The 57,671-nt window shown below is 47.1% G+C and carries 56 protein-coding genes, 1 other RNA gene and 2 other annotated features (2 of these 59 running past the window's edge); of the genes, 5 read left to right on the forward strand and 52 right to left on the reverse strand.

What is annotated here, in order from left to right; translation table 11 throughout:
- The 8 genes from GJB59_RS06345 to lepA all read right to left on the reverse strand — a co-directional run.
- A protein-coding gene (locus tag GJB59_RS06345) for a 16S rRNA (uracil(1498)-N(3))-methyltransferase (protein WP_142827785.1) crosses the window boundary here: on the reverse strand, window positions 1–267 show its 5' end (the start). Its footprint begins 471 nt before the window's first position; 267 of the gene's 738 nt are visible here — the first part of the coding sequence; the start codon lies at window positions 265–267; its stop codon lies beyond the left edge, outside the window.
- A gap of 12 nt (window positions 268–279) precedes the next feature.
- A complete protein-coding gene (gene prmA, locus GJB59_RS06350) occupies window positions 280–1,221 on the reverse strand; it encodes a 50S ribosomal protein L11 methyltransferase (RefSeq protein WP_142827784.1) in 942 nt (313 codons plus the stop codon).
- Window positions 1,222–1,351: 130 nt separating this feature from the next.
- Window positions 1,352–2,461, reverse strand: coding sequence for a molecular chaperone DnaJ (gene dnaJ / locus GJB59_RS06355; RefSeq protein WP_142827783.1), 1,110 nt, complete (start codon window positions 2,459–2,461; stop codon window positions 1,352–1,354).
- Window positions 2,462–2,574: 113 nt separating this feature from the next.
- Window positions 2,575–4,401 carry a molecular chaperone DnaK gene (gene dnaK / locus GJB59_RS06360; RefSeq protein WP_142827782.1) on the reverse strand — a complete coding sequence of 609 codons (1,827 nt, stop codon included), beginning with the start codon at window positions 4,399–4,401 and terminating at the stop codon, window positions 2,575–2,577.
- A 21-nt stretch (window positions 4,402–4,422) separates the two neighbouring features.
- On the reverse strand, window positions 4,423–5,028 hold the full coding sequence (grpE, locus tag GJB59_RS06365; RefSeq protein WP_142827781.1) for a nucleotide exchange factor GrpE: 606 nt from the start codon (window positions 5,026–5,028) through the stop codon (window positions 4,423–4,425).
- Between the two features lie 17 nt (window positions 5,029–5,045).
- On the reverse strand, window positions 5,046–6,080 hold the full coding sequence (hrcA, locus tag GJB59_RS06370; RefSeq protein ID WP_142827780.1) for a heat-inducible transcriptional repressor HrcA: 1,035 nt from the start codon (window positions 6,078–6,080) through the stop codon (window positions 5,046–5,048).
- A 90-nt stretch (window positions 6,081–6,170) separates the two neighbouring features.
- Complete coding sequence (gene hemW / locus GJB59_RS06375; protein WP_142827779.1) at window positions 6,171–7,310, reverse strand: radical SAM family heme chaperone HemW; 1,140 nt, start codon at window positions 7,308–7,310, stop codon at window positions 6,171–6,173.
- Between the two features lie 58 nt (window positions 7,311–7,368).
- On the reverse strand, window positions 7,369–9,198 hold the full coding sequence (gene lepA / locus GJB59_RS06380; RefSeq protein WP_142827778.1) for a translation elongation factor 4: 1,830 nt from the start codon (window positions 9,196–9,198) through the stop codon (window positions 7,369–7,371).
- Window positions 9,199–9,414: 216 nt separating this feature from the next.
- Here lepA and rpsT point away from each other — a divergent pair, with 216 nt between their 5' ends.
- On the forward strand, window positions 9,415–9,663 hold the full coding sequence (gene rpsT, locus GJB59_RS06385) for a 30S ribosomal protein S20 (RefSeq protein ID WP_006828708.1): 249 nt from the start codon (window positions 9,415–9,417) through the stop codon (window positions 9,661–9,663).
- Between the two features lie 52 nt (window positions 9,664–9,715).
- Here rpsT and holA read toward each other — a convergent pair whose 3' ends face one another.
- On the reverse strand, window positions 9,716–10,744 hold the full coding sequence (gene holA, locus GJB59_RS06390; RefSeq protein WP_142827777.1) for a DNA polymerase III subunit delta: 1,029 nt from the start codon (window positions 10,742–10,744) through the stop codon (window positions 9,716–9,718).
- 157 nt (window positions 10,745–10,901) lie between these two features.
- Here holA and GJB59_RS06395 point away from each other — a divergent pair, with 157 nt between their 5' ends.
- The gene (locus tag GJB59_RS06395) at window positions 10,902–11,036 is read left to right on the forward strand and encodes a YqzM family protein (protein WP_006828710.1); all 135 of its coding nucleotides are present in this window, start codon (window positions 10,902–10,904) and stop codon (window positions 11,034–11,036) included.
- A gap of 64 nt (window positions 11,037–11,100) precedes the next feature.
- Here GJB59_RS06395 and GJB59_RS06400 read toward each other — a convergent pair whose 3' ends face one another.
- From GJB59_RS06400 to GJB59_RS06455, 12 genes are all read right to left on the reverse strand, one after another.
- Window positions 11,101–13,248 carry a DNA internalization-related competence protein ComEC/Rec2 gene (locus tag GJB59_RS06400; RefSeq protein WP_236015457.1) on the reverse strand — a complete coding sequence of 716 codons (2,148 nt, stop codon included), beginning with the start codon at window positions 13,246–13,248 and terminating at the stop codon, window positions 11,101–11,103.
- 125 nt (window positions 13,249–13,373) lie between these two features.
- Window positions 13,374–13,946: a ComE operon protein 2 gene (locus GJB59_RS06405; protein WP_142827775.1), complete on the reverse strand. Its 573-nt coding sequence runs from the start codon at window positions 13,944–13,946 to the stop codon at window positions 13,374–13,376.
- Window positions 13,947–14,026: 80 nt separating this feature from the next.
- Window positions 14,027–14,590, reverse strand: coding sequence for a ComEA family DNA-binding protein (locus tag GJB59_RS06410; RefSeq protein ID WP_244946835.1), 564 nt, complete (start codon window positions 14,588–14,590; stop codon window positions 14,027–14,029).
- A 193-nt stretch (window positions 14,591–14,783) separates the two neighbouring features.
- A complete protein-coding gene (locus GJB59_RS06415) occupies window positions 14,784–15,509 on the reverse strand; it encodes a class I SAM-dependent DNA methyltransferase (RefSeq protein WP_142827774.1) in 726 nt (241 codons plus the stop codon).
- Entirely contained in the window at window positions 15,506–15,844 is a 339-nt protein-coding gene (rsfS, locus tag GJB59_RS06420; protein ID WP_142827773.1) for a ribosome silencing factor, read from the reverse strand. The genes GJB59_RS06415 and rsfS overlap by 4 nt, the downstream gene beginning before the upstream one ends.
- Window positions 15,841–16,416, reverse strand: a complete 576-nt coding sequence (gene yqeK, locus GJB59_RS06425; RefSeq protein ID WP_142827772.1) for a bis(5'-nucleosyl)-tetraphosphatase (symmetrical) YqeK — start codon at window positions 16,414–16,416, stop codon at window positions 15,841–15,843. The genes rsfS and yqeK overlap by 4 nt, the downstream gene beginning before the upstream one ends.
- Complete coding sequence (locus GJB59_RS06430; protein WP_142827771.1) at window positions 16,394–16,972, reverse strand: nicotinate-nucleotide adenylyltransferase; 579 nt, start codon at window positions 16,970–16,972, stop codon at window positions 16,394–16,396. The genes yqeK and GJB59_RS06430 overlap by 23 nt, the downstream gene beginning before the upstream one ends.
- On the reverse strand, window positions 16,969–17,268 hold the full coding sequence (gene yhbY, locus GJB59_RS06435; RefSeq protein WP_142827770.1) for a ribosome assembly RNA-binding protein YhbY: 300 nt from the start codon (window positions 17,266–17,268) through the stop codon (window positions 16,969–16,971). The genes GJB59_RS06430 and yhbY overlap by 4 nt, the downstream gene beginning before the upstream one ends.
- Entirely contained in the window at window positions 17,255–18,082 is an 828-nt protein-coding gene (aroE, locus tag GJB59_RS06440) for a shikimate dehydrogenase (RefSeq protein ID WP_142827769.1), read from the reverse strand. Before aroE ends, yhbY begins: the two co-directional genes overlap by 14 nt.
- Window positions 18,083–18,093: 11 nt before the next feature.
- Complete coding sequence (gene yqeH / locus GJB59_RS06445) at window positions 18,094–19,197, reverse strand: ribosome biogenesis GTPase YqeH (RefSeq protein WP_142827768.1); 1,104 nt, start codon at window positions 19,195–19,197, stop codon at window positions 18,094–18,096.
- Window positions 19,194–19,715 carry a YqeG family HAD IIIA-type phosphatase gene (locus GJB59_RS06450; RefSeq protein ID WP_142827767.1) on the reverse strand — a complete coding sequence of 174 codons (522 nt, stop codon included), beginning with the start codon at window positions 19,713–19,715 and terminating at the stop codon, window positions 19,194–19,196. The genes yqeH and GJB59_RS06450 overlap by 4 nt, the downstream gene beginning before the upstream one ends.
- Window positions 19,716–19,753: 38 nt before the next feature.
- Entirely contained in the window at window positions 19,754–20,527 is a 774-nt protein-coding gene (locus GJB59_RS06455) for a phosphatidylserine decarboxylase (RefSeq protein ID WP_142827766.1), read from the reverse strand.
- Between the two features lie 95 nt (window positions 20,528–20,622).
- Between GJB59_RS06455 and pssA the strand changes: the two genes are divergently transcribed.
- On the forward strand, window positions 20,623–21,162 hold the full coding sequence (gene pssA, locus GJB59_RS06460) for a CDP-diacylglycerol--serine O-phosphatidyltransferase (protein WP_142827765.1): 540 nt from the start codon (window positions 20,623–20,625) through the stop codon (window positions 21,160–21,162).
- A gap of 58 nt (window positions 21,163–21,220) precedes the next feature.
- Here the strand turns inward: pssA and mtnN are convergent, their stop codons facing one another.
- From mtnN to cymR, 15 genes are all read right to left on the reverse strand, one after another.
- Window positions 21,221–21,925, reverse strand: a complete 705-nt coding sequence (gene mtnN, locus GJB59_RS06465) for a 5'-methylthioadenosine/S-adenosylhomocysteine nucleosidase (RefSeq protein WP_142827764.1) — start codon at window positions 21,923–21,925, stop codon at window positions 21,221–21,223.
- 72 nt (window positions 21,926–21,997) lie between these two features.
- Entirely contained in the window at window positions 21,998–22,726 is a 729-nt protein-coding gene (locus GJB59_RS06470) for a DUF1510 family protein (protein ID WP_142827763.1), read from the reverse strand.
- A gap of 131 nt (window positions 22,727–22,857) precedes the next feature.
- On the reverse strand, window positions 22,858–23,334 hold the full coding sequence (greA, locus tag GJB59_RS06475) for a transcription elongation factor GreA (RefSeq protein WP_142827762.1): 477 nt from the start codon (window positions 23,332–23,334) through the stop codon (window positions 22,858–22,860).
- A 76-nt stretch (window positions 23,335–23,410) separates the two neighbouring features.
- Window positions 23,411–24,034, reverse strand: a complete 624-nt coding sequence (udk, locus tag GJB59_RS06480) for a uridine kinase (RefSeq protein ID WP_142827761.1) — start codon at window positions 24,032–24,034, stop codon at window positions 23,411–23,413.
- A 36-nt stretch (window positions 24,035–24,070) separates the two neighbouring features.
- Window positions 24,071–24,676: an O-methyltransferase gene (locus tag GJB59_RS06485; protein WP_142827760.1), complete on the reverse strand. Its 606-nt coding sequence runs from the start codon at window positions 24,674–24,676 to the stop codon at window positions 24,071–24,073.
- A gap of 90 nt (window positions 24,677–24,766) precedes the next feature.
- The gene (gene mltG / locus GJB59_RS06490) at window positions 24,767–25,891 is read right to left on the reverse strand and encodes an endolytic transglycosylase MltG (protein ID WP_142827759.1); all 1,125 of its coding nucleotides are present in this window, start codon (window positions 25,889–25,891) and stop codon (window positions 24,767–24,769) included.
- Between the two features lie 124 nt (window positions 25,892–26,015).
- Window positions 26,016–26,324 carry a DUF1292 domain-containing protein gene (locus tag GJB59_RS06495; RefSeq protein WP_142827758.1) on the reverse strand — a complete coding sequence of 103 codons (309 nt, stop codon included), beginning with the start codon at window positions 26,322–26,324 and terminating at the stop codon, window positions 26,016–26,018.
- A gap of 13 nt (window positions 26,325–26,337) precedes the next feature.
- Complete coding sequence (gene ruvX / locus GJB59_RS06500) at window positions 26,338–26,754, reverse strand: Holliday junction resolvase RuvX (RefSeq protein ID WP_142827757.1); 417 nt, start codon at window positions 26,752–26,754, stop codon at window positions 26,338–26,340.
- A 2-nt stretch (window positions 26,755–26,756) separates the two neighbouring features.
- On the reverse strand, window positions 26,757–27,023 hold the full coding sequence (locus tag GJB59_RS06505; protein WP_142827756.1) for an IreB family regulatory phosphoprotein: 267 nt from the start codon (window positions 27,021–27,023) through the stop codon (window positions 26,757–26,759).
- Window positions 27,024–27,112: 89 nt separating this feature from the next.
- Window positions 27,113–29,737 (reverse strand): alanine--tRNA ligase, encoded by a 2,625-nt coding sequence (gene alaS, locus GJB59_RS06510; protein WP_142827755.1) that lies wholly within the window; start codon window positions 29,735–29,737, stop codon window positions 27,113–27,115.
- A 41-nt stretch (window positions 29,738–29,778) separates the two neighbouring features.
- Window positions 29,779–29,988, reverse strand: a binding site (T-box leader).
- A 764-nt stretch (window positions 29,989–30,752) separates the two neighbouring features.
- The gene (gene recD2 / locus GJB59_RS06515) at window positions 30,753–33,170 is read right to left on the reverse strand and encodes an SF1B family DNA helicase RecD2 (protein ID WP_142827754.1); all 2,418 of its coding nucleotides are present in this window, start codon (window positions 33,168–33,170) and stop codon (window positions 30,753–30,755) included.
- 24 nt (window positions 33,171–33,194) lie between these two features.
- Window positions 33,195–33,854 (reverse strand): tetratricopeptide repeat protein, encoded by a 660-nt coding sequence (locus GJB59_RS06520; protein ID WP_185960039.1) that lies wholly within the window; start codon window positions 33,852–33,854, stop codon window positions 33,195–33,197.
- A 14-nt stretch (window positions 33,855–33,868) separates the two neighbouring features.
- On the reverse strand, window positions 33,869–34,987 hold the full coding sequence (gene mnmA, locus GJB59_RS06525) for a tRNA 2-thiouridine(34) synthase MnmA (RefSeq protein WP_185960038.1): 1,119 nt from the start codon (window positions 34,985–34,987) through the stop codon (window positions 33,869–33,871).
- Between the two features lie 14 nt (window positions 34,988–35,001).
- Window positions 35,002–36,135: a cysteine desulfurase family protein gene (locus GJB59_RS06530; RefSeq protein WP_185960037.1), complete on the reverse strand. Its 1,134-nt coding sequence runs from the start codon at window positions 36,133–36,135 to the stop codon at window positions 35,002–35,004.
- Window positions 36,136–36,149: 14 nt separating this feature from the next.
- Window positions 36,150–36,566, reverse strand: a complete 417-nt coding sequence (gene cymR / locus GJB59_RS06535) for a cysteine metabolism transcriptional regulator CymR (protein ID WP_142827750.1) — start codon at window positions 36,564–36,566, stop codon at window positions 36,150–36,152.
- A gap of 513 nt (window positions 36,567–37,079) precedes the next feature.
- On the opposite strand from cymR, the gene GJB59_RS06540 reads away from it, so the two are divergent.
- A complete protein-coding gene (locus tag GJB59_RS06540; protein WP_142827749.1) occupies window positions 37,080–38,369 on the forward strand; it encodes a replication-associated recombination protein A in 1,290 nt (429 codons plus the stop codon).
- Between the two features lie 97 nt (window positions 38,370–38,466).
- On the opposite strand, the gene GJB59_RS06545 is transcribed toward GJB59_RS06540, so the two are convergent.
- The 4 genes from GJB59_RS06545 to hisS all read right to left on the reverse strand — a co-directional run bounded on the left by GJB59_RS06545 (window position 38,467) and on the right by hisS (window position 42,627).
- A complete protein-coding gene (locus GJB59_RS06545; RefSeq protein ID WP_142827748.1) occupies window positions 38,467–39,231 on the reverse strand; it encodes a tRNA threonylcarbamoyladenosine dehydratase in 765 nt (254 codons plus the stop codon).
- A gap of 101 nt (window positions 39,232–39,332) precedes the next feature.
- A non-coding RNA gene (ssrS, locus tag GJB59_RS06550) (6S RNA) lies at window positions 39,333–39,515 on the reverse strand.
- 44 nt (window positions 39,516–39,559) lie between these two features.
- Window positions 39,560–41,344, reverse strand: a complete 1,785-nt coding sequence (aspS, locus tag GJB59_RS06555) for an aspartate--tRNA ligase (protein WP_142827747.1) — start codon at window positions 41,342–41,344, stop codon at window positions 39,560–39,562.
- A 2-nt stretch (window positions 41,345–41,346) separates the two neighbouring features.
- Window positions 41,347–42,627 (reverse strand): histidine--tRNA ligase, encoded by a 1,281-nt coding sequence (hisS, locus tag GJB59_RS06560; RefSeq protein ID WP_142828021.1) that lies wholly within the window; start codon window positions 42,625–42,627, stop codon window positions 41,347–41,349.
- Between the two features lie 55 nt (window positions 42,628–42,682).
- Window positions 42,683–42,922, reverse strand: a binding site (T-box leader).
- A 112-nt stretch (window positions 42,923–43,034) separates the two neighbouring features.
- Between hisS and GJB59_RS06565 the strand changes: the two genes are divergently transcribed.
- Window positions 43,035–44,612: an N-acetylmuramoyl-L-alanine amidase family protein gene (locus tag GJB59_RS06565; protein WP_142827746.1), complete on the forward strand. Its 1,578-nt coding sequence runs from the start codon at window positions 43,035–43,037 to the stop codon at window positions 44,610–44,612.
- A gap of 196 nt (window positions 44,613–44,808) precedes the next feature.
- Here GJB59_RS06565 and dtd read toward each other — a convergent pair whose 3' ends face one another.
- The 12 genes from dtd to queA all read right to left on the reverse strand — a co-directional run.
- Entirely contained in the window at window positions 44,809–45,249 is a 441-nt protein-coding gene (gene dtd, locus GJB59_RS06570; RefSeq protein ID WP_142827745.1) for a D-aminoacyl-tRNA deacylase, read from the reverse strand.
- Window positions 45,250–45,258: 9 nt separating this feature from the next.
- On the reverse strand, window positions 45,259–47,451 hold the full coding sequence (locus tag GJB59_RS06575) for a RelA/SpoT family protein (protein ID WP_142827744.1): 2,193 nt from the start codon (window positions 47,449–47,451) through the stop codon (window positions 45,259–45,261).
- A gap of 80 nt (window positions 47,452–47,531) precedes the next feature.
- Window positions 47,532–48,056, reverse strand: coding sequence for a type 1 glutamine amidotransferase domain-containing protein (locus GJB59_RS06580; RefSeq protein ID WP_142827743.1), 525 nt, complete (start codon window positions 48,054–48,056; stop codon window positions 47,532–47,534).
- A 25-nt stretch (window positions 48,057–48,081) separates the two neighbouring features.
- Window positions 48,082–49,635 carry a glycosyl hydrolase family 28-related protein gene (locus tag GJB59_RS06585; protein WP_142827742.1) on the reverse strand — a complete coding sequence of 518 codons (1,554 nt, stop codon included), beginning with the start codon at window positions 49,633–49,635 and terminating at the stop codon, window positions 48,082–48,084.
- A gap of 91 nt (window positions 49,636–49,726) precedes the next feature.
- Window positions 49,727–50,239 (reverse strand): adenine phosphoribosyltransferase, encoded by a 513-nt coding sequence (locus GJB59_RS06590; protein WP_142827741.1) that lies wholly within the window; start codon window positions 50,237–50,239, stop codon window positions 49,727–49,729.
- Window positions 50,230–52,572, reverse strand: coding sequence for a single-stranded-DNA-specific exonuclease RecJ (recJ, locus tag GJB59_RS06595; protein ID WP_142827740.1), 2,343 nt, complete (start codon window positions 52,570–52,572; stop codon window positions 50,230–50,232). The genes GJB59_RS06590 and recJ overlap by 10 nt, the downstream gene beginning before the upstream one ends.
- Window positions 52,573–52,657: 85 nt before the next feature.
- Window positions 52,658–53,011, reverse strand: coding sequence for a LapA family protein (locus tag GJB59_RS06600; RefSeq protein WP_142827739.1), 354 nt, complete (start codon window positions 53,009–53,011; stop codon window positions 52,658–52,660).
- Window positions 53,012–53,087: 76 nt separating this feature from the next.
- Window positions 53,088–55,364 carry a protein translocase subunit SecDF gene (secDF, locus tag GJB59_RS06605; RefSeq protein WP_142827738.1) on the reverse strand — a complete coding sequence of 759 codons (2,277 nt, stop codon included), beginning with the start codon at window positions 55,362–55,364 and terminating at the stop codon, window positions 53,088–53,090.
- A gap of 227 nt (window positions 55,365–55,591) precedes the next feature.
- Window positions 55,592–55,906, reverse strand: a complete 315-nt coding sequence (locus GJB59_RS06610) for a post-transcriptional regulator (RefSeq protein WP_142827737.1) — start codon at window positions 55,904–55,906, stop codon at window positions 55,592–55,594.
- Between the two features lie 120 nt (window positions 55,907–56,026).
- Window positions 56,027–56,302 (reverse strand): preprotein translocase subunit YajC, encoded by a 276-nt coding sequence (gene yajC, locus GJB59_RS06615; protein ID WP_142827736.1) that lies wholly within the window; start codon window positions 56,300–56,302, stop codon window positions 56,027–56,029.
- Window positions 56,303–56,344: 42 nt separating this feature from the next.
- Window positions 56,345–57,487, reverse strand: a complete 1,143-nt coding sequence (gene tgt, locus GJB59_RS06620) for a tRNA guanosine(34) transglycosylase Tgt (RefSeq protein WP_142827735.1) — start codon at window positions 57,485–57,487, stop codon at window positions 56,345–56,347.
- A protein-coding gene (queA, locus tag GJB59_RS06625) for a tRNA preQ1(34) S-adenosylmethionine ribosyltransferase-isomerase QueA (RefSeq protein WP_142827734.1) crosses the window boundary here: on the reverse strand, window positions 57,484–57,671 show its 3' portion. The gene runs 895 nt beyond the window's last position; the window shows 188 of its 1,083 coding nt (coding positions 896–1,083); its start codon lies off the right edge, out of view; its stop codon occupies window positions 57,484–57,486. Before queA ends, tgt begins: the two co-directional genes overlap by 4 nt.

Consider the following 57,671-nt stretch of genomic DNA (forward strand, 5'->3'; position numbering starts at 1 on the left):
ATCAAGCTTGTCGCCTTTCGGGAGTCCGCAGGCAATGGACACTTTTTTTGGCAATTCCACCTGCGTTTCCAAGGAATTTCCAAGCTCTATCTCTACATCAAAGTCAGTCGAGCGGATCGTAGCGAGATAAGCCTTGCCTTCCATAACCGCGATCAACTCTTCCCCGGCTGTTTGGCGCATAACTTTGGCGATGTGCTTTGCATCATCGCCGGTTATTGCCGCTATTCGATTTTCCGGAAGCTTTCCTTCTATAAAATATCGCTGCATCGTGGCACCCCGTTATTCAGGTTTTTTTGAAATGATGGTAACCCAGTCTTCCATCATCATGACGTCTTCAATAACAAAGCCGGAAGCTTCAAGCGCCGCTTTAACGTTATTCTTTTTCGCTGCGATGATGCCCGAAGTGATGTAGCGCCCACCCGGTTTAACGATTTTGAATGCATCATCTGTAAATGACATGATAACTTCAGCCAAAATATTGGCGACTACCACATCACCCGGCTGATCGATTTTATCAACCAGATTGCCTTCTTCCACCGTGACAATATCCTGTACTTTATTTAGCTTGACGTTGATGCTTGCTGCTTTTACAGCAATATCATCCAAATCAAGTGCGTAGACTTCTTTAGCGGACAAGAGCGCTGCACCAATTGCCAGCACGCCGGACCCGGTGCCGATGTCAACGACCCGGTCGCCTGCACGAACAGTCTTCTCCAATGCTTGCAGGCTCATGACGGTCGTTGGATGGGTGCCTGTCCCAAAAGCCATTCCTGGATCCAACTCAATGATCAGCTCATCACTTGATACCGGATTGTAGGTTTCCCACGTTGGAACTATGGTGAAGCGTTCAGAAATTTTGACGGGATGGTAATATTTTTTCCAGGAAGTTGCCCATTCTTCTTCATTCACTTCACTGATGGTTACTTCGTTTTTGCCTATATTGATGTCAAACGAGACCAGGTTGCTGATGGCCAGTTTGATGGCCTCGACTGTCTCGCCCAAAAAGCTGTTGACTGGCAGATAGGCCTTTAAAATAACCCCATCCACCGGAAAATCGTCCGGGTCCAGCGAATAAATTTCACCAAAACGATATTCCCTTTCTTTCGTCAAATCTTCCGAGTCCTCGATAACAACTCCGCTCGCTCCCGCTTCGTGCATAATATTGGAAACCGCTTCAATCGCTTCATTTGTCGTGTGAATCGCCAACTCTGACCATTTCAATTGCGCCCAGCTCCTTTTTCGTTTTTACAGTCAGCAAGACTCCTGCTTTTGGCAAGAGTCTTCTGCTTGTAAAAAATGGATTTTTTGAATAGACAATGAACCTAAAATGCTGTCCTATTTCCAGCTGCTGTCATTCACCTTTAATGGTGCGTTTGATTTTATCGAAAAGTGAGCTGCTGTGCTCTTCGGGAATATCTCCGCTGATTTCGGCAAATTCACGCAACAGCTGCTTTTGCTTCTCGCTGAGTTTTGTCTGGGTTTTGATGCGGACAATGACGTGCTGATCGCCAGTTCCATAACCATGGACATTTTTTACGCCTTTGCCTTTCAGGCGGAAACGCGCCCCGCTCTGAGTACCAGCTGGAATTTTCAATTTCACTTTACCGGAAATGGTCGGTACTTCGATTTCATCACCTAGTGCAGCCTGCGGATAGGTGATGGAGATATCCAAGTAAATATCATCGCCTTCACGCTGGAACTGTTTATGCGGTCTTACGCGGAATACCACGTACAAATCACCGTTTGGCCCACCGTTGACGCCTGGAGCACCTTGGCCTGTGACGCGCAATTGCTGGCCGTCATCAACACCGGCTGGGATGGTAACTTTAATTTTTTTAACTTTGCGGACTTTTCCTTCTCCCCGGCAAGTCGTACATTTTTCTTCGATAATCTGTCCCGTTCCTTCACAATGCTGGCAGGCACGGCGATTGACCATTCGGCCGAAAGGCGTATCCTGTGTCACATTCATCTGGCCAGAACCTTCACAGTACGGACATGTTTTTTTCTTTGTTCCAGGCTTAGCGCCCGAACCGTCACACGTACCGCATGTTTCATCTTTTGGAATTTCAACTTCTGTTTCTTTTCCGAAGACGGCATCCATGAAATCGATGGTCATGGAATACTGGAGATCATCACCTTTGCGCGGAGCATTCGGGTCACGGCGTCTTGTACCGCCGCCAAAGAATGTGCTGAAGATATCGTCGAATCCGAAGCCATCACCGCCGCCTCCAAAGCCTTGATTTGGATCTTGATGGCCAAACTGATCGTATTGTGCACGTTTCTGTTCGTCGCTCAATACTTCATATGCATCTTTTACCTCCTGGAATTTCGCAGGAGCATCAGCTTCTTTATTGATATCCGGATGGAATTTTTTTGATAAGGTCCGGTAAGCTTTTTTAATTTCTTCTTTAGAAGCAGACTTGGATACGCCTAATACTTCATAGTAATCTCGTTTATTCATAAGTCACTCTCCCTCTAGCAATCAATTGTAATTGTACACGGTTTAAATCGCTGTTGCAAAGACATTGAAAAAGCCAAAGCATGTTGCTTTGCTTTGACTTTTCCAGGCCCTGCTTATTTTTTGTCGTCGTTTACTTCTTCAAACTCAGCGTCGACTACATCGTCGTTGCCTTTCGCTGCGCCTTCTTCTTCTGATGCTTGCTGAGCTGCTGCTGCCTGCTCATAAGCTTTCATTGACAGGCCTTGCAGGATTTCCTGAAGCTTGTCTTTTTTCTCGCGGATATCGTCAATATTGTCTGACTCCAATGCAGCTTTTAGTTCGTCGCGTGCATCTTCCGCTTGTTTTTTCTCTTCTTCAGATACCACTTCACCAAGATCGGTGATTGTTTTATCAGTTGTGAAAACAGCTTGATCGGCTTCGTTGCGAAGTTCAACTTCTTCTTTTACTTTCGCATCCGCTTCAGCATTTTCTTCCGCTTCTTTGATCATGCGATCGATCTCTTCATCAGTCAACGAAGTGTTGGACTGAATAGTAATTGTCTGTTCTTTCTGAGTACCAAGGTCTTTCGCTTTGACGCTGACGATACCGTTTTTATCGATATCAAAGCTTACTTCAATTTGTGGCACGCCGCGCGGTGCAGGCGGAATATCAGCCAATTGGAAGCGGCCAAGCGTTTTGTTGGCTGCTGCCATCGGACGCTCGCCTTGCAATACGTGAATATCTACAGCCGGCTGGTTGTCAGCGGCAGTTGAGAATGTCTGTGATTTTGATGTCGGGATCGTTGTGTTGCGCTCGATCAATTTCGTAAATACGCCGCCCATTGTTTCGATACCAAGTGACAATGGCGTTACGTCCAATAATACAACGTCTTTTACATCGCCAGTCAATACGCCGCCTTGAACTGCTGCACCCATCGCTACAACTTCATCCGGGTTAACGCCTTTGTGCGGGTCTTTGCCAGTTTCTTTCTTGACTGCTTCCTGTACAGCTGGGATGCGTGTAGATCCGCCTACAAGGATAACGCGATCAAGTTCAGAAGCTGAAATTCCAGCATCTTTCAATGCCTGGCGAGTTGGCCCCATCGTACGTTCAACTAATGAAGAAGTCAATTCATCAAATTTTGCACGGCTCATTGTAACTTCCAAGTGAAGCGGCCCCGCTTCTCCTGCAGTGATGAACGGCAATGAAATTTGAGTTGAAGAAACGCCGGATAGATCTTTTTTCGCTTTTTCAGCGGCGTCTTTAAGGCGTTGTGTCGCCATTTTATCTTTCGACAAGTCGACGCCGTTCTCTTTTTTGAATTCCTGTACCAAATAATCGATGATTAATTTATCAAAATCATCTCCGCCCAGACGGTTGTCGCCGGCAGTTGATTTCACTTCGAAAACGCCATCGCCAAGTTCCAGGATCGATACGTCGAATGTACCGCCTCCAAGGTCATAAACAAGAATCGTTTCGTCTGTATCCGTTTTGTCCAAGCCATATGCAAGTGCAGCTGCAGTCGGCTCGTTGATGATGCGTTCCACTTCAAGGCCTGCAATGCGGCCAGCGTCTTTTGTTGCCTGGCGCTGTGCATCATTGAAATAAGCCGGTACAGTGATGACCGCTTTTGTTACTTTTTCACCAAGATATTCTTCAGCATAGCCTTTGATATATTGAAGAATCATTGCAGATACTTCCTGTGGCGTATATTCTTTGCCTTCAGCTGTTACTTTTTCCTGCGTACCCATCAAACGTTTCACCGACTGGATAGTGTTCGGGTTCGTGATGGATTGGCGTTTAGCCACTTCGCCGACTTGGCGCTCGCCATTTTTAAAAGCTACAACAGAAGGAGTTGTACGGTTGCCTTCTGGATTTGGAATGATTTTTGGCTCGCCGCCTTCTAATACTGCGACTGCTGAGTTAGTTGTACCTAAGTCAATACCGATAATTTTGCTCATGTTTAAATTCCTCCAATATTTTTATTCGTTTACTTTTACCATGGCCGGACGAAGTACGCGACCTTTTAGGGTGTAGCCTTTTTGCAATTCCTGTAAAACCGTTCCCGGCTCCGCGGAATCATCCCTCTCCTGCATGACGGCTTGATGGAAATTCGGGTCGAATGGTTCGCCGACCGCTTTGATTTCTTCAAGGCCTTCACGGCTGACAGCTTCAGTCAAGGATTTTTGCACCATTTCGACGCCTTTTAGCAAGGAAGCCGATTCTTCGCTATTCGTTTTGAGCGTTAGGGCACGCTCAAAATTGTCCAGTACTGGCAGCAGGTCCGCCAGTAAGGATTGAGAACGGAATTTATTGGCGATTTCTTTATCTTTTTGAGTACGCCGTTTGAAATTATCATAATCAGCCAAAAGGCGCAAATATTTGTTTTGTTCAGCTTCAAGCTGCTTGCGAAGCTCTTCCGCTTCATCTACAGGTTCTGGTTCTTCTGCACCGGAAGGATCAGCTGCGGGTGTTTCTGCATCCGTCAATTCCGCCTGCTCTTCTGCTTCCAGAATCGGTTCTTTCACTTCTGCATCTTCAGTTGCTGCATGTTCTTCTGTTTTAAGTGGTTTAATTTTTTTAGGCAATTCTGTTCCTCCTTTGTTCACGTACCTTTAAACATACGGGTCAGTTCTTTCGACAAATCGCCGCTCAACAAATCCAATATGGAAACGATGCGTTTATAATCCATCCGTTTCGGACCGATGATGGCGATTGACCCTGTCTGTTCTTCACCGATATTATACGACACCGTGATGACACTGCAGTCTTCCATTGCCGACAGCGCATTTTCCGAGCCGATGCGAATGTGGAGGCCTTGGCTTCCCACTGGCAGGATCATCGGAATATGCTTGGCTTCTTCCATCACATCCATTAAATCCCTGATTTTTTGAAGATCATGGAAATCCGGCTGTTTCAGGATGTTCAGCTTGCCGCCGTAATAGATGTTTTCATCATCATGCGGCAGCAATACCGCTTTCCTGAATGTATGGAAAAGTTCGCCGTAGCGCTCTACATGCTGCTTTAAAATGGTCAGAGTCTCTTGTTCAAGCCGCAAATGCAAGTTGTTCAGCGACACACCCACAAGCCGTTCATTGAGGATATTGGCCATTTTTTCAATATCCGATGGATTTAGGCCTGGCGGAATGGAAAATATGCGATTTTCCACATGCCCTGAATCGGTTACGATGATCGCAACCGCCGTGTCTTGCGTCAATGGAACAATCGACAGCTTTTTGACAATGTGCCTGCGCACATCAGGACCCAATAAAATGGACGTGTAATTGGTCAGTTCTGAAAGAATCATCGCAGAGCGCTTGATGACTTGCTCTGTCTCTGTCAGCTTCTCTTCGAAAACCGAGCGCAATTGCACAATGTCCTGCTGCGGCAGCGGCCTTGGCGTCAGCAGGTGGTCGACGTAATAACGGTATCCCTTCTCAGAAGGAATGCGTCCGGAAGACGTATGGGTTTTTTCCAGAAAGCCCATGCTTTCCAAATCCGCCATTTCATTGCGGATGGTCGCCGGACTGAAAGAAATTCCGGCTTTTTTGGAGAGTTGGTTCGATCCTACCGGCTGCGCTGATTGAATGTAATCATCTACTGTCACCTTTAAGATGAGCAGTTGCCGTTCTGTTAACATGATCATCACCTCTGTTAGCACTCTACGTACCCGAGTGCTAATACTACATTAAAATTAACAAATATAATGATCCTTGTCAACGGAAGAGCTTTACGCCAATAAAAATTGTTCAAACACTTCATTGCCGACAAATCGGCCTTTTTTGGTCAAACGGACAAAGCCGCCGGAAATCTCCAAGTTTTCCTTGGCGATTTCCTTATCCAAGATGTTGCCATAAACATCCTGTATCGGCTTTTGGAATTTTTCCTGAAAATGAATGAGCGACACGCCAGAAGTTTTCCGCAGCCCTAAAAACATTTCTTCTTCCATCTTTTCATGGACCGGCACTTCGTGTGTATTTAGAATTGGCCGCTCGCCTGCGTCCAACGGTGCCATGTATTTTTTCAATGGTCCGGCATTCGAATAGCGGACGCCATCCACATACCCGTGTGCCCCGGCTCCAACACCGATGTATTCGACGTTGTCCCAATACAGCAAATTATGATGGGATTCGCGGCCTGGACGTGCAAAGTTAGAAATTTCATATTGCTTCAAGCCGCGGATGTCCATTTCATTCATCAACTTTTCGTACATATCGGCTTCGAGGTCTTCTGTCACCGTATTCAATTTGCCTTTCGTCATCAAATTATAAAACACGGTTTTTGGTTCAATGATCAATGAATAGGCAGAGAAATGCGGCAGGTCAAATGCAAATGCCTGATCGAGCGTATCGTCCCATTGCTGCATTGTTTGCCCCGGCAATCCGTACATCAAATCAAAGCTCAAATTTTCAAAGCCGACCAGACGGGCTGAATCAACTGCTCGTTTGACATCCGAATTGTTATGGGTCCGTCCAAGCCGTTTCAGCAGATCTTCGTCGAATGACTGGACGCCCATGCTCAGGCGGTTGACGCCTCCGTCAAACAGCACCTGCATCTTGTCTTTCGTCAGTTCGTCCGGGTTCGCTTCTGAAGTCCACTCGAGGTCGGCTGCCATCGGCACATAGCGGTGAATATACCCCAGCAGCTTCTCCAATTGTGCAGGGGTAAGAGAAGTGGGAGTTCCCCCTCCCAGAAAGATGGTTTCAAGCGGATGGTCAAGTGCTCCCTGCTGTTTCCATAATGCCAGCTCTTTCCCCACAGAATCGATATAGGCATCTACGGGCTGGTCTTTGAAATAGACTTTATTGAAATCGCAGTAAAAACAAATTTGGTGGCAGAATGGAATATGGATATACAATCCCTTAACCATTTTATTTCCTCTTTTCTAATAAGAAAAGGAGGCTGAAATTCCGGCCTCCTTTTTTCGTTTATTTTGATTGGTCGTCCATTTTCAGGATCGCCATGAATGCTTCTTGTGGCACTTCAACAGATCCAACTTGCTTCATGCGTTTCTTGCCTTCTTTTTGCTTGTCGAGAAGTTTCCGTTTACGGGAAATATCTCCTCCGTAACATTTGGCAAGTACGTTTTTGCGCATAGCACTGATGGTTTGGCGCGCAACGATCTTCTGGCCGATAGCAGCTTGGATCGGCACTTCAAACTGCTGGCGCGGAATCAGGTTCTTTAGTTTATCAACAATAACTTTGCCGCGTTCATAAGCAAAATCACGGTGAACGATAAAGCTCAATGCATCTACTTGCTCAGTGTTCAAAAGAATATCCATCTTCACAAGCTTGGATTCTTTGTAGCCGATCAGCTCGTAATCGAATGAAGCGTAGCCTTTCGTGCCCGACTTTAACTGGTCAAAGAAATCATAGACGATTTCAGCAAGCGGCAGCTCATAAATAATGCTGACTCGGCTGTCATCGACGTAATCCATCGTCATGAAATTTCCGCGTTTTTTCTGGCAGATTTCCATAACTGCACCGACGTAATCATTCGGCACCATAACGGTGGCCTTAACGTAAGGCTCTTCAACCATTTGGATCTTTTGGGCATCCGGCATCATGGCAGGGTTATCGATTTTAAGAACTTCCCCGTCCGTCATGTGGACGTCGTAAATTACACTTGGCGCCGTCGTGATCAAATCAATGCTGAATTCACGCTCAATGCGTTCCTGGATAATTTCCATATGCAGAAGGCCCAGGAAACCGCAGCGGTAGCCAAAGCCAAGTGCCTGTGAAGATTCCGGTTCAAATTGAAGTGCGGCATCGTTCAATTCCAGTTTTTCCAGTGCATCGCGCAAATCGTTGTATTTTGAAGTATCAATCGGGTACAGACCGCAATAGACCATCGGGTTTAAGCGGCGGTAGCCAGGCAGTGCTTCTGTTGCTGGATTGTTAGCCAGCGTAATGGTATCGCCGACTGTTGAATCGCCGACATTTTTAATGGCTGCGGTCAAAAAGCCAACATCGCCGACCGTCAATTCGTCGCGCAAAATGGCATGAGGGGTGAAAACACCCGCTTCAATTACTTCAAACTCTTTTCCGGAAGCCATCATTTTGATGCGGTCCCCGGGTTTCACGGTTCCTTCGACAATTCGGATATAAGCGACAATGCCGCGGTAAGGATCGTAAAGAGAATCAAAAATCAACGCTTTTAACGGTGCACCTGGGTCACCGGTTGGTGCAGGAACTTTTTCGACAATCTGTTCCAGAATGTCTTCAATGCCGATTCCTGCTTTTGCTGATGCCAAAACGGCTTCAGAGGCATCCAATCCGATCACTTCTTCAATTTCCTGGCGGACGCGTTCCGGGTCAGCTGCGGGCAAATCGATTTTATTGATGACCGGAAGGATTTCCAGATCGTTATCCAAAGCCAAATAAACATTCGCTAATGTCTGCGCTTCAATTCCCTGAGCTGCATCGACAACGAGTACAGCGCCTTCACAAGCTGCAAGGCTTCGTGATACCTCGTAAGTAAAGTCGACATGTCCCGGTGTGTCGATCAAATGCATAATATAAATTTCTCCGTCTTTCGCTTTATAATTAAGCTGGACGGCATTTAATTTAATGGTAATGCCACGTTCCCGTTCAAGATCCATGGAATCCAGTGACTGTGCTTTCATTTCTCGGGAAGTCAGTGCTTCCGTCATTTCTAAAATTCGGTCTGCAAGCGTAGACTTGCCGTGGTCAATATGCGCAATAATCGAGAAGTTGCGGATTTTGCTTTGCCGGGATAATCTTTCCTCATTATTCATTCTCTTCACTCCTATATAAACTACTATGAATTATAGCAGTACAGCACCCATTGAGCAATGAAAGCTCCTGAAATCATTTAACTGTCAAGTGAAACTTCTTTGCATGTATCTATTGCATTCCTTCCCCCGATTTGATAAAATAACTGTTGTTGTATAGAGACATTAAAGAGTTGAAATGATTTCTTCTCTTTCTTACTTGTCTAGGAGGTGAAAGATATGCCAAACATTAAATCTGCAATCAAACGTGTGCGCACGAACGACACTAAAAACGCTCAAAACTCACATGTAAAATCAGCAATGCGTTCTTCTATTAAGAAAGCTGAAACAGCTTTGACTAACAAAGACGATAACGCTAGCGATACTGTAAAAGCGGCGATTAAACAAGTGGAAAAAGCGGCTTCTAAAGGCTTGATCCATAAAAACACTGCAGCTCGTAAAAAAGCTCGCTTGATGAAACAAGCGTAAAACATCTAAAAAGCCGGTTCCCCTAAAGGGAGCCGGCTTTTTTTTGTACTTTTTAGCGCTGAGCTTGCCCGCCGCGCTTCATCAGGAAAAATTCCAGGATGCGGTCGCGGTTGCCGCTGAGTGTTTTCAGCTGCAAGTCGATTTCGGCCAAATCGCCAAGCACCTGCAGCAGCCGTTTTTCGGAAATCTGCTGGCGCTTTTCGACCAATAGTTTGACTCGGTATGGATGTGCCTTTAATTGTTTGGAAATTTGCTGTGCGTGATAGCCTTTTTTCTGCAGATAATACACCTGGATCATGAAACGGATTTGCGATGCCAATAATGCCGTCAGTGCTACCGGCTCCTCTTTTTGGCGCAACAGGTCGTAATAGACGCTGAGCGCTCCGCTGATGTTCCCATCGAGGTATGATTGCAGCATCTTGAAAGCGTCTTGTTCGAGTGTCCGGGCAGTCATCCTTTCTACAAGCTCCACTGTGATGTCTTCATCTGTAGATCCCAAGTACAAGGACATCTTCTCGATTTCCGACGACAACAGCGTCAAGTTGGTGCCGGCCATCTCCATCAGCTTTTGCGCCGCTTTCAGGTCGATGCCTTTGCCAAAACTTTTCGCTTCGTGCATCAGCCAGCTTTCCAGATCGTTTGTCTGCAATGATTTAGCTTCCACCAATACGGCGTGCTGCTTTATCAGCTTGGTCACTTTTTTGCGTTCATCCAGTTTTTCATAAGGCGCTACGAAAATTGTGACAGAACTTCCCGGTGGATGTTCCAGCCAGGATTCCAATGCCTTCAGATCATGGTTGATTTTTTCTTTGCCGCGCTCTGCCGCTTTCAGAAACGACGCATTCCGCGCAATGATCAGCTTGCGGTCACTGAAAAATGGAATGGTATCCGCTTCGTCGATGACGTGCTCAACAGGCACTTCGTCCAAATCAAAAAAAGTCAGCTCCAATTCGCCGCCGGCCGTCAATTTATCTTTTAATAAATCCAAAGTTTTTTCAATAAAATAGCTTTCTGTTCCTACAATGAGATAAACAGGGTCTATTTGTCCGCTGCGTATGGATTTCCACACGGAAGTAATCATCGTATCAGCCTCCCCTTTCTCTACTATATCGGATTTTTACCGCTTTGTGTATTTGACAGTTATGTGTCGACGCATTATTTCGCCTCTTTAAGTTTACTTCAATCTAGATTTTTAAGTCGTCTTCGCTTATAATTAGAAGGAATTAGGAGGGATTTCAATGAATGAATTTGAACAGAATGTACAGTCCAAGCGTAACGATGCAATTGACGCAGGTATGGGCTTTGTCGTATCCTTTGGATTTTTCGCCCTTATCTTCATTATCGCTGGAGTTGTACAATTCGCAGCACGGTAATTAAATCAAAAAAGGTTCCTGGTCTCATGACCGGAACCTTTTTTTGTTGTCTAATTATAATTTGTCACCTCATCGTCTCCAGCTCCAGCTCTCCATCATCATAAAGCAGTCGGATGGTGCCATTTTCTGCAGTATTCAGTGTCTTGAGTTTCATTTCAGCGAAGCGTTCCACCACTTCCGTACTCGGATGGCCGTAGCGATTGTCTGCACCCGTTGAGAAAATCGACAGTCCCGGCTTGAGCGCAGCTAAAAATTCCTCGCTGCTGGATGTCTTGCTGCCATGATGCCCCACTTTCAGCACCGTCAGCCCCGAAAGTTCCCTGCCATAAGACGCAAGCAGCTCTTTCTCACCATCCGCCTCCAGGTCACCCGTGAATAAAACACGATAATCTCCAGTTTTCATCAGCAATACCAGCGAGTCATTATTGCCCTCGTATTCGCCATCCACTGGAGACAGATATGCAAACTGCGTTTCTCCAACAGTCCAGTTCGATCCTCCACCTGGAAAAACCACTTGGGCTTCTGCTGCGTCCGGGGCGAGGTCGATCATTAATGCATTTGATGCAGAACCCGGTGTCAGATGAAGCTCATCGACTGCAAAAAGTCCAAAAATTTCTTCAGCCCCTTCGGCATGGTCCGCATCCGGATGGGAAATGATAAAAGTATCGATAGTTGAAATGCCGCTGCCTTTTAAATAGGGTGCCACAACTTGCCGGCCGATTTCGTATGGCCGTTTCTTCTCTTTAAAAGCTTCCGTATCAAATCGCAGCACCCCACCGCTGTCAATCAAGTAAACAGCTCTTCTGTGAGGCAGTTCGATCAGTGCGCTGTCTCCTTGTCCCACATCCAGGAATGTTACCTTCAAGCGCGGATCGAGATAAGGCCATGCTGTGAACAATATGGCCGGCACTAAGATAATCAGCAGCTGCCGCACACGGAATTTCCGCTCAGCTGCACAATAAAACAAATAGACACTGGCTGTCAGCAGCACTACCATAAAAAATTCTGGTTTTCCCGGATTCCACAGCTGATAGGGCAATCCCGCCAGCCAAACCATAAACTGGTCGATCCCTTCACGCAAAGGCTTATAAAAATAAAACACCAAGTCTGCAGCCGGCTGAAAAAGCGCTGTCAGCAACAGCAACAGAAAATTGGCTGGAAGGATCAGCAACGTGAACAAAGGGACAAACAGGCTGTTGACTACAAACGCCGACAGCGACAACTCATAAAAGTGAAACAGCAGCAAAGGATATAATGTCATCTGCGAAATAAAGGTAATGATAAATCCTGTTTTCACAGAAGATTGAATGTCCCCTAGAAACTTTAGTGAGTAAATAATGCCAAATGTCGCACCGTAGGACAACTGAAAGCCAATTTTGTACATTGCGTAAGGATTCCACAGCATGAAGGCGATCATGCTAGTTAACATAATAATTGCAATAGGTAACCGAAAACCAAACAGCCTTCCTGCCAATACGACAGATACCATACTGACTGCCCGCCAAACAGATGGCGCGCCGCCAGCTATGACCGCGTAAAGCGGCAGCACAATGAGCAATATGATAATTGCAGTCTCTTTTCGGACATGGAGACGGATGAGAATAACATACAGCAAACCCGATGCAATCCCAACATGCAATCCGGAGATGGCAAATAAATGAGAAATGCCAAGTGTTTGATGCACACGCTGATCTTCAGGATCCATATTTTCCCGCTCTCCAATCAGCAAAGCTTCCGCTTCTGCCGCAAGACTTTCAGGAAAATGGTCCCGTATATGATGCTTTACTGCATCCCTTCTGCCTAACAGCCGATTGGTCCAAGTATCATTTGCCTTGGCTGTGTGAATCGACTGTACCGCCAATAACGAAGCGGCCCCATTTTGTTTCAGGTAGTCAGCCATATCAAATGCATATCGGTGCGAAGGCGGAGATGGTGCTTCAAAAATACCTGAAACTTGAAATACCGATTGATCCACCAGGCTTTCCATCGTAAGCTTTTCATCTTCTGAATTCACACGGTACCGGGCATAAACGACCGTTCCATCTGCTAAGGATGCAAATCCTCTCAGGCTGTCGCCGTCGATTACTGCGCCCGCCCGAAATGTCAGATTTCCTGAATAAGGCTGGGAATAGTCAAAATCATCTTGGCTTCGAAAATCCTGAATTAGGAATACAGCACAGGCAAATAAAAAAATGCCGATTACCAGCGACATGCTTTCTCTTTTCCAGCCCATCCAACAAAAAAGCAGCGCCATGAACACGAGTTGAACCGCTGTTTCATGCGCTGCATATGTGGCAAGGGCTGTTGCCGCTGCCAGGTATAAAAAAATATTGGCTGTTACACTTCGATTTCTCCGAATAATTGGTTCACCCGTTCGTTATAATGGGCCAATTCTTCTTCACTTCCGCCTTTTTCCCGCAACTTCTCCAATAGTTCGATGTAAAGAGCCGACTTTTCAACGCTCAAAAAGTCGATTTTCCGCTCATCGAAGACCACTTGCACCACTTCTACCCCTGCCTGTTCCAATAGCTCGATGGCATACTCATGGTTTTTATAGTCGGTAGCATAATAAAGACGCGAAATGCCTGACTGAATGATTGATTTTGTACATTGGAGGCATGGGAAATGACTGACATACATATCGGCTCCATTGACGCTGACGCCATATTTTGCACATTGCAGCAGCGCATTCATCTCTGCATGGATTGTCCGGACACAATGTCCATCGACTACGTAGCAGCCTTTATCAATGCAATGGTCGCCTCCTGAAATCGATCCGTTGTAGCCGCCCGCCATGATTCTTCGGTCGCGTACAATGGTCGCTCCGACAGCGAGACGCGTACATGTGCTTCTAAGTGCCAGTAAATGGCTTTGCGCCATGAAGAATTGGTCCCAAGTTATTCGCTTCATTTAATTGCCTCCTGCTAGTGTAGTTAAAATAAGTGTAGCAGAGGCAACGGTTTCGTCAACCGTCTTTTGTTTTACTCTCTTTATTTAGCAGTGATTAGATCTTTTAATTGTTCAAAAGTTTTGTCGCCAATTCCGGTGACTTCCGTCAGTTCTTCTGGCGTCTTAAACTTTCCAGCTTCGTCTCTGTACGCAAGGATCGCAGCGGCTTTCGACGGACCAATGCCCGGCAGTTCCATTAATTGGGCTTCCGTTGCCGTGTTGATGTTGATGACGCTGCTGCCGCCCGCTGAAGCAGCCTGTGCTGTTGCAGGCACAACGGCTTCTTCACCTGCTGCGGGGACATAAAGACTCGTTTCATCCACGACAATCAGCGCTAAATTGATGGCACGGCTGTCTGCTTCAGGCGTAAATCCGCCCGCAGCATCTATGGCAGCCTGCATGCGGGATCCTGCCGGAAGTTCGTAGACACCCGGATTTGCCACTTGGCCTTTTATATCAATCATCAATGTTGCAGCAATTTCGGGATTTTCGGTTTCAGGGGTTTTTGTCTGCTGAGGGGATTCAGCGTTGATCAATTCGAGCGAAGCAGCAGGAGCTGTTTTCGGCTCCTCTTGTGGAAAGAAGAAGTAAATCAATAGCAGCACAATGGCAGCAGCGGGGATCAGCAGCCATGCGGGTTTGTTCTGAAGATCGGAAAGTTTCAGGTGGCATTCCTCGTTTCTTCAGGAGACAATTAAATGGAAGCTGTTAGAATTATATAACAATGAGAATGTGTATGTCTATTCTTTTTTGAATAGATAAAAACCACCTGCAAGATGCAGATGGTTTGGGCCGATCTTATTTTTTTCTGGCATGAAAGAAAATGCGTTCGCTTTCATCATCAGGAGCCTGATCCGAAAAATCTGCGGTAATAGACTCCACCGAAAATCCGGCGGCTTCCAGCCATTTCGTGTAAACGCCGACTGGGAAGGTCTGCTGCTCATGGGTTTCTTCAAAACGCTCAAACAACTCATTGTGGCGAACGAAAAACGTCATGTCATGAATTACGCTGTGTTCCGCTTCACCTGGCTCGGTATGCCAAATATAAGCGATTTCTTCCGCATCATAGACAAACGGACTGGCCATGTAGACCACATCCACTTTAAAAACAGAATGCACATCAAAGAAAAAATGGCCGCCTGAATTTAATGCGTTATGGACTTCTTTGAACGTCTGCTGGACCTGCTGTCCGCTCTGCAAATAATTCAACGAATCGATTGCAATCGTGACAATATCAAACCCTTCCAGCCCCTCCAGGTTGTCCATGGACAATTGGAGCACCGGAATCGTTTGGTTTGCTTCCTGGAAACGCTGATTGGCAACCGTCAGCATGTCTTCCGACAAATCACTGGCAGTCACGTCATAGCCCATTTCAGCAAAAAGCTGTGATAATGTGCCGGTTCCGCACGCCACATCCAGCAATTTGCCGGACGGGACGCCGGAAGCGACCCACTCCACATACTTTTCGTAAGGAATATCCTCCATCAGTCCATCATAGACTGCGGCAAATTTTCCGTATTTCATATTTCCATTTGCGGAGCTTCTCTCCACAGGCGTTCAAGATTGTAGTATGAGCGTTCATCTTTATGGAAAACGTGTGCCACTACATCGCCAAGATCGACAAGAATCCAGCGTGCCGAATCAAATCCTTCAACACTTTTCACTTCATGGCCTTCTTCATGGGCTTTGTCCATGATTTCTTTTGCGATCGATTGAACCTGGCGATCGGAGTTTCCTGTGCAGATAACGAAAAAGTCAGCCAACAGCGAAATCCCCTCCATATTCAACACAACGATGTCTTCTGCTTTTTTATCTTCTGCAGCGTTATACGCTACTTGTAGTAAAGTTTCTTTAGTCATTCTTTCACTTTCCCTTTCTGTTGCACGAAGTAGTTGTAGCACTTCAGTGAATCCGGAAATACCGGTTGATTTTTCGATACTAAAAATTCGATGGAATGTTTGACCGAGGCTTCCATCATAACATCCAATCCCTGTTCTTTTAATTGTCGCAATTCTTCAACACCTGTAAACTTGCGGTTTGGTTCAATCAGGTCGGCGATATAGACCACTTTTTCCAAATCGGACATATCCTCGCGGCCCGTCGTATGGTAGCGAATGGCGTTTAGGACATCTTCATCTTCCACGCCGAATTCAGTTTTCGCTAAATAAGCGCCTACTGGTGCATGCCAAAGTTCCGCATGGTATTCGAGCAATAATGGATCCAGCTTTTCAGAAACAATAATGGATTTCATCCAGTCCCGATCTGAAAATTTCGCCACATCGTGCAATATTGCAGCAGTTTTTGCCTTGGACTCGGGAATATCAAATTCCTTGGCCAATTCAATGGCTGTATCCACCACGCCAAGCACATGATTAAAGCGATTTTCAGGAAGACGTTCTTTAACGGCTTCAAGCATACGGCTGTGATCCATATAAACGCTCCTTTCGAATAAAAGCTTCCACTTTTTCCGGCACCAAAAAAGTGAGGGGCCGATCGGTTGCGGCACGTTCCCTCAACATCGTCGACGACAGCAGCAATTCAGGCGAATCAATCATCATGACCGGGTAAGGCGTCTCTACATTATACCCCGGACGCTTGACTCCGATAAAGCGAATGACCTCCACCAGGTCATCAATACGATACCATGTGGGCAAACCTTCCACCATATCCCCCCCGATGATGAAAAAGAATTCCGTGTCAGGTTCCTGCTCAATCAGTCTTGTCAGCGTATCGAATGAATAAGATACTCCGCCGCTTTTGATTTCAAAATCTTCCACTCTAAAATGGGGATGGCCTGAAATCGCCAGTTGGGTCATCGTCAATCTCTGCTGCGCACTGGCCCCTTCCACTTCCTTATGGGGTGCAATAAAATTAGGCATGAAGCGCACTTCGTCCAATCGGGCTGAATGGTACGCTTCATTGGCCATAATCAAATGGCCGAGATGAGGCGGATTGAAAGTTCCGCCCAATATCCCTACTTTTTTCATCTTTTAACCGGTAACTCGATCTTTTTGTTATTGACCGACTGCTTATAAAGGATCACTGTATGGCCAATCAATTGGACCAATTGAGATTTTGTGCCTTTAGCAAGAGCTTTTGCCACTTCATCTTTGCCATCTTCATTGTTTTGAAGAATGCTGATTTTTACCAGTTCACGTTTTTCCAATGCTTCTTTGATCTGCACGAGCATGGCTTCGTTGACACCGCCTTTGCCTACCTGGAAAATTGGATCAAGATGATGCGCTTCGCTTCTCAAAAAGCTTTTTTGTTTAGTTGTTAACATAAGTGCCTCCTAGTTTTTCTGTGATTAATTGAATCATTTTTTCTGTATCCGGCTGTATGCCCGTCCATTTTTCAAATGCAATTGCACCTTGATAGACGAACATGCCGACACCGTTTAATGTAACGCAATTTTTTTCTTCGGCCTTCTTTAAGAAAGGTGTTTCCAATGGATTGTAGATGATATCCGCGGCTATAGTTCCAGCCTGCACACGGTCCAAAGATATGGGCAATGCTTCACCCGTCGCCAATCCGACTGAAGTGGTTTGAATAAGAACCCCAAATTCAGCCAGCCGTTCTTCTGATTCTGTAAGCGTAACAGAAGAACCGCCAATTTCGGCAGCCAGTTCCTCTGCCCGGCGGAATGTCCGGTTGGTGACCGTGATATCCGTGAAGCCAGCACGTTTTAACGCTAAAGCAATTCCTCTTGCAGCACCGCCCGCTCCGATCAGCAAGACTTTTTTGGTTTTATCAACTTGATGAACAAGCATTGACTGAACAAAACCATCACCATCCGTATTTGAGCCGACGAATTTTTTGCCATCATAATGGACAGTATTCACAGTATTCATCTGCATGGCGCTTTCCTCTAGCTTATGGAGAAACGGAACTATCGATTGCTTATGCGGTAAAGTTATATTAAAGCCGCTGATACTTAAAGTTTTCATGGCTTCAAATGATTTTTCAAGCTGAGACGGTTCCACATGAATAGGAATATAAGCAGCATCAATCCCATGCTCCTCAAACCATGTATCATGCATAAATGGGGATAAGGAATGAGCGATCGGGTCACCGATCACCGCGTACCACTTCTTCATCTAAAAACCTCCTAAATCAGCGATGGGCGCAATATTACTTCTACACCTTTAGGTGCATGGGCGGCAATGACAGCATTGCCGTGCTGAATGGTAATCCAGCCGAGCCCGGAAAAGACGATGTCGGTTTTTGCATCCTTGACACTGAACTCATGGCGGACCAACTCTGGAAAGTCCCCTTTATACTCCGCTGAAGGCGGTGCCAGCATATCACCCAAATGCTGCTCATACAAGGCATCCGCGTTGTCCAGTTTAGTCCGGTGGATTGGCAGATCGTTGGCAATATGGACAGTAAAGGAAGAGCGTTCTCCTTGAATAAAGTCAAAGCGCGCCAAACCGCCAATAAATAGCGTTTGCTCCGCATTCAATTGGAAGACCCGTGGCTTGATTTCTTTTTTGGGCATGATTTGCTTTAAATCTGCCGTCTGAAGATGGTGTGCCAATTGGTGATGGTTGATGATGCCTGGCGTATCAAACAACGAACGTTTGTCGTCCAATGGAATTTCAATCATATCCAAAGTTGTTCCTGGAAAATGTGATGTCGTGATTACATCTGCTTGCCCGGTCGCCTGTTTGATGACGCGGTTGATAAACGTGGATTTTCCGACATTCGTACAGCCGACCACGTAGACATCCTTGCCTTTGCGGTATTTTTCTATCGCTTCCATGGCTTCTGCAATTCCAGTTCCTTTATGCGCACTGACCGTCAAAATATCAATCGGCTGCAATCCCAGTTTACGGGCTTCCTGTTTCATCCAGTGGATCAATTTATGCTGTTTGACCGATTTTGGCAGCAGATCCGCCTTGTTGGCAATCAGCAGGATATCATTGTTTCCGACAAAGCGGTGAAGGCCCGGAAGCCAGCTGCCGTTAAAGTCAAAAATATCGACAATTTTCACTATCAGACCATCGCGTTCTCCCAGACCGTTTAAAATACGAAGAAAATCATCGTCCGTTAAAGAAACCGGTTGAAGTTCATTGTAATTTTTCAGGCGGAAACAGCGTTGGCAAATAATTTCCTCTTTTTCCAATGAAGACGGCGGAGCGTATCCTACCTCTTCTTTGTTTTGGGTTTGAATCTGTACACCGCATCCGATGCAAGTTGGCATTTCACTCAATTTTCTTCCTCCCACATCAATTGTCCTTTGTCTTTCAATCTCTTCATGATTCTGCGCTCGACTCTCCGGTTAAAGCGTGTAAAAAAGCCATCTGATTGGGCTACCGGCAGAACCAGAATTGTATGCATTTTATTCAGATTGCCGCCGAAAATATCCGTCAGCATCTGATCGCCGATCACGACAACCTGTTCACGTTTGGCTTCCATGATACGAAGCGCTTTGCGGAAAGCACGTCCCATCGGTTTACGGGCCTGGTGGATAAATGGTATTCCTAAAGGATCCGCGAATGATTTGACGCGCAATTCCTTATTGTTGGAAACGATCACTACCTGGATGCCGGCATCTTTCATTGATTTCAGCCATTCTACCAGCTTCGGTGTCGCATCCGGACGATCCCATTCCACTAGTGTATTGTCCAAATCTGTAATGATTCCCTTAATATTTTTTTCAATCAATGTTTCCGGCTTAATGTCAAAAACTTCTTTTACATATTGGCTTGGTATAAAATTTTGATACAATGCAACCCACTCCTGTTTTCCGAACTTAATGCTTTTGATTATATCATATTTCCTAACGCTTCTCCCACCTTGATCCGCTGGCCAGCGGACATATCTTCGACAAATTTGATGGAATTCTTCTCAAAAAACAGAACAACCGTGGAGCCGAAACTGAAATAGCCCACTTCGTCCCCTTTTTCCCACTCGCTTCCGGTGTTTGTCAGCTGGATGGAATTTACGAACATTGCACCGACTTTGACTACCAGCATCCTGCCGAATGCCGTTTCCAGTTCGGTAATCATACGGTAATTGCCGCTGATCGGTGCTTTGCCATATCGCAGTCCAGCCGCATTGACCGGATATGATTTTTTTCCAAGAACATACTGCTTACTCACTTTGCCGTCTGCGGGACTGTGGATACGGTGATAGTCGGCTGGCGATAAATACAGCACCGCATATTTGCCATCCTGGTATCGTTCGGCCAATGCCTCGTCACCCAACAGGTCCTTTAATGAATAGGACTGGCTTTTCACCAGAAACCGGGTACCTTGCTGGAGGTCCCCAGCAATTTCAATTTTTCCGTCTACAGGGGAAACGACCGGCGCATTTGCTACTGGCCGGCTGGATTTGGACAATTTTCGGACAAAAAAGTCATGAAGAGTCGGAAAAGCACCCACTGGTTTTTCGACTTCCTCCACTGAAATCTGATAGGCTTTAATATAGCCGGGTATAAACCTGCGGCTGTTTTTGGATTGAGCAAACTGTCTAATCAAGTTCGAAGTGACAGCTCCGTTTGTCAGTTCGATTGATCGCTGGTACATGTATTTTTTCATAGAGAAGCCTCCGTCGCTAAAATAGTCTACCATTTTTTTACCTTTCACAGTATAATAGAGTGAACAAGTTTACAAAAAAGAAGGAGTGTTTTCCATTGTTAATAACAGAAAGAATGGATCACACCATAAAAAAGCTGAGGTCACAGACCGCCAATACCATTACAATCGGCAATATGCTGTTTGGCGGGGCTTCTCTCATGGCCACTTTAAATGGATCTTATAGCTATAGCGTGCTATTTATATTTATTGCGGCTTTTCTAGACCGCTTTGACGGTATGGTGGCAAGAAAGTTTAATCAGGAATCTGATTTAGGAAAGCAGCTCGATTCGATGAGTGACATATTATCTTTTGGTGTTGCACCTGCAATTTTAATTTACCAGCTTGTCTTATCCGACTTCGGCTTTATCGGCATGGTCTTCACCGTTCTATATATTTCGTGTGGAGGATTCCGGTTGGCACGGTTTAACATCTCAGATGCTACGGGATATTTTACCGGTTTGCCGATTACCGCAGCCGGCACCATCATCACTTTATCTTATTTCGGACTGCCGATCCTTTCGCCGGTCGTCTACATGTTCCTGTTCGTTGTTTGTTCGTTATTGATGGTCAGTACATTCACCTTGAAAAAAGTGTAATAAAAAGCTGAGTGACGTTGAGAAAACGTCCTCAGCTATTTTTTTTGCCTTCTGCCGGTTAAATGCGTGCAGCCAGCTGGCTGATGACATTAAAGACGATCTCTGTCGAATGCTTGGCTGCCACAGGCAAAAACTCATCGAATGACACCGAAGACTCTTTGCCTGCAATGTCAGACAAAGCACGGATTACTACGAATGCCACGTCAAATTGATAGCAAACCTGTGCTACCGCTGCCGCTTCCATTTCAGCCGCTTTCATCGCTGGAAAATATTCCCGTACTTTAGCTACGCGCTCCGGGTCATTCATAAACGAATCGCCCGTTGCGATCAAGCCGACCGCATAATCATGCTGGCCCATTTCTTTTACCGCTTTGACTGCCAGTTCGATCAATTCCTGATTGGAAGTAAATGCTGCCGGCAACTGAGGAACTTGGCCCATTTCATAGCCAAAGACCGTAACATCCACATCATGGTGGCGCACTTCGTCTGAAATTACCACTGCCCCTACTTCAAGTTCTTCATCAAACCCACCAGCTGAGCCGATGTTAATGACGATATCCGGCTTGTATTGCTGCAAAAGAATCGTTGTTGACATTGCGGCATTGACTTTGCCGATGCCGCTTTTCAGCAAGACGATTTCCTGTCCTTCGTATGTACCTATCGTGAACTCACATTTGGCTATTTCTTCAGTCTGGGGATTTTCCAGTCTGCTTCTCAATAATTGAACTTCTTCTTCCATTGCACCAATTACACCGATTTTCATTTTTCCATTCCTCATTCCATAGTCAATTAGCTTATGCAGCTTCAGTTTATATCAAAGAAAAAGACGCCTTTGTTAATAGGCGCCTTCCAGTGTTTTTAATACGTCCATCTTCACTGGCTTCCAGCCTTCGCCGTCTACCCATTCCATGTGGACACGGTATTTTTCGGATTCGTCTTTAGACTGCACTGTCGCAATCGATTTCTGCGGACCGCCGCCATTTTTGATCATCATGACATACATATCATTGGCATCAAGGCCTGTTGCATAGGAAACAGCATTGACTTTTTCGTTCCAATCTACAGAATCCTTCTGGTAAACTGAGACGTGGTCACCTTTTTGCTTCGTGCCGACCGGCTCCCAGCTTGTATTGATTACGGTTTCTTCCACGATTGGATCGCTTGAATCTTCACGTGTGATAGTCCCGCCTTTTGTAACGGATCCTTCTTTTTCTTCTTCAGCTTTTTTAGCTTCTTCAGCTTCTTTTTCGGCTTTTTCTTCTTCAGCTTTTTCTGCCGCTGCTTTTTCTTCATCAGATGCTTCTGCATCTTCTTCTGGTTGTTCTTCAGTGTCTGCGCTTTCGCCTTCACTGTCTTCAGAACCGCTCGTTTGGTCTTCTGTTTCAGGTGAAATCGTTACTGCCTCAGGATCTTGAGACTGATCGTCCCCTCCACTAAACAACATGGATACCCCGATAATGAGGATCAATGCAAATACCAAGCCAATCATGATATTCAAAATGGAATTTGATCGATTTTTCTTTTTCTTCAAACGAGAGGGATACTGTTTTTCTTCGTTAGACATTGGATGTCCCCCTTTCTCAATAGTTTACCATAAATCCAGTATGACAAATTTGACGTTTCAGCGATATTTTCGTTTCATTTGGAGTCGAATTAATGAAAAACGGCCATCCTTATAACAGAATGGCCGCTTGATCACGTAATTGAAAGAATCTTGATTTCCATTTCTCCGCCTGGTGTCAGCACTTTGACGTTTTCGCCAATTGTGCGGCCAATCATGCTTTTCGCAATCGGAGAATCGTTTGAAATACGGCCCTCTAACGGATCCGCTTCCGCTGATCCTACGATTGTGTAAGATTCTTTATCGCCATTTGGAACTTCTATGAATGTAACCGTCGTTCCTAAACGAACGATATCTTTGTTTGACTCATTTTCATTTATGATAACCGCGTTGCGGATCATCGATTCAAGTGTTGAGATGCGGCCTTCTACAAAAGCCTGATCTTCTTTTGCAGAGTCATACTCAGCGTTCTCAGATAAATCACCAAAATCACGTGCGATTTTAATTCGTTCAACCACTTCTTTGCGTTTGATTGTTTTCAGAAAGTCCAGTTCATCCTCTAACTTCTGCTTACCTGCAGCTGTCATTGGAAATTGTTTTTCGTTAGCCATTGTTCCCACTCCTTCAACTGCTGACCTGGATGCCTGCACCCGTCAGTCTTGTCTCATCATATTATAATCTGCCAATCTATTCAAGAATTGTTTTGATTTTTGTAACCATCAAGTCGATTGCCACTTCGTTTTGTCCGCCTTCGGGGATGATGACGTCCGCATAGCGTTTTGTTGGCTCAATAAATTGATTGTGCATCGGACGCACCACTGTCAAGTATTGTTCGATAACAGAATCGATGGTACGTCCCCGTTCGTTGATGTCGCGCAGCAAGCGGCGTATGATGCGCAGATCGCCATCAGTATCGACGAATAATTTGATGTCCATCAATTCGCGCAAACGCACATCTTCAAGCACCAATATTCCCTCCAGAATGATAACATCTTTTGGTTCAATCAGCACTGTTTCATCTGCACGCGTATGTACAGCATAATTATAAACCGGTTTTTCAATCGGCTGCCGCTCGAGCAAACTGTTGATATGTTCAATCAGCAGATCCGTATCAAATGCCAGTGGATGGTCATAGTTTGTTTCCAGGCGCTCTTCAAAGGCCAAATGGCTTTGGTCCTTATAGTAATAATCCTGCTCAATAACCACCACTGAGTTTTCTTTAAACACTTCATAAATGGAATTCGTTACACTCGTTTTCCCCGAGCCCGAACCCCCTGCGATCCCAATAACGACCGGCCGTTTTTTAGACATGTTATTTAGCTCCCTGCAAACCTCTTTTTGGTGTTTTCATTTTTTTCTGCAGATCATGATGCCGTCTCCTGATGACAATAATTCCGTGTCATATAGAGGATGATTGAGCATATGCTCCTTAAAAGCTGCCAAATTGCGGATCATCGTCCGCTTTCTTCTCGGCACTTCCGATAACGGCATATCCGAAAGCCCATGCATGGCCATATTATCACAATATATGATTCCGCCCGTTGCCAAAAGCTCTTCGTACTTGTCGAAAAATCGTTCATATTGTCCTTTTGCTGCATCGATAAAAATCGCATCATACTGTTTTTTCAGGACAGACAGCGAAAGCTCCAGCGCATCTGCATGGAAAATGCGAATCCGACCGCCGAATCCTGATTGAGCGATAAATTCAACCGCTTTCTGGTATCTGGTTTCATCGCGTTCAACAGTATCGAGCTCGCTTGCCGGCAAAGCTTCAGCAATTTTGATTGCTGAAAAACCTATGGCTGCACCGATTTCCAGAATTTGTTTAGGCTGCTGAATTTTTAGCAGCCCCACTAATTCACGGATGCCCTGATCTTCCATAATCGGTACATGTTCCAAAGCGGCATAAGCCTGAATCGCTCCGAGTGTTGCTGATAATTGGTCGTTCGCCATACTGGAATGCTCCTTTTCGGTTCAGCAAAAATTACTTCAAATTTTACCATAAAAAGAGAAGGAAAGCGAGGTGCTTCCTTCTCGATCGTTTTAATTTCCTATATATTCATCGCGGTTGGTCAAATGTTCTTCGTAGGTTTTAGCAAAATGGTTGACACCGGTCGAATCAGCCAGGAAGTAGAAATAGTCCGTTTCAGCTGGGTCGAGCACTGCTTCGATTGAAGACCCTCCGGCATTGGCAATAGGTCCAGGCGGCAGCCCTTTATTTTGATAGGTACTGTATGGATGTTCAAATTCGTAATCTGTGTTGAATAAGCGGTCCTTATGCTCGCCCATTGCGTAGATGACTGTCGGGTCCGTCTGCAGCGGCATATCGTCTTCTATGCGGTTATAAAAGACGCTGGCAATGGTCTGGCGATCCGATTGCGCTGTCGCTTCTTCTTCCAGCAAGGAAGCGAATGTCAACAGCCAGTGCGGCGACTCGCCAGTCTCCTCAAGCACGGTCTGGTACTGCATAACATTAGTCTGGGTTGTATCAAGCATCTGCTCGATCAGCAATTCCAAAGATGGATCTTCTTCGTAAATCGGATAAGTGGCAGGGAACAGGTACCCTTCGAGTGCATAGCGGACATTTTCACCCAGTATTTCCTCGGTCAATAAATCAGGGTATTGGACCATCAACTCATCCAGATAGGCCGGATCCTGGATTTTCTCCAAAAACTCTTCAGCTGTGAACGAAGTTTTTTCCGCAATGACATTTTCGGCAATTTCCTCTACTGTCAGTCCTTCCGGAACATTAATCGTAAAGAGCGGCTCCCGGTATACTTTCCCGGTTTTCAGGCTTTCCGTAATTTCATCCAGAGTCATAGATGGCAGCAAGTCATAAGTGCCTGCTTGAAATTCGGATTCGTTATTGAATTTCACGTAATATTTGTAGATGCGTGCATCTTCAATGACGCCATTTTCTTCAAGCTGCGCTGCGATGCTGTCCAGGCTCGAACCGATCGGCACTTCAACCGTAATGATTTCTTCTGAGTCCGGATCAACCGGCTCCAGTGCGTTGGTGATGTAATTATAAGTTTGAAAGCCAGCGATTCCAATGATGATCAACAGAATCAGCGCGACTATTAGTACGATGCGTCGGACGACTCTCACTTCCTTCTTCTTTTCTGTCATTCGTTCAAACATAATATCCTTTTTCGACGGTTTCTCCACGGGTGCCCCCCCTAGCTTTTCTGCATTACAGAAGTTGGACAAAAATGTTCAACTTCTATCAGTATACAAGAAAATCGCACAAAAGAAAAAGACGGAATCAGCAATCAATTCCGTCCTCCCATTTTTATAGTTCTTCGTTTTCTTCTTCTTCGTCAAGGAACGTGTTCAGCATTTCTTCGATCATGTCCCATTCTGCATCAGTTTCAACCGGGCGAAGCTCTCCGCCGCCTGCTGTTTCATCTGAGTCTGCATTTTCAGTAAAGGAAGATGCATGAATTTCGATCTCGCCTTCTTCATCTTCTTCAGCGCCTACCGGGAAATACAAGACGTATGATTTTCCGAAGTCAGCTGATTCAAATGTAAACAATACTTCAAATAATTGTTCGTTGCCGTTTTCATCAACGACTGTAATGTGCTCTTGTCCGTGTTCCATTTGCATCACCTCATTATTTTTTAAAATCAAGATAGCCCTGCAAAATCATGATTGCTGCCATCTTGTCGATCACTTTTTTGCGGTTTTTGCGGCTGACATCTGCAGAGATCAGCATTTTCTCTGCTGCCGAGGTTGTAAGCCGTTCATCCCATAGGACCACCGGTATACTATACGCTTCTTTCAGCAAAGCTGCAAATCTTTCAGATGCTTCAGCGCGCGGCCCGATTGAGTTGTTCATGTTTTTCGGGTAGCCCACAACCGCTTCGGTCACTTCGTATTGCTTGATCAGTTCGCCAAGGCGAACCATTCCAAATTCTTCGATCGCTTCATTTATTTTGACGGTTTCAATTCCTTGGGCTGTCCAGCCCATCGGATCGCTGATTGCGACTCCGATAGTTTTCGAACCGACGTCAAGTCCCATTATGCGCATCATTATTCCTCGTTATTCTTCTTGATATAAAACTTTACAAGCTCTTCCAGAATTTCATCGCGCTCTAGTTTGCGAATCATGTTACGCGCATCCTGGTGGCGAGGAATATAAGCCGGATCACCTGATAATAAATATCCGACAATCTGATTGATCGGGTTATAGCCTTTTTCTTCAAGTGCAGCATGAACTTGAAGCATCACTTGCTTCACTTCCTGCTCCATCGACTCATCAGAGGAATCGAATTTCATAGTACGATCAAATGAACTCACGACAAGCACCTCGCTTTCGGATTTTAAATAGCAATAATCGTTTCCGCTGTCTATTTTTCATTATAACCGATAGCTCAGATTTATTAAACCTATTTCACTAAGCTGTATACCGATTCGAGTGCTGATTCCAGTTTACCGGCATCTTTTGCTCCCGCCATCGCCATGTCCGGACGGCCGCCGCCTTTTCCGCCGCATAGCTCTGCAACGTGTTTGACGATTTGTCCGGCATGGTAGCTGCCTCCGGCCAAATCTTTCGTGACTCCTGCAGCCAGCATGACTTTTTCACCGTCTGTTGCGCCGAGAACGATGACTGCCTTGTCGATCTTCGTTTTCAAATCATCCATCATCTGGCGCAGCTGGTTGTTGTCTTTTGCTTCCACTTTTACAGACAGAACCGTAATGTCCCCAACTTTTTGTGCACTATCCAAAATGCCGGCAGATTGTGCATTGGAAATTTTCGCAAGCAGCGATTCGTTTTCACGCTGCAGCGATTTCATTTCAGCCTGGACAGACTGCACTTTCTGAACCATATCTTTTGGCGACGATTTCAGAAGACTTGAAGCCTGCTCTAAAATTTGTTCGCTGTCTTTTAAGGTGCTGTATGCGCCTTTGCCAGTCACCGCTTCAATTCTGCGGATGCCGGCGCCAATTCCGCCTTCTGAAACGATTTTGAACAAGCCGATTTCAGAAGTATTGGCAACGTGGACCCCGCCGCACAACTCGAGCGAGTAGCCCCCGATTTCAACCACACGGACAACATCGCCGTATTTCTCGCCAAACAATGCCATTGCGCCCATCTCTTTTGCTTCCTGCAGATTATGGTAGCCGGTTTGGACTGCAATGCCGTCCCAGACTTTTTCATTGACAATTTTTTCAATCGTCTCAAGTTCCTCTTTAGTCACCTGACCGAAATGCGAGAAGTCGAAACGGAGACGGTCTGGACCTACATAAGATCCAGCCTGGTTGACGTGTGTACCAAGTACATCTTTAAGCGCTTGGTGAAGCAAATGCGTCGCAGTATGGTTTTTCACGGTGTGTCGGCGTTCGGACGCATCCACTTGGGCATGGACAGCCGATTTCGTCAATTCGCCTGTTTCTACGCGAACAGAATGCAGGTTCTGGCCATTTGGCGCTTTCTTGACGTCCAATACTGCTGCTTGCACAAAATCGTTGCTCAATGTTCCGCGGTCGGCAATCTGCCCGCCGCTTTCTGCATAGAATGGCGTTTGATTCAAGATGACTTGAACTTCTTCGCCTTCGTGTGCGCTTTCTGCCAATTCACCGTCTTTAATGATAAACAGGACCTCGGCATCCGATACCGTTTGGCTATAGCCGATAAATTCGCTGGCTTCTTTGATGCTGCCCAGCACTTCAGACTGGGTCTGCATCGAATTGACGTTTTGGCGAGCTTTTCTTGCACGGTCACGCTGCGCTTGCATGGCTGCTTCAAATCCTTGATGGTCGATCGCCATGCCTTCTTCTTCCGCGTATTCCTCAGTCAGCTCCACGGGGAAGCCGTACGTATCATACAAGCGGAATGCATCTTCACCCGGAATTTCCGAATGTCCAGCCGCTTTTTGCTTTTCCACAACCGACGATAAAATTGCCAGGCCATCATGAAGCGTTTCATGGAAACGTTCTTCTTCAAGTTTCATGACACGGATAATAAAGTCCTGCTTGTCGTTCACTTCCGGATAGAAGTTTTTCATGATATCGCCGACAACCGGAACCAATTCGAACAAGAACGGTTTCTCGACGCCCAGTTTTTTCGCGTAGCGGACAGCCCGGCGCAGCAAGCGGCGCAGAACGTATCCGCGGCCTTCATTCGATGGAAGCGCTCCGTCTCCAATTGCGAACGCCACGGTGCGGATATGGTCAGCGATTACTTTGAAAGCCATGTCCATATCGGCATTCTCACCGTATTTTTTGCCGGAAATCTCTTCGGTTTTCCGGATGATTGGAACGAATAGGTCAGTATCGTAATTGGTGGGTACGTCCTGTACGACAGAAGCCATACGCTCCAAGCCCATGCCTGTATCGATGTTCTGTTTTGGAAGCGGCGTGTAGGTATGGTCCGGATTGTGGTTGAACTGTGAAAAGACCAAATTCCAAATTTCCAGGTAGCGGTCATTTTCGCCGCCCGGGTATAGTTCCGGATCGCTCAAGTCATTGCCGTAGCTTTCACCGCGGTCATAAAAAATCTCTGAGTTTGGTCCGCTTGGGCCTTCACCGATGTCCCAGAAATTTCCTTCAAGGCGGATGATCCGTTCAGCCGGTACACCGACTTCGTTCAACCAGATGCCATAAGCTTCTTCGTCTTCCGGGTGGATCGTTACCGATAATTTTTCGGGATCAAAGCCGATCCACTTGTCTTCAGTCAGGAATTCCCATGCCCAGTGAATCGCTTCGGTCTTAAAATATTCACCGATGGAGAAGTTTCCGAGCATTTCAAAGAATGTATGATGGCGAGCTGTCTTGCCGACATTTTCAATATCGTTTGTCCGGATTGATTTTTGTGCATTGACGATCCGCGGGTTTTCAGGAATAACACGGCCGTCAAAGTATTTTTTCAAAGTTGCCACGCCGCTGTTGATCCATAAAAGAGACGGGTCTTCGAAAGGCACAAGCGGCGCACTTGGCTCCTGGTCATGGCCTTTCTCTTTAAAGAAGTCAAGATATAATTGTCTGATGTCTTCAGCTTTCAAATTCTTCATCTGTTTTTCCTCCTCTGCATAATAAAAAGCCCTCATCCCAAAAAAGGGACGAAGGCTTTATTTCGCGGTACCACCCTAGTTACACGGACCATGAAGCTCCGTGTCTCTCGAACACCTTAACGCGGTTCAACGGCAGGGATTAGCTGCACTCCGGAGTAGCTTTCTAAAATCAGATCTCGTCGGGGCCTTTCAGCCTGGGGCCCTGTTTCTGTCCGGATGCGATTTTATACTGTCTCCATCAATGTATTTGTCTATCAGTCTAATTTGAATTATAGAAAAAGCTTTGGGTGATGTCAATAGAAGGACTTTTTATTGTTTCTATATCTTATCTGGTTATTCCGCAAAACAACTTCGCTTTCCTGCGGGCTTGCGCCGAACTAACTCGTGCTAAACACCCGAGTGGATTTCGGCACTTCGCTACTCCGCGGGAGTCTCAGCTGTTTTGCTCCATAACCTATAAGTAGCATGTTAATAATAAAATTAATTTCCCACTAAAGTCTTTTCAAACCAGCAAGTCAACTATCAATTAATTTAACCATCACTGTATTAAATTACCTTTAAAGAAAGATTGAAAGACGGCGACTCCGGGAGCAACGAAGCGGCATTAGCCGGAGCTACTAGACTTAACATAGCAAGGGAAGCGGCAACGGTTTGTAACTGTATTTCCTTACCACTATCAAATACACCCGCTATGAAAAAAAAGAAAGAGCACAGGTTTATATAGCATGCCCGCTAAACTTTGTTATCTTGTTACAGGGTGCTTGGCGTGCAGGTGCTCGACTCCTGCGGAATAGTGAGACGACCGAGACCCCGCAGGGAGCGCAGCGACTGAGGAGGCTTGGGCGCGAACCCGCGGAAAGCGAGCGCCGGAACGGAAAGCAGCCACTTTGAGCTTCTTGCTTATTCTGTTCTCCTGGAATACCAATAAAAAAGATCCTTGACTAATGATTAGAATGCTTCCGCCTGTAGAAATCTCTTAAACTCAAAACTATATTCTATTATGCAATTTGAAAACTCAAGCTTCCATGAACTTCTGTGGTGTGATGCCTTCCATGCCGATCATTGGGTGGATGGCGTGGACGTTTTCGTTTGTCAGGCTGACAGGGCCGCTTTGTGTCGCTTCGGCCAGCTCTTTAGTTTGCTCTTCGGTTTTCGGTTCTTCCGCTGCGACCGCTAGTCTGTTTTTCAACGTGGTCATCCGCTGTGCGTCGTCTGTCCGTTCGACGCCGTAGCGGAAAACGCTTGGGTCGCCGCACAAGATGAGAAAATCCTTGCTACGGGTGATGCCGGTATAAAGCAAATTGCGCCGCAGCATTTTCATATAGCCGCGGACGACCGGCATAATAACCGTCGGGAATTCAGATCCCTGAGATTTATGGATCGAGCAGCAATATGCAAGCGTCAGCTGGTTTAAATCGCTGCGTTCATAAGTCACTTCGATGCCATCAAAAGATGCCACCAGCATGTCCTGCTTTTCGACGGTCTCTTTAGCTTTAAGGATCGCTACAACTTCTCCCATATCGCCGTTGAAGACATTGCTTTCCGGCTGGTTGACGAGCTGGAGGATCTTGTCGCCGATGCGGTACGTGATGTCGCCGAACACCAGCTCTTTGCGTTTGCCGTCCGGGTTCGGATTGACCATTTCCTGGATCATGCGGTTCAAGGCATCGATTCCCGCCGGCCCTTTGTACATCGGCGCCAGCACCTGGATATCTTTGATTGAATGGCCTTTTGACAAGGCACTTTTGACCACTTTTTCGACAACCGACGGAATCTGCTCGATTCCTGCTTTGATAAATGAACGGTCGGCTGTTTTCGCGGTGATGTCATCAGGCAATTGCCCGTTTTTCATTTGGTGCGCCAGTTCGATGATGGAAGATCCGGACGACTGCCGGTAAATATCGGTCAACTCTACTGTCGGTATCCGTTTTGATTCGAGCAGATCGCGTAAAACCTGGCCGGGTCCGACAGGCGGCAATTGGTCCTGGTCTCCGACAAAAATCAGCTGGGCGTCTTCAGGCACTGCTTTTAGCAGCTGATGCGCAAGCCACGTATCGACCATGGACATCTCATCAATGATGATCAATTTGCCTTCGATTTCCTTTTCGGTTTCTTCATCTTTTTCCTGCCCATTAAAGCCGAGCAGACGGTGAATGGTCATCGCCGGCAAATCAGTCGATTCGCTCAGACGTTTGGCAGCGCGTCCAGTCGGTGCTGCCAGGATGATCGGAAACGGCTCTTTTTTCTTGGCATATTCTTTTGGATCCAATGACAAACCGTGCAGCTCTGCATAAATTTCCACCAGTCCGCGAACCACGGTTGTTTTCCCGGTACCCGGTCCCCCGGTCAGGATCATGACAGACGAATTGATGCTGCTTTCGATGGCATCAACCTGCGTTTCCGCATAATTGACCCCCAGCCGCTCTTCTGCCTCTCCCAGTGCTTTGCGGACCTCTGAGCTTGGAAACTTCGTGCGGGTTTCCTGTTCGGCAAGCAGCGTTTCCAGTTTGGTCGCAATGCCGACTTCCGAATAATACAGCGATGGCAAATAAAGCCGCGTTTCTTCACCTGCGACTTTGCCTTCTTCATTTAATTCGATGGCTGCTTTGGAAATCGCATCGATCGGGATTTCTCCCTGCTGTCGCGCTTCAAGCATTTCTTTGACCATCGGAATCAAGGTTTTGGCATCAACATAAACATGGCCGTCTGACAGAGAAGCCTGATTGAGAATGTGCAGAATCGACGCTTTGATGCGGTCCGGGTGGCTGCCGGTGATGCCGAGCTTCAGCCCCAGTTCGTCAGCGCGCTGAAAACCGATTCCTTCGATTTCCTCGATCAGCTGGAACGGGTTTTTCGTCAGGATGTCAATCGTTTCCTCACGATAAGCTTGATAAATGCGCATGCCAACCTGCGGGCCAAAGCCCCAGTCATTCAGTTGAATCATGACACGCTCGAGGCCCAGATTCATTTGAAGCGTTGCACGGATGGTGTCTTTTTTGTCATCTGACAAACGCGGCACTTTGTCCAGGGCATCGGGGTCCTCCAGAATTTTTTTGATGGCTTCTTTGCCAAGTTTTTTGACGATTGATTCTGCCGTCTTGCGCCCAATGCCGTCAAACATATCACTTGACAAATAATGGATAATTCCCTGTTCGGTCTCGGGCACTTCTTTGGTAAAGGTCTCAACTTGGAACTGGACACCGTAGCGAGGGTGATTTTTCACCACTCCGGTAAAACGGTATTGCTCTTCAAGCGACAGCATCGGGAAATAGCCCGACACGATGATCTCTTTTTCAGTATATGGGGTATTGGTTTCCTGTATTTTCACTTTCGCGATGGAGAATAAATTTTGGGGATTGTGAAAAATCGAGACGACAGGACGCCCTAATACAAACTGCTTTTCTTCTTGAAATAAATCGATTTGTCCGGTCATTTCTGTCGTCTCCTTTTCACGTGGCTATTCCAGTGTTGTTGCAATCATATCGTAAGCGTAGCGCGCCATTTCGTTCCGTTCATCAAGTGTATAGGCTTGTTTCAAATGATGCATGGCATCTTCTGGCCGGTTAGTGGAAACCGCATAAAGAACACCCAAATTATAATGGGCGTCCGAATGGTTTGGATCTTGTTCCAGCACCTGCAGAAATTGCGGCTCTGCAAGCTCGAACAATTCCAATGACGCCAAAGTGATGCCATAGCTCAAGCGAGCCTGTACATCCTCTTTATCGAGCTCCACTGCACGCTGCAGGTAAGGCAGCGCCAATTTCGGCTGTTCCAGCTTTTCAAAGCATTTGCCGATCATGAAATGCGCATCAGCGCCTTCCAGTTCGTATTGCAGCGCTTTTTCGTACAGCTTCAAAGCTTCCGCATAGCGCTCTGAGTTGAAGTAAAGATTAGCAAGGCCGTAATAGGCTGTTGCTGATGTTTCGTCCAAAACGATCGCTTTTTGGAAAAACCGCTCGGCACGGTCGATTTCGTCCATGGAAGTCAGCACATGGCCAAAATTGATGTAGCCAAGCGCTTCTTCCGGTTGTTCTTCGATCGCTTGGGTGAAAGCCTTGATCGCTTCCTCTGTATTGCCTTGCTGTAATGCTTGTATGCCGATTTCATTGTAATTCATCGCTGTCTCTCCCATTAACCTACATATTCCAGACGCGCGCCGTTTTTAAAGACGCGGTCGATGGTTCCGCCGCCCAGGCATTCTTCGCCGTCATAAAAAACGACTGCCTGGCCAGGTGTGATGGCACGAACCGGTTCCGCAAATGTCACAATGGCTTCATCGCCTTTAAATTCAACGCTCACGCCGACATCCTGCTGGCGGTAGCGGAATTTCGCTGTGCATTCCAAAATGCCGGCTGGTGCTGTATTTGACGTAAAACTCAAGTTTACCGCAGTCAGGCTATCCGAGAAAAGAGCATCGTGATGGATATTTTGACCAACATATAAAACATTCTTTTTCAAATCTTTGCCGATCACGAACCAAGGGTCGCCTGCTCCGCCGATGCCAAGCCCTTGGCGCTGGCCGATCGTGTAATACATCAGCCCGTCATGCGAACCCATTTTGACGCCTTCCAAAGTTTCCATTTGACCAGGCTGTGCTGGCAAGTACTGTCCAAGGAATTCCTTGAAATTGCGTTCGCCAATAAAGCAGATGCCGGTGGAATCTTTTTTCGTCGCAGTTGCAAGTCCAGCTTCCAACGCGATTTCCCGGACTTTTTTCTTTTCCATATGGCCGATCGGAAACATCACTTTAGACAATTGGTTTTGATCCAATTGGTTTAAGAAATAGGTTTGATCTTTGTTATTGTCTTTGCCGCGCAGCATTTTTGTTTCGCCGTTTTCCGCGTGTTCCACTTGTGCATAATGGCCTGTCGCTAAATAATCCGCTCCCAGGCTTAAAGCATGCTCAAGGAATGCCTTGAATTTGATTTCTTTGTTGCACATAACATCCGGGTTTGGCGTGCGTCCCGCTTTGTATTCTTCCAGGAAATACGTAAAGACTTTGTCCCAATACTGCTTTTCGAAATTTACAGCGTAATACGGAATACCGATCTGGTTGCAGACCTGGATCACATCTTCATAATCTTCCGTCGCCGTGCAGACACCGTTTTCGTCGGTGTCATCCCAGTTTTTCATGAAGATGCCGATGACGTCATAGCCTTGTTCTTTCAATAAATAAGCGGCAACCGAAGAGTCGACCCCTCCGGACATGCCGACGACAACACGAATATCTTGTGGTGCTTTTGCAGTCATTATCTCTCACCTTTTCATTTTAACGCCAAACGCTGGCTGATTTGAGCTGTCTTCGCGGCAGCTTGTTCTATATCCTCGGATGTCAATCCGATGCCGAAGCTGAATCGGATGGAGTTGCGGATTTCTGCTGCCTGTTCCCCATACATCGCAACGAGCACATGGGAAGGGTCGATTGACCCAGCCGTGCAGGCAGATCCGCTGGAAGCTGAAATTCCCGACAAATCCAAATTGACCAGAAACGACTCGATTTCAATGCCCGGGATGCTGAGATTTAAAATATGCGGCATTTGGTCACTGCCGTTTTCTTTATAAACAACACCTTGTTGGTCCAAGGCTGATTTAAAAATCGTTTTGTATTGCTCGAAAGCTGACGCTTTGTCTTCCATCGTCGAAAGTGAAATTTCCACAGCTTTGGCAAACGCAGAAATAGCTGGCACGTTTTCTGTGCCTGCGCGGCGCTTGCGTTCCTGCTCTCCGCCATACAAAAGAGGCGTCAGTGCCGTTCCTTTGCGCTGGTATAAAAACCCGACACCTTTCGGGCCATTCAGCTTATGGGCAGAAACCGACAGCAAGTCGACGTTCAAGCGATCAACATCAATCGGCAAAACACCGTAAGCTTGAACGGCATCGGTATGGAATGTGACATCCGTCTCTTTTAGCAGTTCACCAATTTCAGCGATGGGTTGAAGTGTACCGACTTCGTTGTTGCCGAGCATGACAGACACTAGAATTGTATCGTCCCGCAGCGCATTTTTCACGTCTTCTGCTCGCACACGGCCATTTTCATCCACTGGCAAGTAAGTCACATCGTAGCCTTCACGCTCCAGCTTTGCGCAAGCGTGCAGTACTGCATGGTGTTCGATTACTGTTGTGATGATGTGTTTGCCTGTTTTTTTAGTGGCTGTGCCAAAAACCGCCAAATTATCCGCTTCTGTTCCGCCGCTCGTGAAAATGAGTTCATTGTCATCGGCGTGGATGCTCGCTGCAAGAAACTTGCGTGCATCGTCCAGCGCTTTTCGCGCAGCCCTGCCGGTTCCATGGATGCTTGACGGATTGCCGTACACTGTCCCAAGCGCTTCAGAAAAAGTTGCTACGACTTCCGGGTGCATTGGCGACGTTGCTGCATGATCTAAATAAATTTGTTTCATAATAAATAACTCCCTTATATATAATACATATAGCTTTCAGTTTCGCCGTTGTTGGCTTTTGCCAAATCTTCGATCGTGGTTGTGTCGAGGACATTTTTTACCGCATCACGGATGCGCACCCACAGCTCACGCTGAGGCTGCTTTTCGTCTTCGATTCCTTCCACCGGCTGAATCGGGCCTTCCAGGACACGGATCACGTCTCCTGCAGAAATCTCTTTCGGATGGCGCGTCAGCATATAGCCGCCGTAAGCTCCACGGACACTTTTTACGAGCCCCGAGTTGCGGAGTGGCCCTACAAGCTGCTCTAAATACGCTTCGGAAAGCTCGTTTTCTGCCGCAATTTTGCGAAGCGGCACCGGGCCTTCTCCGTATTGCTTGCCTAATTCAATCATAATGGTCAGACCGTAACGGCCTTTGGTTGATATTTTCATCATTACACCTCTAAGTTTGATAAATTGAACTAAAGATCTTTCAGTTTAAAAATGAAGAATTCGCTACAGGCGGACGCTTTCCGCGGGCACGGACTCTGCCGCTTCCCTCGCTCCACTCAGTCCAGTGGCTCCGTCACTGCTCCCGCAGGAGTCGCCGCCTTTCGCTCGTTCTTCTAGGCATCCTACAACTTCTCTCAAGTGGTTCTTATATTATAATTTACTCAATAAGATATGGAGCAAATCAGTTGCGACTCCTGCGGAACAGCGAGACGACTAAGACCCCGCAAGGAGCGCAGCGACTGAGGAGGCTTGGGCGCGAGCCCGCGGAAAGCGCAGCTGATTTGCGGAATATCATTAGCAGAATAATGCTAATAATAAATAACTGATTCACCCCAAATAAATTCCAATATTCTTCAAAACAGTATATCATAATTCAAGCCAAATGGACTTGCAATGACTTTTGAAACTTCAAACGCTATACTGATAGAACGAATGTACGGAAGGAGTTTTTTTATGCACAACGAACCTTTAGCTTTCCGTATGCGCCCCCGAACAATCGACGAAGTCGTCGGACAAAAAGATGTCATCGGGCCGCATACGGCTCTATATAAAATGATCAGCAACGGCCACGTGCCCTCCATGCTGCTGTATGGCGAGCCTGGCATCGGCAAAACATCCATCGCCCATGCTATCGCCGGCACTTCCAATCTGCCGTTCATCGCTTTGAACGCCACCACTTCCGGCAAGAAAGATGTCGAGGAAGTGGTGACGGAATCTCGGATGACTGGTAAAGTCCTGTTGTTCCTGGACGAAATTCACCGTTTCAATAAATTGCAGCAGGATGCCTTGCTGCCGCATGTCGAAAGCGGCTCAATCGTTCTTATCGGCGCGACAACGGAAAATCCATTCCACGATGTCAATCCGGCGATCCGTTCCCGCTGCGGCGAAATCAAACAGCTGAAGCGGCTGGCGCACGAAGACATCGTCCAACTCCTAAACGCCGCATTGACCGATCCGAAGCGCGGACTCGGCAACGAAGAAATTGACATCTCCGAGAAGCAAGTCGAGCGCATTGCTGAAGGCACCAACGGCGACGCCCGCAAAGCACTGACGATGCTGGAATCGATTGTCATTGCTTCGGACGAACGCGATGGCAAATATATCGTTGAAGACCAAATGATCGAGCAGATGATCAAACGTGTCGGTGTTTTTGGGGACAAGAAAGGATCTCATTTCTTCAACTTGCTGTCTGCACTGCAAAAATCGGTGCGCGGCAGCGACGTCAATGCCGCGATGTATTATTTAGCGCATCTACTGGAAAACGGCGACTTGACGGCGGTCACGCGCCGTTTGCTGGTGATGGCGTACGAGGACATCGGACTTGCAAACCCGGCAGTCGGCGGCCATGTATTGGCTGCTTGCCAAGCAGCTGACCGGCTGGGGCTGCCGGAAGCACGCATTCCCCTTGCACAAGCTGTCGCTGAAATGTGCCTGTCCGAAAAATCCAATTCAGCTTATAAAGCTATTGATGCTGCAACAGCAGCCATCAATAAAGGCGAAGTTGGCGATATCCCGATGCATTTGCGTGATACTCACTACGCCGGCAGCGCAGATCTTGGCCATGGCGGCTACCGTTATCCGCACGATACACCGATTGGATCTTTCGGCGGTTGGGCCGATCAGGACTACTTGCCGAAAGAAGTAAAATCAGCCGAGTTTTACAAACCGATCGTCGCTGGTGAAGAGAAAAAGTTTGCAGGAATCTACGAAAAGCTGAAAAGCTTCCGTAAAAACAAAAAGTAAAAATAAGTTAACCCAGCCATTTCCATAAGCGGAAATGGCTTTTTATATTCTTACATACATATAAAAAAGCCGGTTCATGACTGAACCGGCTTCGTAATTAATTCATCCGTACGCGTGTAATCGGAATGGACTTGGTGATATCGTTGACGACCCAGCTGGCAGCGATCAACCCCACGGTCGAAGGCGCGAAGGCGTTCGAGGATGGCGGCATCTGCGCTTTGCGGATAGGCGCATCGGGTTTGCCGACGTTTTCCACTACATCTTCACGGACAATGATCGGGCTTTCATCCGAAAAGACAACAGGAATCCCTTTGTAGATTCCTGCCTGGCGCAGTTTTTTGCGGATGATTTTTGCAAGCGGATCGGTATGTGTCTTGGAAATATCCGCAATTTTAAAGCGCGTTGGGTCGGTTTTATTGGCCGCTCCCATGCTGGCGATGATTTTGGTGCCGCGCTTGTAGCATTCTTCCATCAAATGCACTTTGTAGATCATGGTGTCCGACGCATCAATAACGTAATCCGGATTGTAGCTGAAGAATTCCTCGTAGGTTTCTTCGGTATAAAACATATGCAGGGAAATGACCTTGCACTCTGTGTTAATGTCAGCGATGCGGTCTTTCATGACGCCCGCTTTGGACTTTCCTACGGTCGACAAGTTGGCCACCAGCTGCCGGTTGATATTGGTGATGTCGACATTGTCTTTATCCACCAGGATAATGGTGCCGACTCCACTTCGTGCACATGCTTCTGCTGCGAACGATCCGACGCCTCCGATACCCAAAATCGCGACTGTTGCATTCTTCAATAACTCAATTCCTTCTTTACCTACCGCTAATTCGTTTCGTGAGAATTGGTGTAACATTAAGCCACTGCCTTTCAAAGTTAGTACGCATAATAGAAAGTATACACATTAAAAATCCCTTCAACAATAAATTGTCGAAGGGATAAAAATGATTTTTTATTAGGAATCCCAATCGTGCCGTCTTTGTTGGTGCGCATCGTTTGAACCCGCTGAAAGCAGGTGGGTGACCTCTTCACCACTTATAACTTCCCGTTAAGGCATGTTAGCCATGGTGAAATGTGATCTCCCGACGACATAATGTTGGGTCAAAATCGAATTGCTCAAAACGTACACATCAGGATTCTCTATACACGTATGTTAGCATACCTTTTTTATTTAAACAAGCTTTTTACTCTGCTACTTTTTTATTATTCTGAATGTTCAGGGATAGGCTCAATTCTTCAAGTTGCGTTCCAGAGACCGTGCTCGGCGCGTCTGTCAGCAGGTCGCTGGCACTGGCTGTTTTCGGGAACGCGATGGTGTCGCGCAAGTTGGTGCGTCCTGCCAGCAGCATTACCAAACGGTCAAGGCCGAACGCAATACCGCCGTGCGGAGGCGTTCCGTATTCAAAAGCTTCCATCAGGAAACCAAATTGCTCGTTGGCTTCTTCTTTGCTGAAGCCGAGTACTTCGAACATCTTCTCCTGGATTTCGCGGCGGTAAATACGGGAAGATCCTCCGCCGAGCTCATAGCCATTCAAGACAAGGTCATATGCTTGCGCGCGGACGTTCTGCGGCTCTGTCGCTAATTTATCCAAGTCTTCTTCAAACGGCATCGTGAATGGATGATGGGCTGCATAGTAACGGCCTTCTTTATCATCGTACTCAAGCAGCGGCCAGTCAGTAATCCATAGGAATTTATAAACCGAGTTGTCGATCAAGTCGAGTTCTTTGCCGAACTTCAAACGAAGTGCCCCAAGTGCATCGGCCACTACGGTTTTCTTGTCTGCCACAAACAGCAGTAAATCTCCTGCTTCCGCTTGTGCGCGTTCAGTCAAAGCTGTTGCCGCGTCGCCTTCAAAGAATTTAGCAATGGGGCCTTTGACGCCTTCTTCTTCAACTTTCAGCCAAGCCAGCCCTTTTGCTCCGTAGACGGCAGCAAACGCGCCTAATGCATCAATGTCTTTGCGTGAATAATTGGCAGCCTGCCCTTTGACATTGATCAATTTGACTTGGCCGCCGTTTTCGATGGCACCGGTAAAGACTTTAAATGCTGAATCTTTGACCAGTTCCGATACATCCACCAGTTCCAGGCCAAAGCGGACATCCGGCTTATCTGAACCAAAACGGTCCATCGCTTCTGTATAGCTCATGCGCTGGAATGTCGGCTCGATGTCGATGTTTTTAACATCTTTCATCATCTGCACCATCAAGCGTTCATTCATGCCGATAATATCTTCCATTGTCTGGAAGCTCATTTCCATATCGATTTGCGTAAATTCCGGCTGGCGGTCAGCACGCAGATCCTCATCACGGAAGCATCGTGCAATTTGGTAATATTTATCAAATCCAGATACCATCAGCATTTGCTTGAACAGCTGCGGCGATTGCGGCAAGGCATAAAATTCACCATCATGGACACGGCTTGGCACTAAATAATCACGTGCGCCTTCCGGTGTAGATTTGGTTAAGATCGGTGTTTCCACTTCAATAAAGCCTTCTTCATCCAAAAAGCGGCGGATCGATTTGGTTACATCTGAACGCATTTTAAACGTTTCATACATCGCTGGACGTCGAAGATCCAAATAACGGTATTTCAAACGCAGGTCTTCGTTGACATCAGTGTTGTCTTCGATCGCAAACGGCGGATTTTTTGCTGCGTTGATAATGGCTGCATGGTCTACCTGCACTTCGATTTTACCGGTTTTCATGGCTGCATTGATCTGGCCTTCTGCCCGTTCCACAACCAGTCCGTCAATATGGACCACGAATTCGTTGCGCAGCGATTCGCCGATCGCGGCTGCTTCTTTCGAAATTTCCGGATTGAAAACCACTTGAACGATTCCTGAACGGTCACGGACATCGACAAAAATCAAGCCGCCCAAATCCCGGCGCTTTTGTACCCAGCCTTTTAATGTAACACGCTGTCCAGTTGCTGTTTCGTTGACTTCTCCACAATAATGCGTTCTTGACATAGTTATTCCTCCAGTGATTTCTTTTTCAGTATTGTCCCGGCGAGTTCTTCGAATGCCATTTCCTGCTGTTCACCCGTCGCCATTTCTTTCAATGCCACATTGCCGCTCTCCAGTTCCGTTTCGCCGATAACGATGACGAATCCGGCACCTTTGCGGTCAGCAGATTTCATCTGTGCTTTTACTTTACGGCCGGCAAAATCCATATCTGCCGAAATTCCGTTCATGCGCAAGTTGCGTACGACTGAAAATGCTTTTTTCTTCGTCGTCTCATCCATCGCCACTACATAGACTTCCAAATTGTTTGATTGGCCGATTTCCACTTTTTCCATTTCCAATGCCAGCAACAGCCGCTCGATGCTCATTGCAAAACCGATTCCTGGGGATTCTGGTCCACCGAGATCTTCAACCAGGCCGTTGTAACGTCCACCGCCTGCCAAAGTCGTGATGGCGCCAAAGCCTTCCGCTTCGCTCATGATTTCAAATGCGGTGTGGTTGTAATAATCAAGGCCGCGCACCAAATTCGGATCGACGACAAAGTCGATGTCCATGCTTGCAAGATAAGATTGCACTTCATCAAAATATTCTTGAGATTCTGCGTTCAAATAATCGGCAAGCGATGGTGCAGTCGCCATCAACGGATGATTGCGGTCCACTTTGCAGTCCAGGATGCGCAGCGGATTTTTCTCTAGGCGCGTCTGGCAATCGCTGCAAAACTCGTTGATGCTTGGCTCAAAATGCTTGATCAACGCCTCTTTGTGCGCCACACGGCTTTCCGTATCGCCGAGTGAGTTGATGACCAAACGCAATTGCTTGAGGCCGACAGAACGGTAAAGCTCCATTGCGAGTGAAATCACTTCCGCGTCAATAGCCGGATCCTTGGAACCGATCGCTTCGACGCCGAATTGTACGAATTGGCGCATGCGGCCAGCCTGCGGACGTTCATAGCGGAACATCGGACCCGTATAGAATAATTTCACCGGCTGGTCCGGCATGCCGAACAGTTTGTTTTCCACATACGAACGGACAACCGAAGCTGTTCCTTCCGGTCGCAGCGTCAACGAACGGTCGCCGCGGTCCTGGAATGTATACATTTCCTTTTGAACAATATCGGTCGTGTCGCCGACACCGCGCTGGAATAGTTCCGTGTGTTCAAAAACCGGTGTACGGATTTCCTTGTATTGGTAGAGTCTGCACAAATCATTGATTTTCTGTTCGATTTCCTGCCACTTGGCTGATTGGTCAGGCAGCACATCGTATGTGCCGCGGGGTGCTTGAATATTCATCATCTCTTCACTCCTCTATTTTTCCATACAAAAAAGCTCCCGCCCCTTGCTTCACGCAAGGGACGAGAGCTTGTATAAGCTTCCGCGGTTCCACCCTAGTTGATGCAAGAAAATGCATCCTCTCATTCCGGGTAACGGCCGGTTCCGTCTTTTCCTAGTAAGCGGCAAGCGCTTTTCAGAAAAAAGCCTCAAAAGTGTTATTCATCGCAGGTGTCTGCAGGAAAGTTTACAGCCTGAGACTTTCCCTCTCTTTTCAGCCAAATCATGCAATTACTTTCTTCGTCGTCAGCAAATATATAAGTATAATAAACCAATCTTAATAACTCCCTGATTGCTTGTCAACCTTTTTGACACAAGCCGTTCTTTTTTTGATATTATTGAATAGAAATTGTTTTAGGGGGAATGGCATGAAACGCAAAGGGTTAATCGCAATTATTTTATTCTTTTTAATTATAGCCGGCAGCTTGCCGCTGTTGGATAAAGATCATGTATGGGCCGATACCGGCACCGTCGAAATTTCCGGTTCGACCGTCAATATCCGATCCGGTCCAGGTTTGTCTTACAGCCTGACTGGTGACTTGGAGCAAGGAGAAACCGTTTCTGTCGTTTCCAAGCAAGGTGATTGGCTGGAAATCCGCGCCGAAGGCCAGGAAGGCTGGATCGCATCTTGGCTGACGACAGCTGCAGGCGAAGAACAAACAGCTGCCGGACAAACGGCCGTATCCTCAGTCAACGGTTTGAACGTCCGTGCACAGGCTGATCTGTCTGCGGCCGTGCTGACGAAAATGAATGCCGGCGAAAAAGCGGAAGTGCTCAGCACAACCGGCGACTGGATCGAAATCAGCTTCCGAAATACGCGCGGATTTGTCTCGAAGCAATACATCAGCCTCGGTGAGTCACAAGCAACGGCTGAAACCCAACAGCCCGATGACGACGCAGAACCCGCAGAACAAAAAGACGCAATTTCCAAAGTCTCGTCTTTTGAAATCGCTGTCAGCGCATTAAACGTCAGATCCAAACCAGACCTTAGCTCTGAAATCCAGCAGACGGTCAATAAAGGCCAAGTCTTCCCTGTAGTTTCTATGCAAGGAAATTGGGTAGAAATCGAATTAGCGGAAGGCAAAAATGGGTGGGCGTATGCATTCCACGGCCAACTGTCCGACCAGGCAGCAAAAACTGTGGAAAACGATGCAAACGAGTCCGTCACCATCCTGACAGATGGAACGAACCTCCGTACGCAAGCTTCAACCGCTTCTGAAGTCGCCAGCCGCGCAAATGCGGGTGATGAGTTAACAGTAACTGGCAAGCAAGACGAATGGTATCAGGTTTCAACGGCCGATGGCCAAACAGCTTTTGTGGCTGAATGGGTCGTGTCAACAGAAGAAGCAATTGACCAAGAAGAACAGGCCGAATCATTCGACCGCAGAAAAGGCACCTTAAACGGCATCACTATCGTACTTGACCCGGGACATGGCGGCAACGACGGCGGTACAGTAGGCGTCCGCAAAACAGAAGAAAAAGAACTGACTTTGAAAACATCCGAAATTTTGTCGCAGCATTTAAGTGCGGCAGGAGCAGACGTTGTCATGACCAGGCAGTCTGACACCTATGTTGATCTTCGCAAACGCGTTGCTGAAAGCCACCAGGCTGGAGCCGATGCCTTTATCAGCATCCATTATGATGCCACTGAAGACAGCAGCGTGTCCGGATTTACTTCTTACTACCAGCACGATTACCAAAAAGAGCTGGCCGAATCATTAAATGCAGGACTTGACGACAAACTGACCCTGCACGACCGCGGCGTCCAGCACGGCAATTATTTGGTGCTGCGTGAAAACAAGCAACCTGCAGTCCTCGTTGAACTTGGCTTCCTCAGCAATTTCAATGAAGAGCGGGTCCTGACCAGCAATCAATTCCGCGAACAGGCGGCACTTGGCCTGTACACAGGAATCATTAATTATTTCGATGCACAATTAGGCGAATAAAAAAGCACGGAGAAAAATTCTCCGTGCTTTTTTTGTGGAATTTCTGTTGAACGTGCATAAAATCTATTAAGCGTGCATATTTTCTGTTGAACGTGCATAAAATCTATTAAGCGTGCGTATCTCGCAGAAAACGTGCATAAACAATAAAAACAAAAAGAAGCACAGGCAAAATCCCCCTGTACTTCTCCGCTATTTTCTATTTCGACTCCACCAGGATCGTCACTGGCCCATCATTGATCAGCTGGACGTCCATCATGGCGCCGAAGATACCTGTTTCGACAATCAGGCCATGACCGCGCAGCGCTTCGTTGAAGGCATGCCAAAGCGGTTCAGCCGTTTCCGGGCGGGCCGCTGAGATAAAGCTTGGCCGCCGCCCTTTTTTGACGTCGCCGTACAGTGTAAACTGGGAAATCGAAAGAATCTCACCGCCGTTGTCGAGAATCGACCGGTTCATTTTGCCTTCTTCGTCTTCGAACAGGCGAAGCTGGGCAATTTTGCCGGCCAGGTAATCGGCGTCTTTCTCTGTATCTTCATGGGTGATGCCGACTAGCAGCACATAGCCGGAGCTGATAGCGCCGGTAATGTCGCCCTCGACCGTCACCGATGCTCCTTTGGATCGTTGCAGAACTACTCTCATGCTGCCTCCTTAATTCGTCACACGCAAGACCGAATAGACATCCGGAATTGATTTGATCCGTTCGACAACACGGTTCAGGTGTGAAATATGCGGGATCATGATCGACAGATTGATGGTCGCGATTTTGTCTTTGTCCGCACGGCCGCTCACTGCGGTGATGGTCGTTTTCGTTTCGCTGACCATGTGCATGACTTCGTTGATCAAGCCGGTGCGGTCATAAGCTTGCACTTCAATATCGATTTGATACGCCTTATTGTCCGGTGATCCGGCATTTTCCCATTCAACCGGGATCAATCGGTCATTTGCCTCGGAGTGGATATTCGGGCAATCGGTGCGATGGACCGAAACCCCGCGTCCTTTGGTAATAAACCCGATAATGTCGTCGCCTGGCACCGGGTTGCAGCATTTAGACAAGCGGATCATCATATTGTCGATTCCTCGAACGATAACGCCGGAGTCGGTTTGCTTTTTCGGTACGTTGGATTTCATTTCGACTGTGATTTTTTCAAGCGCTTCTTCCTGCTCACGCTTTTTGCGCATTTTTTCTGCCAGGCGGTTGACGACCTGCTGGGCGGTGATGCCGGTAAATCCGACAGCCGCATACATATCATCTTCCCCTGCAAAATTGAATTTTTCACAGACGCGTTTGATGTTTTCATTCGTCAAAACTTCTTTGATCGGGAATTCCTGCGCTTTGATTTCTTTTTCGATCATGTCCCGGCCTTTTTGGACATTGTCTTCACGCAGCTGCTTTTTGAAAAATTGCTTGATCTTATTCTTCGTCTGCGTTGACTTGGCAATTTTCAGCCAGTCGCGGCTTGGGCCGAATGACTGCTTGGACGTCAAAATTTCTACAATGTCCCCCGTGTGCAGTTCGGTATCAAGCGGTGCCATCTTGCCGTTTATTTTGGCGCCGATGGTTTTGTTGCCGATTTCCGAGTGGACACGGTATGCAAAATCAATTGGGCAAGAGCCTGCCGGCATTTCGATGACGTCGCCTTTTGGCGAAAAGACGTAAACCATATCGGAAAACAAATCGTATTTCAGCGATTCCATAAATTCTTCCGCATTGTCCGATTCGTTCTGGAAATCCAGAATTTCACGGAACCAGGACAGGCGTGAATCGACTGAGCTTTTCGGCTTGTCGATGGTTTTGCCTTCTTTGTATGCCCAATGCGCCGCCACACCGTATTCGGCGATGCGGTGCATTTCTTCGGTACGGATCTGCACTTCAAGCGGATCGCCTTGCGGGCCGATCACGGTAGTATGAAGCGACTGGTAGAGATTTTGTTTTGGCATGGCGATGTAATCTTTAAAACGGCCTGGCATCGGCTTCCATGTCGAATGGATAATGCCCAATACCGCGTAGCAATCCTTGATGCTTTCAACGGTAATGCGGACAGCCAATAAATCATAGATTTCGTTGAACTGTTTGTTTTGTATGGCCATTTTCCGGTAAATACTGTAAATATGTTTTGGCCGGCCAAATAGATCCGCTTTAATGTCGACTTCGTCGAGTTGTGTGCGGATCTCACTCATGACTTTATTCAAATAATCTTCCCGTTCGGTCCGTTTCTTTTTCATCAAATTGACAATGCGGTAATACTGCTGCGGGTTCAGGTAGCGCAGCGCGGTGTCTTCCAGCTCCCATTTGATGGTATTGATTCCAAGGCGGTGCGCAATCGGTGCAAAGATTTCCAGCGTTTCATTGGCTTTGATGCGCTGCTTTTCAACGGATTGGTATTTCAAGGTCCGGAGATTGTGCAGCCGGTCGGCCAGTTTGATCAAAATGACACGGATGTCCTGTGCCATGGCTACAAACATTTTGCGGTGATTTTCCGCCTGCTGCTCTTCTTTGGATAAATACTGGATTTTGCTCAATTTGGTCACGCCGTCGACCAGCATTGCCACTTCCTCGTCGAAATCACGGACAATGTCTTCACGGCTGACTTCTGTATCTTCCACAACATCATGCAAAAAGCCCGCTGCTACAGTGGCTGGATCCATCTGCAATTCTGCCAGGATCCCGGCCACCTGCACCGGATGCACAATATACGGTTCTCCCGATTTCCGGAACTGTCCCATGTGGGCATCGTACGCTACTTGATACGCCTTCTTTATCGTTTTCACATGATCGGCATTCATATAAGACGCAACCATTTCGAATACATCTTCAGCTGTTCTCACTTGATCTTTAGCCATAATTGCCCACCTTGCTTTAAATTTTTCCAAAAGTATATCTTTCTATTATAAAAAACAAAGTGGCTAAATGTAAAGCTTTGTTAGCTCTTCTCCATCACTTTAATAAATTCCCGAAGATAATCCGGCAGATCGGGTGGACGGCGGCTTGATACCAGGTGGCCGTCAACGACTACAGGTTCATCCAGCCATTCCGCGCCAGCGTTGACCATATCGTCTTTTATTCCCGGCGTGCTGGTGACTTTCCGGCCTTTTAAAATGTTGGCAGAAACGAGCACCCAGCCGGCGTGGCAAATTTGGCCGATGGGCTTTTTCTGGTCGTCCATATGGCAGACCATTTTCAAAACTTCCGGAAAACGGCGGATTTTGTCCGGTGCCCAGCCGCCTGGAACAAGAAGCGCGTCATATTCTTTCGCGAGTGCTTCTCCGTAAGACAAATCGGAAGTCGCCGGAACGCCGTATTTGCCGATATACTCGACACCAGCTTCTTCTCCAGCCAACTCGACTTCGGCCCCTTCTTCCCGCAATCTTAAAATCGGGTACCACAGCTCCAAATCCTCAAATTCATGGTGAACAAAACTCAGTACTTTTTTTCCAGTCAATCTCATGTTATTTCCTCCTTTTTTATTTGTTTTAAAGCAAATGGGAACTTCGTTTTCTGACCCCTTCCAAATAGACAAGCTCACTGCCTTTTCCGACAGCAACTGCCTGTTCTGCAGAGCCGATGCTGACCAAATTTTCTACACGGACGCTGCGGGCGCTTTGTTCGCCGCCAGCGATTGATACATCTGCTCCTGCCGTCGTAAAATTCCGGATCACTCCATTTGTCAAAGAAACGCAGCCTGCCCGGTACTGAATTGCAGCAGCCGGCTGCCGCTTGTAATCATAATCGGGATCTCCGACAAAAAGAAAGCGGTTGATAGCGACGTTGCGATAGCCTGACACAACCATACAGCGAGGTGCAGACCCTTCATACAAAGACGTTTCAATCGGCTCAATCGCTACCAGCCGCTGTGCGAGGATGTTGAATGCCGATTTTGATTCCGGATCGTCCTTTTTATGGTGGCCAATGTGGCGGAAATTAAAAGAACGATTGTCGTGGACCGAAAGATGGCCAGAGATATGGACGCCTGATGCGGCCGAGGAGTTGGCATGTGCCTTGATCTCAATTCCGCCAAAGCAGCGCGCACTCGAATTGTTTGCCAGCCAGACATGACGCGATCCGTCGTCTACTTCAAAGCCATTGGAATTGGAAAACCCTTTTTCGTGCGCCCGCCCGCTTGGATCGCTGAAATGCGAATTGGAGACGAAAATATAATCGCTGTGATGCGTCGTCAGTCCGTCGTCGCCAAAACCGGAGCCGCTGACGCCGTCAAGCCAGACAAATTGGCTGCCGCCTCTCCCCCGCAAGCCGTCTCCTGAATAGTTATAGAGAGGCGCTGTGATGTCAAAGCAATGCAGACCCGGATTGAGCGCCTCCACGTCCTTGACCCAGCCGTAGGTAACGCGCGCAAATGTCAAACAGCTGGAATGGTTGCCGCCTGCGCTGGTGTTTTTAATATCGCCAAGGCGCTCAACATGCCAGTCCAAGGTCAGCCCTTCCACGGAAATATTGCGGTTGCCCGACAAGTAGTTGCTGTTGGTCAGGAGGCGTGCCTTCCGAGGTGCTTTCGCCTGCAGCTTTATCACCGTCCGCCCTTTGCCTGCACCGATCAGCCGTGTCCAGGACGGCAGTTTCAAACCGTCTACCATATAAACACCCGCCGGCACCTTGACTTCAACCGCTCCTTTGCCAAAGGCTTTTTTAAAGGCTTTTGTGCAGTCGGTTTCCCCATCCCCCACCGCACCATAGTCCCGCACGTTGACCCGGCGCTGGATGGTCGACTCAAGTTTTCGGTATTCGCCGTCCAGCCTGTCCTTCCACGCGGGGTACAACTGCTGACCCGATACCCTGGTTTCAAAACCGTATTCATCGTCTAGTAAAAACTCTTCTGCCAGAAAAGACCATAACCGTTCCGTGAAGTTCATTTTCCGCTTGGCGTGCTTGCTGACAGCGAAATCTTTTTTTATGGCAGCAAAAAAACTTTCCGTTTCGCGGGTAATTTTTTCAAGAGGTGTGCGATTGTCCAAGTATTGGTCAATCCATGCAGCATTCAGTCGGGGATCGTGCTCTTTTTCCAGCTTCATCTTCCAGTCACCTCCCATATGTCACTCTTGTTTCCATACCCTCGATACAAGAAAAAAATCCCCCTACCTGTAACGGCAGAGAGATTCGGTATTAATATTGCATTAACGTCGTAACATCATAGCCGTCCAAATTTTTGCGGCCGTCCAAATAAGTCAATTCAATCAAAAATGCGCAGCCGACGACCACTCCGCCAAGCTGTTCAACCAAGTTAATGGTCGCGCCGATTGTGCCGCCGGTAGCAAGCAAGTCATCGGTGATCAAAACACGCTGTCCCGGTTTGATGGCGTCTTTGTGCATCGTCAATACGTCCGTTCCGTATTCAAGGTCATATTGCGCACGAATCACTTCGCGGGGCAACTTTCCTTCTTTGCGGACTGGGGCAAAGCCAAGTTCAAGAGCATAAGCAACAGGGCAGCCGATGATAAATCCGCGCGCTTCCGGTCCTACGATAATTTCAGCATTTACTGTTTTTGCGTATTCAACGATCTGGTCCGTTGCATACTTATAAGCAGTCCCGTCGTCCATCAGCGAAGTGATGTCCTTAAAACGGATTCCCGGTTTTGGCCAATCTTCTACAATAGTAATATACTTCTTCAAATCCATATTTCTTCCTCCTTGGCAGACACTTTCGCATCGAACCACTCTTTTAAATCTTTATAAGATGCATACAAAAGCTTCTGCTCCAGAGCGATCTGCTGCTCGCGCTTTTTGTAAATCGGCGCTTCCGACAAATCCTGTTTGCTCGGCGATTGGGCAATCTCGGTAATTCCATTGTTAAGTGTAACAAAACCGAGTTCAAAAAACACCTGCAGCATGAAAAATAATGACTCGCGCGTCCAGCCTTTATGTTTTGCCAGTTCATCGCAGTGTTTATTGAAATCGAACGTGCCGCGTTTTTTAATAAATGCAAACAGCCATTTGAATTGCTCCCGCGTAGGTATCTGCTCAAAATACTGTGAGTCCTTGGCATGAAAATGCGCGTAGATGCGCTTCGGTTTTAATGCAGCCAGCACGGACGCCAGTTGCTCTTCCGATTCCGGCAAGTCCAGCAGCACCAAATGATCTTTAGTGCCTGGCACTTCATCCAATTGATCCACTTTGCAAATCGGCTGAGGCAGGAACGACTGGAACAAAGCAGGCGTATCCTCGTTGAATGCCAGAAAAACCTGGTTTTCCTGAGGAATCAGCTTGGACCAGCGCGATACTTGGCGAATGCCGCGAATATCAAACAATTGCCACTGATCCGTACGGACATCCTCCACCATCAATTGCGGTTTTTTCCGGCCGTTCCACTCATTGATCTGCAGATCGCCGATGACGTCGATTTTGACGTCCGGCGTCAATTCGTCGCCAATCGGGCCGATGCCGAACCCAACCGCATCAAGCGTTGCGGCATGCTGTGTCAGCTCCATTTTCAAATGGTTTTGTGCTGCCCCGATTTTGCGAATAGATGCCACTTTGACGCCTTCCAGATAAAACTTCGGTTTGGCGAATCCCATGCCGAATGGCGCTAATAGCCGCATCGATTCAATGGCCGCAATATCGATTTCATCTAAGCGCAAAGGAATATCAATTTCCACAACCGGCAGCAGGTCTTCTTCAGTCAAGCTCGTTTCAGCCTGCATGTTCAGCCGTTCGCGCAAATCGTCCACATCACTCGCTTCCAGCGTCATGCCGGCTGCCATCGGATGACCGCCGAAATGCGGCAGAATGTCGCGGTTTTTTGCCAGTTCATTATATAAATGAAAGCCTTCAATGCTGCGGGCAGAGCCTTTTGCTTTACCGGTTTCCGGATTCAGCGACAAAACGATGGATGGACGATAGTATTTCTCTGTCAGTTTTGATGCCACAATGCCGACAACGCCTGGATTCCAGCCTTCCTGGGCCACGATAATTACGTGCGGCGGCCCGTCCGGATAGCGCTGCTCTACTTGCTGTATCGCTTCTTCAGAAATTTGTTTGACGATGGCCTGACGCTCTTTGTTCAGGACATCGAGTCCGGAGGCCAACGAACGCGCTTCTGCCGGATCTTCTGTCAGGAACATCCGGACAGCGGGATCGGCATCCTGCAAACGGCCAATCGCGTTAATGCGCGGACCAAACATAAAACCGATTGTCTCTTCCGTAATGTCCTGCTGCTTAATGCCGGCAACTTCACATAATGCTGCGATGGCCGGGCTCGGAGAATCAATTAATGCTGCCAGACCTTCTTTTACAAACAGCCGGTTTTCGTCATGCAACGGCACCAGATCGGCAACGGTGCCGATCGCCGTCAATTCAATCAGGTGATCTGGAACTTCTTCGTACAAGGCATGCGCTATTTTAAATGCCACTCCGACGCCCGCCAGTTCACCGAAAGGATAGTTGCCCTCGGGATGGCGCGGATGGATAACAGCCAGCGCATTCGGCATTTGGTCACCGATGTCATGGTGATCGCTGATGATGACATCCATCCCCAGCCCATTGGCAAAATCGACTTGTTCGATGCCGGAAATTCCATTATCAACGGTAACAATCAATTTTGTGCCGTTGTCGAACGCCTGCTGGAACAATTCTGTATTCGGTCCGTACCCATGTTTAAAGCGGTTCGGTATCATAAAGGACACATCGGCCCCTAAATCCTGCAAGACAGTCATCATGACGGTGGTGCTGGTAACACCATCCGCATCGTAGTCGCCATAGACCATGATTTTCTCCTGGTTGTCGATAGCTGAGCGGATGCGCTCCACGGCTACATCCATATCTTTCATCAAATAAGGATTATGTATGCCGCTTTCGTCCATCTGCATAAATGAACGAGCCGATGCTGCCGTATTTAACCCGCGCGTCACCAAAATTTTGGCCAGAACGGATGATATCTTCAGTTCTTTTTGAATTTCTTCTACCGCTTTTTCATCCGGCGTCGTTAAACGCCATCTTTTTTTGGATTCAATCATCGCTATCACTTCCTCACCGGTTCATTATACAGCAAAAAAACGCAGACAAAAACCTTTCGGCAACTGCACCGAAAGGTTCATTTTTTCAGATTTCCTCTTTTTTGAGTTCTTCACTGGTGACGATTTGTGCATCCGGCACCACACCGGCTTTTTGGTACTCGCCGATTTCGTTTTGCTGAGTGGCGATCAACGTTTCTTTGACTGCCATCTCTTTTTGCAACGCTTTGATTTTGCGCTGCATCTGGTATTGGCGCATGATTGCCAGCACCCCGCTCAGTAAAAATCCAAGCAAAGCAGATGCTAGAATGACCAGTATCAACGGCCATTGTGCTTCACCAAATACATAGTTGACCGGTACTTCGTCAACGTTGACAACGGCAAATACTGCAATAATTACTGCAAAAACAAGTCCAAGTAAAATAAGCCATTGTAGCTTCATTGTCGATTCTCCTCTCAAAATAAAAAAATGGAACAAGGTCATATTATCTATACCCTGTTCCATTTCAAATCTAAACTTATACGACAGGCTCGTCAGAACCCCATTTGTTTTGTTCGTCTTTCTTCTCGATATCGATCGGCCCTTTTTTCTTCAGTTCTCCTTTTTTCAAGACCAGCCACAGCTGGGCAGCGATAAAGATGGAAGAGTAAGTACCGGCAATCAACCCGATCAATAAAGCGATTGAGAAGTTCGTGATCGATGGTGCGCCGAAGATCAATAGTGCAATGACCACAAACACAACTGTCAGCACTGTGTTGACCGAGCGCCCGAGTGTTTGGCGAAGAGACACGTTGACCACTTTTTCCAACTGTTCGACTGTATCGATCTTCTTCATGCGCTTCATGTTTTCCCGGATTCGGTCAAATGTCACGATGGTGTCATTGATCGAATAACCGACGATGGTCAGAACTGCAGCGATAAAGGTGATATCCACCTCAAGCCGCAGCAGACTGAATACGGCAACAATGAAGAATGCGTCGTGAATTAATGCGACAACGGATGCCACACCCATTCGCCATTCAAAACGGAAAGCGACATAGATGATGATGCCGAGTGCCGCAATCGATAAGGCATACAGGGCATTTTTGGCAAGTTCTTCGCCCACTGTCGGCGACACGGTTGAGATGTTCGGCTCTGCACCGAATTCTTCCGCTGCCACAGATTTCAGGCTATTGATTTCTTCCTGGCTGAACGCTTCATTGAAACGTGCAACACCAAGATTAGACTCATCACCCGAAATGACGATATCTTCCGTTTCGTAGCCTGCACCATCTAGGAAGCTTTGCACTTCTTCTTTTGTCAGTGCCGATTCCGAAGCAATTTCAACGCGTGTACCGCTGGAGAAATCAATGCCCAAGTTCAATCGGAATATACTGAGGACTGCCATTCCCGCAATGATCAGAACAATTGAAGCCAAAAAGAATTTATTGCGGTGTTTTGCAAAATCAAAGCGGTCGAAGCGCGTGGTAAGATCAGTAATTTCCAAGTCTTCTTCTTTAGAGTGGATTGTCGATTTCTTTAATCCGAACAAGCCGAATTTATTGTCGAGCACACCGCTGTTGACCCATAAGCCAAGCAGCAGGCGCGATCCCCAAACCGCTGTCAGGAAGCTGACCAAAATGGAGATAATCAACAGCGTCGCAAACCCTTTTACGGAACTTGTTCCGAAATAAAACAGGACGGCCGCTGCAAGTAAAGTCGTAACGTTGGCATCCAGGATGGCAGAAAACGATGACCGTGCGCCTACCTTGAATGCTTCTTTTACAGTTTTGCCGACACGCATCTCTTCTCGGATCCGCTCGTAAGTGATGATGTTGGCATCTACAGCCATCCCGACTCCCAGCATGATCGCTGCGATTCCGGGAAGCGTCAATACGCCGCCGATCCATTCGAATACCAGCAGGATCAGGTATACATAGGCCGATAGCGTAATAACCGCGATTGCACCAGGAAAGCGGTAATAAACCAACATGAACAGCAGGATCAACGCAATACCGATAGCCGCGGCGACCATGGTTTGGTCGAGCGCCTGTTCACCAAACTGCGCTCCGACTGAAGTCGAATAAATTTCTTCCAAACTTACCGGCAATGCGCCGGCGTTCAAAATACCTGATAAGTTTTGTGTTTCTTCTACTGTGAACGACCCGGAAATTTCAACAGACGGCGACGAAATGCGCTGCTGCACACTTGGCGCCGAAACAAATTTCGGATCCGCCTTCATGCGTTCTTCCGCGAAAGAATCCACACCTTCTTCAAAATCCAGCCAAATGACCAAGACATTGTCAGGGGCCGGCATTTGAGAAACAGTTTCTGTCACTTCTGCGAATTTGCCCGGGTCATTCAGCTCCAGGGTAACAATCGGATTGCCGTTCTGATCGAACGTTCCGGTTGCGCCGCCTTGTGCCAAATCGTTTCCGGCAAGCAGAAGGTTATCTTCCGCGTCACGGAAAGTCAGATTGGCTTCAGTCGACAGCAATTCACGTGCTGAAGCTTGATCCTCCACTCCCGCCAATTGGACCCGAATGCGGTTATCGCCTTCAATTTGGATAACCGGTTCACTGACTCCAAGCACGTTGATTCGGTTCATCAACGCATCCGTTGTATCCGTCAGCACATCTTCGGTAATTTCCTGTCCTTCTTCCAAAGCTTCTACTTGGTAGAGCACTTCAAAACCGCCCTGAAGATCCAAACCTAATCGTATGTCTTTTGCAATGGGTAAACTAGTCGAGCCAATAATCCCTATCAGTACAATAACCAGTAAGAAAAAGGCAATTATGCGACCTCTTGCTTTCATATGTAAACTTCCTCCTCGGGTGTGTAAAACACAGCACTATCATTATGAAACAGCCGCTGATTGCTGTCAAATTGGACTGGGTAAGTTGAATAAAAATCAGTTTTCATTGATATGAGGAATTCGCTCCAAGGTTCATTGAGCTGCAAACCACATATCTATTAAAGAATGCGGAGCCATGCCTTAGGCGGACTAAGCTGCGGACTAAAAACTAAGTTTCGAAATCTAACTTACGTCGTTTTTTTCGAAGACGGACGCAAGAGATGCCCAATGTTCTCCAGTGTGCTGTCATCGTTCCAGCGTGCCTTTTTTAACGCCTCGACCTGATGGTAGGCCAAAAAGTCAGAAGCGGTCATATTCATAATGTCATTGATCATTTCATAGAGATGCATCGTATCTATATCTTTTTTTCGCCATTTTTTCTTAACACAAAATTCCCACAGATCCTCTTCTGTAAAAGTATCGTATTGAAAATGATGAAATTCACTGCGTTTGCTTTGAAGCGCCGGCAGAACAAATTCAAATTGTTCTGGATAACTCGCCATGCGTGGACTCCTTTCCGCTGTGCTGTATCCATTGTACCCTGTAACTGGAAAATTTAGAATAAGGACATTATTTTTCATTAAAAAAACGCCTTCAAAATCGAAGGCGAGTTTTTACTTGTTTTAGATTGTTGATTTTGCCGATTCCACAACACGTGCAATTGCTTGACGCTCAAACTGCATACGCGTGCCATCAGCTACAGTGATGTAGATGGTTGCATCGTCCACTGCATCAACAAGGCCATGCAATCCGCCGATTGTGACAATGCGGTCGCCGCGTCTTAATTCTGTCTGCATGTTTTTCGTCGCCTTCTGACGTTTTTGGGCAGGACGGATGATGAAAAACCACATTAGCAAGAACATTAATAGTAAAGGTGATAACGCAATTAAAGTTTCCATTATTCATTTTCCCCCTTTCACTTTCTCTATTCTCTTACAAACTCAGAAATTTTTAGCATTTGGTTTATTGAAACCGTAAGCTTCAAAAAATTCTTCGCGGAAATCTCCCAGGCGGTCTTCGCGAATCGCTTGTCGCACCTGTCCCATTAAGTTTAACAGAAATTGCAGGTTATGATAACTAGTAAGCCTAATTCCGAACGTTTCATCTGCACGAATCAAGTGATGGACGTATGCACGCGAATAATTTTTGCATGTATAGCAATCGCATTTGTCATCGATCGGTCCGAAATCACGTTTGAATGCAGCATTTTTAATGTTCAAACGGCCAGTGCTCGTCATCAGGGTGCCGTTGCGGGCAATACGCGTCGGCAAAACGCAGTCGAACATGTCAATGCCGCGGATTGCGCCGTCGATCAAGGAATCGGGTGAACCGACGCCCATCAAGTAACGCGGTTTGTCTGCCGGCATTAACGGCGTCGTGAATTCCAGCGCACGGTTCATGACGTCTTTCGGTTCGCCGACCGATAAGCCGCCGATTGCATAGCCCGGAAAATCAAGCGACACAAGGGCCCGTGCACTTTGTTTGCGCAAGTCTTCAAACTCGCCGCCCTGAATGATGCCGAACAATCCCTGGTCCGCTTTGCGTTTGTGTGCCTCAAGGCAGCGTTCTGCCCAGCGGGATGTCCGCTCGACACTGGATTTCATGTATTCATGCGTTGCCGGGAAAGGCGGGCATTCATCAAAAGCCATCATGATGTCAGAACCGAGGTCGTTTTGGATTTGCATTGCCTTTTCCGGGCTCAGGAACAACTTGTCGCCGTTCATATGATTGCGGAAATGAACGCCTTCTTCTTTGATGTTGCGGAATTCGCTCAATGAAAACACTTGGAATCCGCCGGAATCCGTCAGAATCGGACGGTCCCAGTTCATGAATTTATGCAGGCCGCCCGCTTCTTTGATAATGTCATTGCCGGGGCGCAGCCACAAATGGTACGTATTGCTCAGGATGATGCCGGCGTTCATGGCCTTTAGTTCTTCGGGCGACATGGTCTTGACTGTCGCCTGCGTGCCCACAGGCATAAATGCCGGCGTTTCAAACGAACCGTGCGGCGTATGGACGATGCCCAGACGTGCACCGGTCTGTTTGCAGGTCTTGATGTGTTCGTACGTTACTGCTGCTGTCATTGGTGAGTCTCCTTTTTCTGTGGTTCAATGAACATCGCATCTCCGAAACTGAAGAAACGGTAGCGTTCATCAACGGCTTGTTGATAGGCATTCAAAATATGGTCGCGGTTCGACAAGGCGCTGACCAGCATGACCAAAGTCGATTTCGGCAAATGGAAATTGGTGATCAGTCCGTCGATGGCTT

It is taken from the genome of Planococcus soli (assembly GCF_016881065.1).
Classification (GTDB): Bacteria; Bacillota; Bacilli; order Bacillales_A; family Planococcaceae; genus Planococcus; species Planococcus soli.

Coding starts and splice junctions, on each gene's coding strand:
- dnaJ (WP_142827783.1), bottom strand. CDS start 2,461: ATGAATAAACGAGATTACTATGAAGTATTAGGCGTATCCAAGTCTGCT.
- dnaK (WP_142827782.1), bottom strand. CDS start 4,401: ATGAGCAAAATTATCGGTATTGACTTAGGTACAACTAACTCAGCAGTC.
- hrcA (WP_142827780.1), bottom strand. CDS start 6,080: ATGTTAACAGAACGGCAACTGCTCATCTTAAAGGTGACAGTAGATGAT.
- hemW (WP_142827779.1), bottom strand. CDS start 7,310: ATGGTTAAGGGATTGTATATCCATATTCCATTCTGCCACCAAATTTGT.
- lepA (WP_142827778.1), bottom strand. CDS start 9,198: ATGAATAATGAGGAAAGATTATCCCGGCAAAGCAAAATCCGCAACTTC.
- rpsT (WP_006828708.1), top strand. CDS start 9,415: ATGCCAAACATTAAATCTGCAATCAAACGTGTGCGCACGAACGACACT.
- holA (WP_142827777.1), bottom strand. CDS start 10,744: ATGATTACTTCCGTGTGGAAATCCATACGCAGCGGACAAATAGACCCT.
- GJB59_RS06395 (WP_006828710.1), top strand. CDS start 10,902: ATGAATGAATTTGAACAGAATGTACAGTCCAAGCGTAACGATGCAATT.
- GJB59_RS06400 (WP_236015457.1), bottom strand. CDS start 13,248: ATGTCGCTGGTAATCGGCATTTTTTTATTTGCCTGTGCTGTATTCCTA.
- GJB59_RS06405 (WP_142827775.1), bottom strand. CDS start 13,946: ATGAAGCGAATAACTTGGGACCAATTCTTCATGGCGCAAAGCCATTTA.
- GJB59_RS06415 (WP_142827774.1), bottom strand. CDS start 15,509: ATGAAATACGGAAAATTTGCCGCAGTCTATGATGGACTGATGGAGGAT.
- rsfS (WP_142827773.1), bottom strand. CDS start 15,844: ATGACTAAAGAAACTTTACTACAAGTAGCGTATAACGCTGCAGAAGAT.
- yqeK (WP_142827772.1), bottom strand. CDS start 16,416: ATGGATCACAGCCGTATGCTTGAAGCCGTTAAAGAACGTCTTCCTGAA.
- GJB59_RS06430 (WP_142827771.1), bottom strand. CDS start 16,972: ATGAAAAAAGTAGGGATATTGGGCGGAACTTTCAATCCGCCTCATCTC.
- yhbY (WP_142827770.1), bottom strand. CDS start 17,268: ATGTTAACAACTAAACAAAAAAGCTTTTTGAGAAGCGAAGCGCATCAT.
- aroE (WP_142827769.1), bottom strand. CDS start 18,082: ATGAAGAAGTGGTACGCGGTGATCGGTGACCCGATCGCTCATTCCTTA.
- GJB59_RS06455 (WP_142827766.1), bottom strand. CDS start 20,527: ATGAAAAAATACATGTACCAGCGATCAATCGAACTGACAAACGGAGCT.
- mtnN (WP_142827764.1), bottom strand. CDS start 21,925: ATGAAAATCGGTGTAATTGGTGCAATGGAAGAAGAAGTTCAATTATTG.
- GJB59_RS06470 (WP_142827763.1), bottom strand. CDS start 22,726: ATGTCTAACGAAGAAAAACAGTATCCCTCTCGTTTGAAGAAAAAGAAA.
- greA (WP_142827762.1), bottom strand. CDS start 23,334: ATGGCTAACGAAAAACAATTTCCAATGACAGCTGCAGGTAAGCAGAAG.
- udk (WP_142827761.1), bottom strand. CDS start 24,034: ATGTCTAAAAAACGGCCGGTCGTTATTGGGATCGCAGGGGGTTCGGGC.
- GJB59_RS06485 (WP_142827760.1), bottom strand. CDS start 24,676: ATGGCGAACGACCAATTATCAGCAACACTCGGAGCGATTCAGGCTTAT.
- GJB59_RS06495 (WP_142827758.1), bottom strand. CDS start 26,324: ATGGAACACGGACAAGAGCACATTACAGTCGTTGATGAAAACGGCAAC.
- ruvX (WP_142827757.1), bottom strand. CDS start 26,754: ATGCGCATAATGGGACTTGACGTCGGTTCGAAAACTATCGGAGTCGCA.
- alaS (WP_142827755.1), bottom strand. CDS start 29,737: ATGAAGAATTTGAAAGCTGAAGACATCAGACAATTATATCTTGACTTC.
- recD2 (WP_142827754.1), bottom strand. CDS start 33,170: ATGACCGGACAAATCGATTTATTTCAAGAAGAAAAGCAGTTTGTATTA.
- GJB59_RS06520 (WP_185960039.1), bottom strand. CDS start 33,854: ATGAATTACAATGAAATCGGCATACAAGCATTACAGCAAGGCAATACA.
- mnmA (WP_185960038.1), bottom strand. CDS start 34,987: ATGACTGCAAAAGCACCACAAGATATTCGTGTTGTCGTCGGCATGTCC.
- GJB59_RS06530 (WP_185960037.1), bottom strand. CDS start 36,135: ATGAAACAAATTTATTTAGATCATGCAGCAACGTCGCCAATGCACCCG.
- cymR (WP_142827750.1), bottom strand. CDS start 36,566: ATGAAAATATCAACCAAAGGCCGTTACGGTCTGACCATTATGATTGAA.
- GJB59_RS06540 (WP_142827749.1), top strand. CDS start 37,080: ATGCACAACGAACCTTTAGCTTTCCGTATGCGCCCCCGAACAATCGAC.
- GJB59_RS06545 (WP_142827748.1), bottom strand. CDS start 39,231: ATGTTACACCAATTCTCACGAAACGAATTAGCGGTAGGTAAAGAAGGA.
- aspS (WP_142827747.1), bottom strand. CDS start 41,344: ATGTCAAGAACGCATTATTGTGGAGAAGTCAACGAAACAGCAACTGGA.
- hisS (WP_142828021.1), bottom strand. CDS start 42,627: ATGAATATTCAAGCACCCCGCGGCACATACGATGTGCTGCCTGACCAA.
- GJB59_RS06565 (WP_142827746.1), top strand. CDS start 43,035: ATGAAACGCAAAGGGTTAATCGCAATTATTTTATTCTTTTTAATTATA.
- dtd (WP_142827745.1), bottom strand. CDS start 45,249: ATGAGAGTAGTTCTGCAACGATCCAAAGGAGCATCGGTGACGGTCGAG.
- GJB59_RS06575 (WP_142827744.1), bottom strand. CDS start 47,451: ATGGCTAAAGATCAAGTGAGAACAGCTGAAGATGTATTCGAAATGGTT.
- GJB59_RS06580 (WP_142827743.1), bottom strand. CDS start 48,056: ATGAGATTGACTGGAAAAAAAGTACTGAGTTTTGTTCACCATGAATTT.
- GJB59_RS06585 (WP_142827742.1), bottom strand. CDS start 49,635: ATGAAGCTGGAAAAAGAGCACGATCCCCGACTGAATGCTGCATGGATT.
- GJB59_RS06590 (WP_142827741.1), bottom strand. CDS start 50,239: ATGGATTTGAAGAAGTATATTACTATTGTAGAAGATTGGCCAAAACCG.
- recJ (WP_142827740.1), bottom strand. CDS start 52,572: ATGATTGAATCCAAAAAAAGATGGCGTTTAACGACGCCGGATGAAAAA.
- GJB59_RS06600 (WP_142827739.1), bottom strand. CDS start 53,011: ATGAAGCTACAATGGCTTATTTTACTTGGACTTGTTTTTGCAGTAATT.
- secDF (WP_142827738.1), bottom strand. CDS start 55,364: ATGAAAGCAAGAGGTCGCATAATTGCCTTTTTCTTACTGGTTATTGTA.
- GJB59_RS06610 (WP_142827737.1), bottom strand. CDS start 55,906: ATGGCGAGTTATCCAGAACAATTTGAATTTGTTCTGCCGGCGCTTCAA.
- yajC (WP_142827736.1), bottom strand. CDS start 56,302: ATGGAAACTTTAATTGCGTTATCACCTTTACTATTAATGTTCTTGCTA.
- tgt (WP_142827735.1), bottom strand. CDS start 57,487: ATGACAGCAGCAGTAACGTACGAACACATCAAGACCTGCAAACAGACC.